Here is a 54,089-nt window from a genome sequence, read left to right as displayed (position 1 = left end):
TGTGGTGATTACAATTATATCTCTCTGAGGTGTTTTTTCATACTTTTAAGTGGCTAACTTCATTTTAGAACTTTTAAAAGCAATAACAAAACTGCCAAAAGCTAAAATAGTCTGCACTACTTCAAATACGGTCAACTAAGGCTTCCCTCCTTATTTTTTCACACTAACTCTAACACTCATCATCTTTAAAATCAAGACTACTTTTGAAAGCGTTTTTGTGATATAACAAGGTGTTAGAGGTAATATTATAAACAGTGTTTTTTGTGAGGTATGTTATGTCACGAAAGTCATTTAATTTCGTCATGACAGCAGGATTTGTAATCTTTGCTATTTTGGCTATTGCTGCTGACTGGAATTATCGGATAAGCTTAATGGGGCTTGGGACTTTACTTGTCCTACTAACTTTAGGCAATGCGCTTTACTACCATTCAGATAAAAAGACACCACCTAAGCCACACACTAAGGGGCGTCTGTCATTTATCCTTTTCTTGACTTTTTTAGCCTGCGAATTAGCTATCATCGTCACCATGTTTATTTTAGGAGACAGCGCTTCTCTAGAAACCCAAAAACTTCTTTCTTGCTTATTGTGTATTGTCCTATTTTGCATGCTTCTTTCTGGCCATAGATATGAGCTTAGTCGTTTTCAAGATAACAAGAGTTTTTCAGAAACAAGAGCCCTTGGTATAGCTATCAATCCCAAACACCCTCTGGGACGTGTCATTTATATCGGTGCATTCATTGTCATTATTCTCATCTTTTGCCTGCTGCTCTTTTTGGGTCCGACGGATTAAGACATACAAAAATCACTAAAATCGTATATTTTAAGCTTTTTTAAGCAGTAGTCGCTATACTGTAACCATCCTAAAACTTTTCTTTTTCATAAATCTCCTGAGAGAGACCTGAGTGATCAGGTCTCTTTCGTTTTGCCTTAGTCATAAAAAGTTCGAGCTTTACTCGAACTTTTTTATTAATCTTCTGTTGGTTTACGGTAAATGAGAAGTGCTAAAATCATAGAACCTACCGTAAAGCCTAGCAATGCCCAGATTTGCCCTGTGATGTCACCTGTTAGGGAAATAGTTTCTCTAAATCCTGAAACAGCATAAGACATCGGCAAGTATGGTTGCACAGTTTCAAAGAATTTATTACTCAATTGGATAGGGTAAGTTCCTGCGCTCGCTCCTAATTGTAAGAGCAGGATAATCATACTGATGAAGGAACCATATCGTCTGTCCCATCCGACCAAAGCTGTGACAAGTGCCATCATACTCCAAGCAGCTAGAATAGCTATCACAAAAGTTCTACCAACATAGCTTGGGTTGACACCGATTGCCATCACAGCAAAGACAAGGATGATTGGAGAAGCCGTCGCAATGATACCATTGATGAGGAGCTTGTTTCCTGCCCATGCAAAGCGGTTCTTCGGTTCTTTACCAGAGAGAGCCTCAGCAAAGATGACATTGGCTGATAAGGCTACAACCATAAGCGCTACTGACATCATGTAAGGCGCCATACCAACACCATTGGTCTTGACATTATCTTTATCTGTGTGAGTTACTTTAAGCGGATTCGCTACTGCTGTAGCGTTTTTCGGTTTAACAGATACCAGTTTCAATTGATTTTCAGCTTTGCTTAGAGAGCTTAGCAATGTATCTGTACCTGTTGACAAGGTTGTCAAGCCATTTGTCAAGCTTGTTCCACCTTGTGCCAATTGGCTAGAACCTGAAGCAATCTGATCAGCTCCTGAAGCGAGTTGACCTGCGCCACTAACAAGCGTTGAAGAGTTGCTTGCTAATTGACCTGCGCCTGAGACTAACCGAGCGGTACCGCTAGTAAGTGTAGAAGAGTTACCTGCTAATTGTCCTGCGCCTGAGAGCAATTGACTCGTTCCTGATAACAACTGACCGTTGTTGCTTGTTAGTTGGTTTGCTCCTGTATCGATTTGGCTGATACCAGACATCAAACTAGAATTATTATCTGCTAATTGAGTAGCTCCGCTATTGAGTGCAGAAACAGCATTACTAAAGGTTGTCGCACCTGACAATAACTGACTAGAGCCGCTTGCAAGTTGGCTTTGCAATGTTGAGATACCAGATGTCAACTGTTGACTTCCTGGAAGTGCTGATTGGCTCACAGCTGTGTGGATGTCTGACATACTACTATCAAGCTGTGTCAAAGCGTCTGTAGCTCCAGTAAGAGCTGTATTAGCTTGGCTAGCAATAGCACTGACTTGTGCTTGGAGATTAGCTAGCTGGCTATTTGTGCTTGTTGATTGCAATTGTGCTAATGCCGTCTTGAGATTAGCAACTGTACTTAAAGCTGGGGAAACGTCTACTGAGCTGGATGAGCTAGAGTTGGTAATCGCAGCTGTTATCTCACTTTGTTGCTCTGAACTCAAGCTTTGGTAGGCAGAGGTCGCTTGAACAGCAGCGAGTGAGCTACTAGATGAGCTAGATGATGACTGCAGTGATTGGAGCTGGCTCTCAAGCGTATTGAGACTCGCTAAGACACCTGAAGTATCAAGGCTACTTCCAGATTGACTGCTCAAACTACTATTCAAGGCTTGAATAGCTTGATTTAACTGTGGCAGACCTGCTTTCAAAGCATCGATATTGGCTTGTTGATCAGCTGATAGTTCTGTCTTAGATGATAAGCTTTGTAAACCATCTGTCAACTGTGTTGCGCCATCAACCAGTTTTTGAATGTCTTGGCTACTGCTTGATAGACTTGAGATACCATCAACCAGCTGTTGCGTATTGCTATCGAGTTGATTAAGACCACTTGCCACTTGGCTGACACCATTCGTATAAGTCGTAAGACCGCTTGAGAAAGTGCCCAACCCACTGGCCAAAGTACCGACACCATTCGTATAGGTCGTAAGACCACTTGAGAGTGTGCCTAAGCCACTATACAAGGTATCGACACCATTCGTGTAAGTCGTAAGACCATTTGAGAGTGTGCCTAAGCCACTGTACAAGGTACCAACACCATTGGTATAAGTAATCAAGCCACTACTTAGAGTATTGGCACCAGTAGCAAAGGTTTGACTAGAGCTCGCTAACGTTTGTAGGTTATCGGTCAAAGTTTGACTACCATCTTTTAGCGTCTTGCTACCGTCTGCTAGCTGTTGCGTTCCATCAACAGCTTGTGTCATACCGCCTTGTAGTTTTGTCATGCTTTTAAAAACAGCAGAGGTGTACGTTTTTGTGATAGACTGTGATACCTTAGCTTTTAGTTTTGTCATGGCAGACTCACTCATCTTAGAAGCCACAAAACTGCGTCCTTTAGTTGTTTGATAGTTAAGCGTCAACTGCTTAGGATCATTAGTCATCAGACTAGCTGCATTTTCTGACATATCCTCTGGGAAAGTAATCACCATATAATAGTCACCATCAGCCAAGCCTTCTTCTGCCTTGCTTTTAGAAACAAAATGATAATCTAGTGTCTTACTTTTTTCAAGACTATCCACCATGTCAGCACCAATAGTTAGCTTTTGGTTGTTAAGTGTTGCTGATTTATCCTCATTGACCACCGCAACGGGCAACTTATCCAGCTTACCATACGGATTCCACATGGAAGATAGGAAGATCACATTGTACATCATGGGGATCAAAGACACCCCAAAGATTGTTACCCATAATTTTGGGCTTTTTAAAATTGCTTTTAATTCCTCTAACATATTTCCCTTTCTACTTGGACAAATTCTTTCTTTTTCTGTTATAATATATTATACTGATTTTAATCTATTTTACAACCTTAACGATTTTATTTTTAGACACCGTGTACAAAGTTGTTTAAAAGGAGTTGCATATGTCACACGATACCCGTAAGGAAAGAACCAAAAAAGCTTTAGAAGATGCTATGGTGGAGCTTTTAAAACAGCAAAATTTTGATGAAATCAGCACTAGCGATCTTGCTAAAACAGCTCATATTAGTCGTTCTAACTTCTACAATCACTACAAGGATAAGTATGAGATGATTGATATTTACCAACAGTCTCTCTTTAATAAGTTAGAATATATCTTTGATAAAAACCAATTTGATAAACGGACTGCTTTCCTGGAAATTTTTGAGTTTTTAGACAGAGAGTCCTTGTTTGCGGCGCTTCTCACGCAAAATGGGACTAGGGAAATCCAGACTTTTATTAGAACAAAGCTCCAAAAAATGATTTCTCAAGACCTACATGAGATTTATCTCGATGGCAAAGCTGAAACCCCTGTTGAAACACTCTATACTAGCGTCTATGTCAGTCATGCAGTCTTTGGTGTTTACCAGATGTGGGTGACCAGAGGTAAGCGTGAAACCCCTCAAGAAATCACAAAACTCTTACTCAACATGCTCGACTAAGAGACAAGGCTAGGTTACCTAGTCTTTTTTAATGCCAAAAAAAGCCAATTCTTGTGAACTGGCTTTTGAACAATAATATCTTAAAGTTGTTTGTTGTAGTATTCAACGATAAGAGATTCGTTGATTTCTGGGTTGATTTCATCACGTTCTGGAAGACGAGAAAGTGTACCTTCAAGCTTTTCAGCATCAAAAGTAACAAATGCTGGACGTCCAACAGTAGCTTCAACTGCTTCAAGGATAGCAGGAACTTTAAGTGATTTTTCACGAACAGAAATCACTTGACCTGGTGTTACACGGTATGATGGGATATCAACACGTTTACCATCTACAAGGATGTGACCGTGGTTTACAAATTGACGTGCTTGACGACGTGTAGTTGCAAGACCTAAGCGGTAAACAACGTTGTCCAAACGACGCTCAAGAAGTACCATGAAGTTGAAACCAAGTGTTCCACCTTTGATTTTAGTAGCTTGTACGAACAAGTTACGGAATTGTTTTTCACCCAAACCGTAAGTGAAACGCAATTTTTGTTTTTCAGCTAATTGCAAACCGTATTCAGAAAGTTTGCTGCGGTTGTTAGGTCCGTGTTGACCTGGCACGTAGTTACGACGTGCTAATTCTTTACCTGTACCAGTAAGAGACAAGCCGAGACGGCGAGATTGTTTCCATGATGGTCCTGTATAACGTGACATTTACATGTCCTCCTCTAAAAAATATAAGATTTGGGGAAATAGTCACTTAGACAAACCTAATTCGTGCAGATGCCCTTCGCCTAAACAGCCAAGGTTACTCATCTTTCAAGACATCTGTTGACGAGCTTCATTTTGTCCTGCTGCTATTTCACACAAAGACTAGTATAGCATAGTTTTAGCCAAATTGCAAAACAATTCTACAAAAAAACTAAGTTTTAAAAACTTAGTCAAAATAATGAATGAGGGTCTTCTCCGTTAAAATATCAGAGTAAGTGTAAGACTCAACATAGGTGTTGTCCTCGACACCTGGCACGCCAGATTCGTCCTTGTACTCAACGATAAACAGCGATGGGTAGACCTCGATAAGGCGACCTACTTTATTTTTTTCACGTTTACGTCCATTTTCTAGTGTCAACTCAACCAGCTGACCCTCGTGGTTTTTAATGTCTTCTTTGATTTTTTTCATTTTTGCAACGTCTGCAAATGCATCACTCATAGGATTTCCTTTCTATCTTTCTTCAAATTGTGCGATACTTGAAAATTTATTGTACTCTTTTTGGAACATAAGCTTCACAGTCCCACGTGCTCCAGCACGGTTTTTCTCAAGGATAACCTCGATGGTATTGTCGTCAATAGCTTCTTCATCGTTATTGTCGCCTTCTCTACGATAGTAGTCCTCACGGTAAAGAAAAGCAACGATATCGGCATCCTGCTCAATAGACCCTGACTCACGGATGTCTGACAAGACTGGGCGCTTGTCCTGACGCTGCTCAACACTACGTGAGAGCTGACTTAGGGCAATGACAGGCACTCTCAACTCTTTTGCCAAAATCTTTAATTGACGTGAGATTTCAGATACTTCCTGCTGACGATTTTCTGGGCGTGTCCCTGTAATCAACTGAAGGTAGTCAATCACAATAAGTCCTAAACCACCCGTCTCCTGCGCTAGCTTACGAGCTCTCGCACGAATCTCGGTAATCTTGATAGATGCGGTGTCGTCGATATAGATCGGAGCATCCGCCAGCGCACCTTGGGCAATGGTGACATTTGTCCATTCCTGCTCGGTGAGTTGCCCTGTCCTAAGATTTCTAGCGTCAACCATCCCTTCCGAAGCTAGGAAACGATTGACCAAATCTTCTGCACCCATTTCAAGCGAGAAGATAGCAACAGGCTGATTTTGCTTTGTGCCCACATTTTGAGCGATGTTAAGGGCAAAGGCTGTTTTTCCGACCGCAGGACGGGCTGCCAGGATAATCAGCTGATCGGGGTGCAAACCAGTTGTTATGCGATCAAGATCTCGAAAGCCTGTCGGCAAACCTGTAATGTCGCTGGTTTGTTTGGAACGTATTTCTAGGTTTTCATAGTTAATTTTCAAAACATCTGAGATACGTCTAAATCCACTGCGGCTATTGTGCTCATTGATGTCAACCAAGGCTTTCTCAGCATTAGCAATAATCTCATCAGACTCGATAGCTCCTTCATAAGCAAGGTTGACAGTTTCTGTCAACTTGCTGATGATATTGCGCAGCATTGCCTTTTCAGCGACTATCTTAGCATAAAACTCAGCATTGGCACTAGTTGGCACACTATTAACCAGCTCAACAATATAGGCAAGTCCACCGATATTTTGTAAATCACCTTGACTATCTAAAATACCACGAACCGTTGTGGCATCAATGACATCATTGCGGTCACTAAGCGTAATCATGGCTCTAAAAATAACCTGATGCGAGTATTTGTAAAAATCTTCGGGAGCGATGAACTCACGAACGGTTATGAGCTTATCTGGTGAGATAAAGATAGCCCCTAACACCGATTGTTCAGCCAATAAATCCTGTGGCTGAACACGCATTTCCTGCATTTCTGCCACCTTATGTCACCTTACCTTCCAACGCTTGTCCCATTAGGCTTCTTTGATGTGAAGCTTGATTTCACCAGTAACATCTTTATGCAATTTTACTGGCACTTCAATCAATCCAATAGCACGAATAGGGTGTTCTAACTCGATATAACGCTTGTCAACTTTCAGCCCGTATTGTTTCAACAGCTCATCTGCGATTTTCTTAGCTGTGATAGAACCAAAAGTACGTCCGTCTGGTCCGACTTTTTCGGTGAACTGCACACGTGTTGCCTCTTCTGACAACTTGGCTTTCACTTTTTGGGCTTCTGCTAGCAATTCAGCTTGTGCTTTTTCTTCTGATTTTTGTTTGCCTTTTAACTCACCAATAGCTTGGTTTGTAGCTTCTTTTGCCAAGTTTTTCTTGATAAGGAAATTTTGAGCATATCCAGTAGGAACCTCTTTGATTTCTCCTTTTTTCCCTTTACCTTTGACGTCTTGTAAAAAAATAACTTTCATGATAGTTCCTCCTGATTGGTTGTTTTGGTTAATTCATTTGTGATGACTTCAAGTAATTTTTCCTTAGCTTCGTTTACAGTCATATCAACCAACTGACAAGCAGCAAAATTAAAGTGACCGCCTCCGCCTAATTTTTCCATGATCAACTGAACGTTGATTGTCTTGTGACTTCTAGCGGATATGGCTACCTTTCCTGTCTGATTGTGCGTAATAACAAAGCTAGCTTCCATGCCCGACATTGACAATAACGTGTCTGCAGCTTTACTAGCAATGACATTGTTGTAAATCCTATTGTCAGCCCCAGTCGCTACAATAATACCGTTTGCCACACGCTCACCTCTAAGAACCAGCTCGTTGATGGCTCGGTATTCATTAAAGTCTGTCGCTGAGATGGTTTGGATTTCACTGCTATCACTACCACGTGAGCGTAGGTAACTTGCCACATCAAAGGTCCGACTTGTAACACCTGTTGAGAAGTTCTTAGTATCTAGCATGATACCAGACATCAAGATACTGGCTTGTGTTTTACTAAGCTTGCGTGAGGACTGTTGGAACTGAATCAGCTCAGTCACCAGCTCACTAGCACTACTAGCCCCACTCTCAATAAAGGAAAGGCTAGTATTTTTAGGGAAATCCTCATCCCGTCTATGGTGGTCAATGACAATCACCTCATGAAACAGCTGATAAAACTCTTTTGACAAGGTCAAACTAATCTTTGAATGGTCCACCATGACCAAGATAGACTGCGGTGTCACCATCTGCTTTGCTTGCTCCAGCGAGATGAGGTTAGTCTTATCATCCTCGATAAGATAATGAGCCGCACGCTTAATGTCAATATTCATCTCACGAGGATTGTAAACCGCATAGCTACGAGGGAGGATGTTGCTTGCAAAAAATTGCATCCCAACAGAGGCACCTAGCGCATCTAAGTCAAGGTTTCGATGTCCAACAACAAAGACATTGTCCACAGTCTTTAGACGATCTGAAATGGCAGACATCATCGCCCTTGTTCGCGTTCTGGAGTGTTTAATCGTTGAAGCTGTACCTCCTCCAAAGAAAATAGCTTGTGAGTTTGTGTCATTTTCTCGGATAACGATCTGGTCCCCCCCACGCACGAGAGCCATATTGAGATTTTGCAGCGCTAGCTGTCCAATCTGACTATGATTGCCATCTCCAAAAGCGATCCCCATACTTAATGTTAAGGGAAATTCTCGCTCTGCTGTCTGTTTTCTAAACTGATCAAGCACCTTAAACTTAGTGTCCATCAATTCTTTCAAGATAGCATAGTTCGTAAAGAAATAGAACCGATCCATGTTGACACGGCGGTAAAAGATATCTCGCTCCTTGGCAAAGTCAGAAATGAAGCTGGCAATAAAGCCGTTGATAGTCGCAACTTCGGCGTCTGGTAGATTGTCAGTCATATCGTCGTAGTTATCAACCGAAATAATCCCAATAACAGGGCGGATCATGGCTGCATCTCCCAGTTGACGATTGCCCATCGTGGCATCAAAAAAGTAAAAGACCCCTGTTTTCAAATCAAGGTAGGCTGCGTATTTATTACCACTGACTTCAAATGTCTGACTAGCAGCGCCACTGCGCTTGTTGATGATGATTTCTCTCACTTTATCGTCGTCAAAGAAACCCTCTTCGTCTGTGAAAATCAACTCAGCATAGGGATTGAACCACTCTACTTCATTGGTTTCGATATTAAACTGAATGACACCTACAGGCATCTGATCCAATAAATTTTTAAGTGTAACCTCTGTTTGATCGTTTAAGAGCTCAATTTGCTCCAATTCTGAAATCTCATAAGTTTCTTTTTGATAATAGAGCAAAGCCGTCACCAAGGCAATCACTACAAAAATAATAGCCAACAGAGCCACCTGTGATTGTAGTAGACGCACACTAATCGCTAAAATACCAAATAAAATCAATCCTATGAGCACTAAGTGAATACTTGCAAAGCGAAATCTTTTCATAATTAACCTCTTAAGACCGCATTATACCATAAAACAGCCCTAAAATAAACTTAGGACTGCTTTTTTAACGTTTTTGTTAAGAGTTTTTAGACGCTTTGCGTCTCCCTTCCAAATAAACCATCAAGATACTAATATCTGCTGGGTTGACACCTGAAATACGGCTGGCTTGCCCGATTGTTTCAGGATTGATTTTCTTGAATTTCTGACGGGCTTCTGTCGCAATGGAATCAATGTCATCCCAATCAATAGTTGCTGGTATACGTTTTTCCTCCATGCGTTTCATCTTAGCCACTTGATCTAGCGCCTTATTGATATAGCCTTCGTACTTGATTTCAGTCTCCAAAAGCTCGATGACTTTGCTGTCTAGCTTCTCTTCAGAAGGTCCGATAAAGTCCACAATCGTTGCATAGTCAATCTCTGGACGGCGCATAAACTCTTTAGCTGTCAAGGCATCAGTCAGCGGTTTAAAGCCTAAAGCAGTAATGCGTTCGTTTGTTTCCTTGACTGGTTTCAGTTTGATAGTTGACAGTCGTGTCAACTCATTGTCAAACTGACGTTTTCTCTCTGTAAAGACACGATAGCGCTCATCATCGACAAGTCCTACTTGTCGTCCAATTTCAGTGAGGCGCATATCGGCATTGTCATGTCTTAAAATCAAGCGATACTCTGCACGACTGGTTAAGAGACGATAAGGCTCTAGTGTTCCTTTAGTGACCAAGTCATCAATCATAACACCGATGTAAGCGTCGCTGCGCTTCAAGATCAACTCTGGCTTACCTTGCACTTTAAGCGCAGCATTGATACCAGCTACGAGCCCTTGACCAGCGGCTTCTTCATAGCCAGAGGTTCCGTTAGTTTGACCAGCTGTAAAGAGACCTGATATGGTCTTTGTCTCTAGGGTTGCTCGCAATTGATGAGGTAAGACAATATCATACTCAATAGCATAGCCCGTGCGCATCATTTCAGCCTGCTCTAAGCCTTTAATCGAGTGTAACAACTCCACTTGAACATCTTCTGGTAGACTCGTTGACAAACCTTGAACATAGACCTCTTCAGTCTCACGCCCTTCAGGCTCTAGAAAGAGTTGATGGCGCTCTTTGTCTGCAAAACGCACGATTTTATCCTCAATTGATGGACAATAACGAGGTCCCACACCCTTGACAATTCCAGAAAACATAGGCGCACGGTAGAGGTTTTTATTGATAATGTCATGACTGGTTTGGTTGGTATAGGTCAGCCAGCATGGGACTTGGTCAGTGATGTAATCTTCGTCTTTTGATAAAAAGGAAAAATGATTGGGCATGCTATCTCCAGGCTGAATTTCTGTTTCATCGTAATTGATTGAAGACGCCTTGACACGAGGAGGTGTTCCTGTTTTAAAACGTCCGATTTCAAGACCTAGCTCTTTTAGATTATCTGCTAATGTGATAGAAGCGAGGCTGTTATTAGGACCTGACGAGTATTTTAACTCTCCTAGGATAATCTCACCACGTAGAGCCGTTCCTGTTGTAACCACCACAGCTTTAGCTGAAAAGTATTGATTGGTAGCTGTGCGAACACCAACGACTTTGCCGTCTTCTACCAAAATCTCATCAATCATGGCTTGACGAAGGGTCAGGTTTTCCTGACGTTCAACGGTTTGTTTCATCATGCGAGAGTAAAGCGCCTTGTCCGCTTGCGCACGTAGGGCACGCACAGCAGGACCCTTACCAGTGTTTAGCATCTTCATCTGGATGTAGGTCTTGTCAATGTTCTTGCCCATCTCTCCGCCTAGAGCGTCAATCTCTCGAACGACAATCCCTTTGGCAGAGCCTCCAATAGAGGGATTACAGGGCATAAAAGCTAGCATTTCAAGGTTGATGGTGGCTAGCATTGTCTTACAGCCCATACGACTAGCAGCGAGACTCGCTTCCACACCAGCATGACCGGCACCAATCACGATAATATCATAATCTTCCGCAAAATTATACGTCATCTTCTCTCCTTTTGTTTTTTTGCATTTTAAACAATCTTGACACAATAGAAAATAGCCAAAGCCAAGGATAAGAGCAGGTCAAAAGACCTAACATCCCATGAGCTTTGACCATCATAGTTGTATTTCCTTTATTTTATCAATTTCTCCAAAAAAAGCAACTTTATTTAAGGGAAAAAGCGCCCTTAATCCCATCAATCAAAATTTGAATGCCGATGGTTGTCAATATCAAGCCCATCATACGAGTAATAATCGTCATCATGCCTTGCCCTAACCACTTAGAGATAGTGTCTGCACTAAGCAGCAAAAAGTAAGTAATCAGACATAGCAGGGCAAAAGCAATGATTGTGATAATCTGGTACTCTAACTTGCCTTCTGCTAAGGTAATGGAGGTAGCTATTGTCCCTGGTCCTGCAAATAAAGGCATGGCAAGCGGGGATATAGCGACATCCGTCGGATATTTCTTGTCATTGGGGAGATTTTGAGAGTCCGGTGAGTGCACGCCGTTAATCATATTGTAGCCAATAATGGCAACCAGAATACCACCCGCTATACGCAGAGCATCCAGCGTAATCCCAAAAACCTTGAAAATTAGATGTCCGCTGAAAACAAAGACAAAGATAATGGCAAAAGCAATGAGGATACTTTTCGTTGCAATTTTGCGTGATATTTTCTTGTCATCTCCTGCCACAATCGCCATATAAGCTGGCAGATTCGAAATAGGATTCATAATGGCAAAAAATGTCATAAACGATAAAATAAATTTTGTAACCATGTGACAACCTTTACAACTCTTATATTTCCATCAAAACTTATCCTTTCCGTAATGTTGGCTTGTTTTCTGTTTTTTATTACTTGACACGTCTGTCAACTTTATTTCTGATAGTTTTTCTAGCAATGATGTCTGATTTCCATTAGCCATCATGTAGCTGTAAAAATGTTCTCTGTTTAGGATTTTGTGAAGGAGTTTTGGGTCCAAGTCGTCTATAATCTCAAGAAAAGTGCGTTTGGTAAGAACTGCTAAGTCCACTAGCAACTGATTTTCCTGACGTTTACGCTTGGCATCCTCTTTTGGATAGCCTACACCAAACTCACCGTCAAATAGCTTATCTAGAGTGTATTGTAAATTGAGCTCACCTGACCAGCCAAAGTTTAAGCCCAGAGGCAAGGACACGACATTGCCATCATTGATACGCCCAAAAAGATAAGCATCTTGTGGTGTTTGAACAAAACCACAGCGTAATCCAGGTAAACTATTACAAGCCATCATCATCCCTTGACCAGATGAACAGCCTGTGACAACAAAATCAAGACTATGTGTTTCTATCAGCAGACTTATCATAACAGCGACTTCAACATAGGAGTAAGTCTCTGTCTCATCTGGAAAGACACCGAGATTGACAGCATCGTGCTGTCCCTTGACAGCTTTTTGAACGGACTGAAACAACAAGTCGTTGATACTTGTTCTTGTACTTGCTTGAATGACCCCAATTTTCATCTTATTTTCCTACACAATCTCTTAAATATATTGACAAGCTTCTCCGTCTTTGTAAGCCATATCAATGAGTCCGCCTCCTAGGCATTCTTCACCATTGTAGAAAACAACGGCTTGACCTGGAGTGATAGCTCGTTGTGGCTCATCAAAGAGGACTTGAGCCCTATCACCACTAACCTTGACGGTAACTTTACTATCTGCTTGACGGTAACGAAACTTAGCTGTACATTCTAGTGTGAACTCTTCTGGCATATCACGTGTAAAGTGGATACTTGAAGCGTCAAGACTAGTTGACATCAGTGCTTCATGGTAGAAACCTTGTCCGACATAGAGAATATTTTGAGATAAGTCTTTTCCAACAACAAACCAAGGTGCATTGTCACCACCTTGCTGACCGCCGATACCTAGACCGCCACGCTGCCCAATCGTGTAATACATCAAACCAGCGTGCTCACCCATATCACGACCATCAATAGTCATCATACGACCAGGCTGCGCAGGTAGATAATGGCTTAAAAACTCTTTGAAGTTTTTCTCACCGATAAAGCAAATCCCTGTTGAGTCTTTTTTCTTCGCCGTTGCAAGTCCTGCACGCTCTGCGATTTGACGCACTTCTGGTTTTTCCAAGTGCCCCAGTGGAAACATGACTTTTTGCAATTGTTCTTGTGATAATTGACTTAAAAAGTAAGTCTGGTCTTTATTGTTGTCTGCTCCACGCAGCATGTGAACAGTGCCGTCCTCATCACGCGCCACTTGTGCGTAGTGACCAGTCGCCACATAATCTGCACCAAGCGTCATAGCATAATCAAGAAAGGCTTTGAATTTAATTTCTTTATTGCACATCACGTCAGGGTTTGGTGTGCGCCCTGCACGATACTCCGCAAGGAAATACTCAAAGACACGGTCCCAATACTCTTTTTCAAAGTTGACAGAGTAATAAGGAATACCGATTTGGTCAGCCACTGCTGCTACGTCCTTGTAGTCTTCGGTTGCCGTACAGACACCAAACTCGTCTGTGTCGTCCCAGTTTTTCATAAAGACGCCAATCACATCGTAACCTTGCTCTTTTAAAAGCAAAGCCGTTACAGACGAGTCAACGCCGCCACTCATACCGACAACAACACGTGTTTTTGAATGATCATTTGTCATGATATTTCTCCCATCAAGATATTTTTTAACATAGGCTTGAAGGGCCTAGTTTTCAAAAGTCGATTTGAAGGTCGATTTTGAAGCGCCAAAAGCGCTAATGATTATTATAACAATAATCCCCTGCTTTTTAAAGTCTTAGTCTTTAAATTTTCATTTAGGAAATAGGCGTTTATTTGGTATAATAAAGCAGACTACATTAGAGGGTATAAGCATGAAACACTTAAAATTTCAATCTGTTTTTGATATTATTGGTCCAGTTATGATTGGACCATCTAGCAGCCATACGGCTGGTGCTGTTCGTATTGGAAAAATTGTCTCTGCTATTTTTGGCGAGACACCTACTGAGGTTGAATTTCAACTCTATAATTCCTTTGCTAAAACCTATCGTGGACACGGTACTGACCTTGCCTTAGTCGCTGGGGTTTTGGGCATGGATACTGATGATCCTAATATTCCAAATGCTCTTGAGATTGCGCATCAAAAAGGCATCAAGATTTCTTGGAGAATCAATAAAGAGTCCAATGCACCGCACCCTAATACCACACAAATCATCATGAAAAATGACCACAAGAGTCTCTCAGCTACAGGTATCTCTATCGGTGGTGGCAATATCCAAGTGACCGAGCTCAACGGCTTTGCCGTCAATGTCAACATGAATACACCGACCATTATCATCGTGCACCAAGACGTGCCTGGCATGATTGCCTATGTGACAGACATTTTGTCGTCTTATCGTATCAACATCGCTCAAATGAATGTGACACGTGAAAAAGCTGGAGAGAAGGCGATTATGATTATCGAGGTCGACTCGCATGACTGCGACAAAGCAGTCGATGAGATAGGGCATATCCCTAACCTACACAATGTGCATTTTTTTGATTAGAAGGGAAGATTATGTTTTACAGCGTTGAAGAACTCATCCAACAAGCAGAAAATCGCTATGATGGCAATGTTGCTGAGCTGATGATTGCTACTGAAATAGAGCTTAGCGGGCGCAATCGCTCTGAAATCATCCAGCTTATGACAAAAAACCTAGAAGTCATGAAAGCCTCTGTCCAAAAAGGCTTATCGCCAGACACATCACGCTCTGGACTGACAGGAGGCGATGCTAAAAAACTAGACGACTACATCAAAAAAGGCAAAACCTTATCTGACCTTACCATTCTCTCTGCTGCTCGCAATGCTATCGCTGTCAATGAACACAATGCCAAGATGGGCTTGGTCTGTGCAACACCAACAGCAGGCTCAGCTGGCTGTCTCCCTGCCGTACTAACAACTGCCATCCCCAAATTGCAACTCTCACAAGAAGAGCAAGTTAATTTTCTTTTTACAGCGGGTGCATTTGGCTTAGTTATTGCGAATAACGCCTCTATCTCTGGAGCCGAAGGTGGCTGTCAAGCCGAGGTCGGCTCAGCCTCTGCTATGGCGGCAGCAGCTCTTACAATGGCAGCTGGAGGGACAGCTCAAGAAGCCAGCCAAGCGATTTGCTTTGTCATCAAGAACATGCTAGGTCTCATCTGTGACCCTGTCGCTGGGCTTGTCGAGGTTCCTTGTGTCAAGCGAAATGCCATGGGAGCGAGCTTTACCTTTGTCGCAGCTGATATGGCGCTAGCTGGTATCACCTCAAAAATCCCTGTTGACGAAGTGATTGACGCCATGTACCAAGTCGGCTCTAGCTTACCAACTGCCTTTCGTGAAACAGCTGAAGGGGGACTAGCAGCTACACCAACAGGCAGACACTTAGCTAAAGAGATTTTTGGCTAGATATAAAGTTTTAGAAAGAATTCTATGATGTTAAAATACCTTTTCTTTGACCTTGATGGGACGTTGGTTGACTCTAGCAAGGGCATCAAAAATACTTTTCACTATACCTTTTCAAAGCTTGACATGCCAGTTCCTGATGAAGCGACCTTGTCAACCTTCATTGGACCACCACTTGAGACAACTTTCTCACATTTCTTTGACAATCCTATCCAAATCGAGCAGGCAATTGCTTTCTTTCGTGATTATTATCAAGAAAAAGGCATTCACGAGGTTAGACTTTACGATGATATTACTTTTGCTTTAGAAGCACTAAGCCAATCCTACCAGCTCTTTGTCACAACTAGTAAGCATGAGCCCTCTGCTCACCAAATGCTAGAGGCACTTGACGTTGACAGCTACTTTACAGCTATTTACGGCTCTACACCCCAACGTTTTGTAAAGGAAGACGTGATTGCTGCCTGCCTTGATAAGCACAATATCACACCTGATAAAGCGGCTATCATTGGCGATACAAAGTTTGATATGATTGGTGGGAAAAAGCGTGGCATTGACTGTATTGGTGTCACATGGGGCTTTGGAGAAGAAGACGACTTAGTCCAACATGGTGCCAGCACTATCATCTCATCTCCCAAAGATCTCGTCACTCATCTAACATAAAAAATCTTAGACAGTTGTCTAAGATTTTTTGTTAATATCCCCAAGCAGATAGCCCTTGAGCATTGTAGGCTTTGATAGCTGCATTGACTTGGTCTTGAACTGTTGCTGTAGAACCCCAACCTGGCATGGTTTGGAAAAGACCTGAGGCACCTGAACCGTTAGCTGCGTTAGGGTTTCCGTTTGATTCACGAGCAATGATGTATTCCCAAGTTGACTGTGGGACACCTGTTGCTGCTGCCATTTGAGCAGCGGCTGCTGTGCCGACACTTCCTGCAGTATTACCATTTGATAAACGAGTGGTGCTTACAGTTGTTGCTTGCGCTTGACTAGTCTGTAATGAAGCTGTCGTCGTGTCTGTGTAGACCTGTGTTGTTACTTCTTGTGCGACTGGTTGTTGGGTAGTAGTGTCTGTCATTTCTGTTGCTGTATTTACACTATCTTGTACTTCTTCGCTTGTACTTGCTAGCGTTTCTACAGGTGCTTCTTCAGACGATTCACTGGTACTTGTGCTCACTTGACTAGAGCTAGATGCCGTTTTGGCTTTGATTGCTTTGTGCGCTTTTGATGATGAAATTTTAGCAGACAGCGTTTCAGTATTAACTTTTGTCGCTGCTAAAGTAAAGAAGAAAACACTGACACTAGCAACGACCACCAAGCCTCCTAAGAGAAGATAAGTCATGCGACGAACCTTTGCTTGACGACGTTCTTCATATCGACGTTTTAGTCTTGTCATATAATCGTTACACCTCATATTTCATTCTTACAATACCTATCATATACTTTGTTTGTTACTTCAAAATTGTTTCCTGATTAAAAATGTTACAAAGATATTGTTTCAACATAAAAAAACGCTGAAATAGCGTTCTTTTAGGGGCTTTTTAAGAGAAATAAGACTAAGCCAATGAGGAGCATAACAAGGATTGTCAAGCTATCTTTACGCTCCCATTTGAGGATACGGTATTTACTGCGACCATCGCCGCCTTGATAACCTCTAGCCTCCATAGCGATAGCAAGGGCATCAGCTCGTTTAAAGCTTGAGGCAAATAGAGGAATGAGAATAGGGATAATCGTTTTGACTTTATTGAGTAGACTACCTTCGCCAAAGTCTACCCCACGAGCTCTTTGCGCATTCATAATGCGAGTCGTGTCATCCATCAAAGTTGGCACAAAGCGTAAACTAAGTGACAACATCAAGCCAATCTCATGAGCAGGAACCTTAAATCGTGTCAGAGGACGTAAAAGAGACTCAACAGCATCTGATAAACTAAGTGGTGTCGTTGTCAAGGTCAGCAAGGTTGAAAAAAAGATAATCAAAACAAAGCGCATAAAGATGAGACAAGCTTGACTAAGACCATAAGAAGTAATCGTTATGATACCAAAGTGGAACAGTGTTTTTCCGCCACCTGTAAAGAAAACCTGAAACAACGTAGTAAACAGGATAATCCCAACCATAGGACGTAAACCCCGTAAGAAAAAGGATAGTTTTACCTGTGACAAGAGTATTGACAAGACTGTAAAGAGAACTAGAATCACGTTGGTCACGAGATTATTTGCCCAAAATACAATGAGGATAAATAAAAACATGGCAATGAGCTTACTTCTAGGATCCAAGCGATGAATCAGAGAATTTCCCGGAATGTAACGCCCTAAAATCAACTTATCCATGGACGCACCTCCTCCATAAATGCCTCTAAAGTGATGGGCAATTTATCAAGCTGTAAACCTTTTTTGACCAAGGCTTGGCTGAATTTTGTAATTTTTGGGACACCCAGTTGTTTTTCTTCTAAAAAGTCCACTTGCTGAAAAACATCACATGGAGCCCCTGCTAGCAAGATTTTTCCTGCCTCAAGGGCATAAACTGTATCAGCATAATTAGCAACATCATCCATGACATGCGTCACAAGGACAATAGTCTGTCCCTTTTGATGCAAATCATGAAAAAGCGTCATCAATTCTAAGCGCCCTTTGGGGTCAAGACCTGCAGTTGGCTCATCCAAGACCAGAACCTCTGGCTCCATAGCTAAAATACCCGCAATAGCCACTCGTCTCATCTGTCCACCCGAAAGGTCAAATGGATTTTTATCGTGCAAATCTGGAGAAATACCAACCAACTCCAGTTTTTGACGTGCTAAGTCTTCTGCTTTTTCTTTTGATACACCAAAGTTTTGTGGTCCAAAAGCGACGTCTTTTAGCACCGTTTCTTCAAACAACTGACTCTCTGGAAATTGAAAGACGAGTCCAACTTTTTGACGGACAGATTTGATGTCTTTATTTTTTGATGTTGAGGTGATGTACGTATCGCCAACAATCACCTCACCCTCCGTCGGCAGATTTAGTCCATTTAACAGCTGCATAAGTGTGGATTTTCCAGAGCCTGTGTGCCCGATGATAGCTGTATAGCTCTTCTCCTTGATGGACAAGCTAACATCAAATAAGGCCTGTCGTTCAAACGGCGTGCCTGCTTGATAGGTATAGCTTACATTTTTAAGAGAGAGCTCCATAGCCATTCCTCCAATTCATCCTCTGTCAAATAGTGTGTGTCTATTGGTATCCCTAAGTCACTCAGGGCTGTTAAAACACTTGTTGTAAAGGGCTTGTCAAGTCCGATACTTTCTAAATCACGATGTGAAAACAAGTCTCTAGGTGTCGTGCTAGACTCAACCTGTCCTTCTTTTAAGACCAAAACACGGTCACTCAAGGCGATTTCATCCAAATCATGAGTGATTGAGATGACAGTCATCTCGTGTTGCTTGCGAATGGCACTAATCACACGGATAAGTTCTAAGCGTCCTTTAGGGTCTAACATACTTGTCGCCTCATCCAAGATGATAATCTTAGGCTGCATGGCAATGGCGCCAGCGATGGCCACCCGCTGTTTTTGCCCACCAGATAGACGAGCAGGCTCGCTATTTGCAAAAGCTTCCATGCCGACAACAGTTAAAGCCTCAGACACACGACGGCGCATGTCCTCAAGCGCAACGCCTTTATTTTCTAAGCCAAAAGCTACATCATCCTCAACCGTCGCTCCGACAAACTGATTATCTGGATTTTGAAAAACCATCCCTGTCTTGTGGCGAATATCCCAGACAGTCTCCTCACTCATCAGCTGACCGTCAACCATGATGATTCCAGACTCAGCTGCTAATAAACCATCAAGCAAACGCACCAAGGTTGATTTTCCGGAGCCATTATGCCCTACAATAGACAGCCACTCTCCTTGTTTCACGTGAAACGAGACATCTTTTAGATTGTAATGTTCATTTTGCTCATCATAGCGAAATGAAAGGTGGTCCACTTCGATAATATGTGTCATTATTTAAAGGTATCCTTAAACAAATAGCCCGCTCCCTTGAAATAATCGTAACCTGAATACAGGGTGAAAAAGAGCGCAATGTAGAGTAAAATCGTGCCAAGTAAAGATAGATGACACAACAAGAGGATGACAGATAACATCTGTGTCGCTGTTTTTATCTTTCCTGGCATAGCTGCTGCTAAAACAGTACCACCATTTTCCACTAAGAGGAGACGTAGACCTGTCACTGCTAATTCACGGCAAATGATAACAGCTGCCACCCACGCTGGCACCATGTCAAGACCAACCAGCATGATAAAAGCACTCATGACAAGCATCTTATCTGCTAGAGGGTCTGCAAACTTACCAAAGTTTGTCACAACATGCCACTTACGTGCCAAATAGCCATCTAAATAATCTGTAAAGCTAGCTACAGCAAAGACTATAGCAGCAATTACATGCCACAAGAGACTATCTGAAACACCTGTCAATATCAAAAACACAGGAATCATACAAATCCGTAAAATCGTCAGTAAATTGGGAATGTTTTCTTTTTTCACCTTGAATTAGTCTCCTTCCGTTACGTTAAGGGTTGCTGTATTAGCTGCACTTGTAATTGTAGTCATTTCTAACTTCTGACCGTTGATGGTAACTGTGACGACTTCTGGGTAGCCAAAGACAAATTGTGAGCTAGTGGCACCTGCATCTAGAGTCGCTGTCACAGATGGCTGTTGTGCTGTTAAGAGCACGCCCTCACTAGACAGATCAGTATTTGACATAGACACCCAGCTTGAAGCTTCTCCAGATAAAGAAACTTCAATGGTAACAGGTCTTGTAGCTTGCGATAAGGTGACAACGGTGGCACCGTTAGCATCTTGACTGACCGTCAGTTGAGGTGTTTGAGTCGAGCTAGCTGTCGTAGACTGTGACGTCGTCTTTTGACGGCTGGTTGCTGTCTGCTTGCTCACTGGAAGTTGGCTAGACTGCTGCCACCATAGCCAAGCAAGAGCCGTCCCAGCTGAAAGAATAAGCACTATGGATATGCCTACTAGCCAGTTTCTAACACTGTAATAGCGCCGTCTGCCAGCACGAGATAAAGAAACCGACTCTGGCTTTTCTCCTTCAGAAACTATTGGCTCATTAACAGCTGTTTGACTAGTTGCTTTACTATCGTCTGATAGTGGCTCTAGCTTTTCTACTGGCAATGCTTGAGGTGAAGCAGCTGGCTCATAAGCAGGCTGCTCTGGTGCTTGGGATACCGTTTCTTTGACAGACAGGTTGAGATTGGCATTTTCCTCCTCAGCCAGTGAAACTGCCTTGGCATAAGCGCTAATATAGTGATCCAAATCTTCAACTGGAATCGCATCAAATCGGTTTAACTCTAAGGCTAGTAAATAGTGAAGAGGGATATTGGTTTCTTTTTCAATATCCTTTAAACTGCGGTTCAGCTTAAGTCTCCGGATTCTCAAACGATCGCCAAGTGTTCTTTCTTTCATATGGTTTCCTCTATACGATTTCTAGTCTCTTCATTATATCAGAAAATGGCGATTATTTCCTGCTTATTTACTTTGGAAGCATGACAATTTCTGCTCTATCGGCTGTTTCAAAAAAAGAAAGCCCTTCTTGTAAAACATCTTCTAAACTCATATTTTTTAACATATCAGGAATTTCCAAATAATGAGAAAAACGTGTCAACTGCATAGCCACGTCATAAGGAGAGTCCATCTCAGATAAAAAGGCTCCATAGCACTCATAAACCACCTGCTGAAAATGCTCCTCAGTCACATCAGGCAAATCCTTTATCTGGTTAATAGATTGCTGCAATTTTGTTGCTAAGGCAATCGGCTCACGTGTGTCTGCTGTTATCACTACAAACAACAAAGTACCATAACACTCCACCTCGATGTCAAAACGGTCATCTATGAGACCAGCATCATACAAACCTTGATAAGATTGTGATGTCCAACCTAGAAGCATATCTAAGAACAGCTGTAAGACCAATTTTATGCGTAGAGGGTCTTGATTTTCTCTAAGAGGAAGACCACGATAACCAACAGCCACTTTAGGGCTAACAATGTCTTGATAGACAGTCGCTTTTGCAACCACAGGATTGTAAGCAACAGGAATTTTTTCAATTTTCTTGGTTGACGGAATTGTCAACATCTCCTCTGTGTTATCAATAACCTTGGCTAAATCCTTCGGTGAAAAATCACCAACCACAACCAGCTTACGATTATCCGCTGTGTAAAACAAGTCATGATTTTTCTGTAAATCCTTATAAGAAATAGAGGCTATGCTATCACTACTGCCTGCAATATCTTGTGCCATTGGAGTAGCTGGAAAGAGTTGAGCTAGTAATAACTGATACAGTCTATCGTCAGCGTCATCCTGATACATGGCGATTTCCTGCTCTATGATACCTTTTTCACGCTCAATGGATTGCTCTGTAAAATGCCTATCAACAATAAAACTTTGTAATAGCTGTAAACTCTTTTCGACATGACCTGTCGTCGAAAAGAAATAGGACGTTCTATCAAAACTAGTATAAGCATTACTATCAGCGCCTAGTTGACTGAACTGTAAAGCAACATCCTCTCCCTGTGCACCCTCAAACAGTTTGTGCTCCAAAAAATGAGCGATCCCCGAAGGATAATGATATGTCTCTCCCCTGTAAGAAAAGTCAGTATCCATAGCGCCAAAGCCAACACTCATCATCGCAACAGTCTCTCTAAACCCTTTTTTAGGGAGCAAAATCAGCTGCAAACCACTAGAAAGTTTAGCAGTACAAAGGTTTTCTCCAAACTGACTATACTCTTTTTGAATCAACTTCACCATCTTAGTCTTTTCCTTCTACAAAATACAAACTCTGTAACTTGATATAGCTTGCTACTCTGCTAATATCTTCTTTACTAACCTTGTCAAGCTCTGTCAACCACTCTTCTAAAGAAAGACGACTGCCTAGATGTTCGTTAAGATACCTTTCCTCAACGTTGTAAGACACTTTATCTGTCATCATCAACTTTGTTGTTTTTAGCAGTGATTTCGTCTGCTCTAGAAGTTCATTTGAAAAGCGACCAAATTTGAGCTTAAAGAGCTGTTTGTTGATGGCATTTAAAACCTGACGACGATTTTTTTTATCAATACCTGTGTAAACATTGAATAAACCAGTGTAAACATCAAATTGACAACCAATATTGTAAGCTATCCCTAAACGCTCTCTGACATCCGTAAACAGCAACGAATGTGAAAAATTGCCTAACATACCTGACAGCACAGCCAGAGCTAAATTATCCTCTTTTGATTGATTGACTTGGCACCTATACCCCAACTGAAGAACAGACTGTTGAACTTGACGCCTATTTGTCACGATGTTGACTGTATTTTGTATAGGTTGTTGGTATTTTAATACTATATCGTTAGAGCGGTCATCAAATGGCAGTTGACTCAACAGCTGAATCACTCCATAATCATCCACCTCTCCCACAACAAAAATATCAATGCAGTCTTGCTGCAGCATCCGTTGAAATTCTTGATAAGCCGAGTAAGGTGTCTCGTTATCAATGCTGCTAAGCTCACCATAAGGACTGGCTTTCAGGTCATCATCTTGGTAGTAAAGACGTTGTAAATCTAATTGACTGCTATAAAATGTATCCTCTTCTTCAGCTTCCAAATAACGTTTTAAGTTGTTTTTTTCTAGGCTAAACACTTTTTGATTATACTGAAAACTACTGACTAATGGCGCATACAACACCTCTTTTAAGACATTGACGATAGACTCTAAGAGTGGTTCTTTATGAAAAGTATAAATGTCTCTCATAAAACTAATTTCAATATCAACACGGTGCGTCTTTCCTATAGTTGATACATTGGTTGACAGACTAGCTCCATAAAGAGAAGCTAGTTTATTTCTAAATTCTAGGCTCGTTGGGTATTTTTTAGTAGCTGTTGCTAGCATTTGTGCTACTAAGACACGTCTGGTCACTGTTTTTTCAAGATGAGCTCCCGAAAAACGAAAGGTGATATGATTCATTTTGTAACCAGGCTTTTTGATAAAATGGAGATTGACACCTTCTGCAAGTTTCATGATTGGTCCTTTTCTTGAAAATCTTACCTCACATTATACCATTTTTTACCACTTCCTCCTACTGTAAGCGTCACTTTTACAAGCTCGTCAACCTCCTTGGTAGCTAAACATTTCGTTCTTTATCAGCTTATGGTATAATACTACTATCAATACCTGTGAGGAACTTATGCACTATACATTATTTGATGATTATATTACTTTACAATCGCTGTTAAAAGATTTACGCATTATTCAAAGTGGCGGAGCTGTTAAAAGTTTTCTACAAGAGACGACAGTGCTGGTTAATGACGAAAAAGAAACTCGTCGAGGCCGTAAATTGCGACTCTTAGATACTGTTGTCATTCCCGATTTAGACATGACCATCACTATCACAGAGCCAAGTGCCGATGAAATCAAAGAACGAGAAGAACTTCTCAGTGAAAAAGAACGGGTCAAAAAGATTGTGCAAAAAATGAACCAAGACAATAAAGCCCAAAAAGCTCGGGCAAACAAGAAGCAAAAACCCCGTTTTCCAGGAATGTAGGCTATGTGGATAGAGTCAATGACCCTTCAAAACTATCGTAACTACGATACATTAGAAGCTCGCTTTTCACCTACGCTCAATATTTTCATTGGGAAAAATGCACAGGGAAAGACCAATTTTCTAGAAGCTATTTATTTTTTGGCGCTGACAAGAAGTCACAGGACACGCTCAGACAAAGAGTTGATACAGTTTCAAAAAGATTCTCTGCATGTCTCAGGTTCTCTCGTTCGCACAAATGGTAAATTGCCTCTTGACATTCATCTCTCTAAGCATGGACGCATAACCAAACTCAACTACTTGAAACAAGCAAAATTATCTGATTATATCGGAAATATGACCGTCGTCTTATTTGCTCCAGAGGATTTACAGTTGGTCAAGGGAGCGCCTGCACTTAGACGGAAGTTTATTGATATTGATTTGGGGCAGATTAAGCAACTTTATTTGTCTGACTTATCCCAGTACAATCACGTGCTTAAACAGCGAAATAGCTACTTGAAAACGGCTGAGACGGTGGATAAGGAATATCTCCTTGTACTTGATGAGCAACTCATCCACTATGGCAGTCGTGTCATCAAACACCGCTATCAGTTTATCAAAGACTTGTCAAATCAAGCAGATAAGCACCATTTCACGATCTCAAATGGGCTTGAGCACCTGTCTATCCAGTATCTCTCGTCTATTTCATTTACAGCTGTTAACGAGATTGAAGAGCAATTCATAAAACAACTGGAAGTATCTAGGAAGCGTGACCTGTTCAAAAAAAATACAGGTGTTGGTCCGCACCGAGATGACTTAGCTTTTTTCATCAATGAACTGAATGCTTCCTTTGGTAGCCAAGGTCAGCAGCGTAGTCTTATCCTCTCACTAAAGCTAGCAGAGATCGATCTGATTAAGGCGTCAACTAAGGAATCGCCTATCTTGCTGCTTGATGATGTTATGAGTGAGCTCGACTATACTCGTCAAGAAAAACTCCTACAAGCCATCAAAGATAATAATGTTCAAACCTTTATGACCACAACAAGCATTGATCATTTCAAAGACTTGCCACATGAGCTGAAACTCTTTACAATTGAAGCTGGTCATTTACTTGATGAAAAAGAGTGATCGTTTACAGTTGTGTTTACATATATTTTACACACATTTACAAGAAAACAAGCTCAATTGAGCTTGTTTTCTGTTTTTATTTTACACTGGCGTTGACAAATTATTTACAATAATAAAAAGAGGTTGACACCTCTTTTTATTATTGTACGGAGTAGTTAGGAGCTTCGTTTGTGATTTGAACATCATGTGGGTGGCTTTCTTTCAAACCAGCACCAGACATTTCAATAAATTGGGCATTTTCTCTGAGAGAGTGTAAGTCAGAAGCACCGACATAACCCATACCTGAGCGGATACCACCAAGCATTTGGAAGACGATATCTGCGACTGCGCCTTTATAAGCCACACGTCCTTCGATTCCTTCTGGAACGAGTTTGTTAGCTTCATTGACAGAACCTTGGAAGTAACGGTCGCTTGAGCCTTTTTTCATGGCTGCAATTGAGCCCATACCACGGTATGTTTTAAACTTACGTCCTTGGAAGATTTCTGTTTCACCAGGTGCTTCATCGGTTCCTGCAAACATAGAACCTAGCATTACTGCATTGCCACCTGCTGCTAGAGCTTTAACAATATCTCCAGAGTACTTGATACCTCCATCTGCGATGATTGTCTTGCCATACTCACGAGCCACACCTGCTGCATCGTAAATCGCTGTGATTTGTGGAACACCGACACCAGCAACGACACGTGTCGTACAGATAGAACCTGGTCCAATACCAACCTTAACAACATCAACACCAGCTTCATAAAGGGCACGTGTACCTTCAGCTGTTGCAACGTTACCAGCAATAAGTGTCTTATCTGGGAAGTGCTCGCGAATTTCTGCAATTTTACGAAGAACACCAGCAGAGTGACCATGCGCTGTATCGATAACAATAGCATCTGCACCTGCATCAAAGAGGGCTTCTGCACGCTCAAAAGTATCTGATGTCACACCGACCGCAGCTGCAACCAAAAGACGTCCAAACTCATCTTTGGCAGCATTTGGAAACTCAATAACCTTTTCAATATCCTTGATAGTAATAAGCCCTGACAAGCGCCCTTCTTCATCAACTAGTGGTAATTTCTCAATACGGTGCTCGTGCAAGATACGCTCAGCTGTCTCAAGATCTGTACCGACAGGAGCTGTGACAAGATCTTTACTTGTCATATGTGCTGAGATAGGTTGGTTATAGTCTGAAATAAAGCGCATATCACGGTTTGTGATGATACCAATCAATTGACGGTTTTCAAGGGTTTCAACGATAGGCACACCGCTGATACGGTAGCGTTGCATAAGGTCTTCAGCTTCTGAGACAGTATTGTCTGGAGTTAGGAAGAATGGGTCGATGATAACACCATTTTCTGAACGTTTTACCTTACGGACTTCTTCAGCTTGTGCCTTGATAGACATGTTTTTGTGGATGATACCAAGTCCACCAGCACGTGCAATCGCAATTGCCATTTGACTTTCAGTAACAGTGTCCATGGCTGCTGTAATAATAGGAATATTCAATGTCAAATTTTTAGCAAGTTTGGTTTGCATATTGACTTCATTTGGAAGTACATGACTTTCCGCAGGGATGAGCAAGACATCATCAAAAGTAAATCCTTTTTTCAAAAATTTAGTGTCCCAATTTGACATTTACAGTTCCTCTTTTCTATTTAGTAACAAGACCTTACAAGCCCTGTCCTAAGGGTTATTGTTACTATCATATCACGCTAAAATCATTTGTCAACTACTTCTATTTTATTTTTTAAAATGATACTCCTTCCACCATTTGTCAGAAAATTTGCAGAAATAAAAACTCTGCTAACAAGTCTCGTTAGCAGAATCTCTAAAATGCTTAGAAGTAATTGATACCCATGGAAGCTTTGACTTCAGATAGAGTTTGCGCTGCTGTTTCACGTGCCTTGTCACTTCCTTTTTGCAGCATATTGAACACTTCACCCATGTCTTTGGCATACTCCAGGCGACGCTCACGAATAGGGCTCAACTCACGCTCCAAAATCTCAAGAAGATAGCGTTTGGTCTTAACATCGCCAAGTCCACCACGTTGATAGTGCTCTTTCATGGCTGCAATTTCTGCCTTGTCTTCCTCACGTCCAAAGATATCAAGGTAGTGAAAGACCATGTTGCCTTCGATTTGCCCTGGGTCTTCGATACGAATGTGGTTAGGGTCAGTGTACATGGACATGACTTTTTTACGAACGGTATCCGCATCATCTGAGAGGTAAATCCCATTTCCTAGAGATTTTGACATTTTGGCGTTGCCATCAAGCCCAGGAAGACGTCCAGCAGCTTCATTTTGCGGAAAGATCCCTTCAGGCTCCACCAAGACATCTGTTTTATAGGTGTGGTTAAAGGTGCGCACCACTTCACGAGTTTGCTCAATCATAGGCTTTTGGTCATTACCAACTGGGACAAAATTCGCTTTAAAGGCTGTGATATCCGCTGCCTGTGACACAGGATAGACCAAAAAACCAGACGGGATAGACTCGCCAAAACCTTTTTGAGCAATCTCCGTTTTAACCGTTGGATTGCGCTCTAATCTCGCTACAGAAACGAGATTGAGGTAGTACATGGTCAACTCTGCTAGCTCTGGAATCTGGCTCTGAATGAAAATGGTCACCTTCTCTGGGTCAAGACCTACAGACAGATAGTCTAGAGCGACATTTCCGATAGACTCTTTGATGATCGCTGATTCTTTGGCGTGGTCTGTTAGGGCTTGCTGATCTGCTAAAAAGACAAACATTTTGTATTTATCTTCATTTTGCAGAAGCACACGATTTTTTAAGCTTCCTACATAATGCCCCAAATGCAATTTTCCTGTCGGGCGATCGCCTGTCAAAATAACTGGTTTTATCATAATTACTCCATTCTTTTTTTATCATATTTATCAAAAAAACTCGCACAGCTAGCTGTGCGAGGACGTCTCTATAACGTGGTACCACCTCGATTAAGTAGTGTAACTACTCATCTCACTCTTCAAAGAAGAAGCACGCTAAGGGGTGCTAGTCCTGAAACTTATGTATTTGTTTCACGTCAAACATCAGCCCAAAGTCATCTTGTAATTGCTGGCTTGCAGCACCGCCAACTCTCTATAAATCACTTGTGATAACCCTTCTGAATAACACCTTTATTCTATGTTATTTCCCCTTGTTTGTCAAGTTAGAATAAGGTTCTTGACGTCTTCTAAAGCTTTTGTGATAATAGAGTCATAAGTAAGAAAGAGGACGCAATGACTAAAAAACTTTTTGATTTCTTTTTGGTGACTGTTGGATCACTCATTTCAGCTGTCGGCTTTAACGTCATGTTTTTACACAACCATATCGCCTCAGGTGGGGTTGGGGGATTAGCGGTCAGTTTTGAAAAACTTTTTGGCTGGACTCCTGCGACCTTTGTTATGGCAAGTAACATCCCACTGCTAGTGCTCTGCCTTGTTTTCTTGGGGAGAGGGGTCTTTCTTAAAACCATTTATGGCTCACTGATTTATCCCATTTTTATCCAGATGACGGCTAACTTTCCAAATGTTACTGACAATCAATTACTAGCAGCTCTTTTTGGTGGGGTTATCGTTGGAGCTGGACTTGGACTTGTTTTTCTTGGCAATTCTTCTACTGGAGGGACAGGTATCATCGTACAAATTCTTCACAAGTACACACCACTGCCTTTTGGCGTTGTCCTTGTGCTCATTGACGGTCTTGTGGTGGGGATTAGTCTTGTTGCCTTTGATGCGGATACCGTGATGTACTCTATTATAGCTCTGATTACTATCTCCTATGTGGTAGAGATTATCAGTACTGGCTTTAATGCGTCTAAAAATATTATGATTATTACCAAAGAAACCAAGCAAGTTCGAGATTATATCACAAACACGCTTGACCGTGGTGTTAGCCAGTGGCCAATCATCGGAGGATTTACAGGTGGGACAAAGGAAATGCTGATGACCACTGTCTCTAGTATCGAGTTTCCCCGCTTGCAAAAAGAAATCCTTAAATACGACGAAACAGCCTTTATCATTGCCATGCCTGCTAGTCAAGTTATGGGGCGTGGCTTTAGTCTGACAAAGCAGTACCATAAAGCAACAGACGACATTCTTCCGCCGATGTAGTCCGTTGAAAAATCAACACTTTTTAGGTAAAATGAAGATGCAATAAAAAATGAGGTGAAAGAATTTGCTAACAGTTTCTGACGTGTCGCTACGCTTTAGTGACCGAAAATTATTTGATGATGTCAACATTAACTTTACAGCAGGCAATACCTACGGTCTCATAGGTGCCAACGGTGCAGGAAAATCAACTTTTTTAAAAATCTTAGCAGGTGATATTGAGCCTACAACTGGGCATGTGTCACTAGGACCAGATGAGCGTCTCTCGGTTTTGCGTCAAAATCACTTTGACTACGAGGAAGAGCGTGTCATTGATGTTGTCATCATGGGAAATGAAAAACTCTACAACATCATGAAAGAAAAAAATGCCATCTACATGAAAGAGGACTTTTCAGATGAAGATGGCGTGCGTGCTGCTGAGCTTGAGGGTATCTTTGCTGAGCTTGGTGGTTGGGAAGCTGAGAGTGAGGCTTCACAACTCCTCCAAAACCTCAATATCCCAGAAGATCTCCACTACCAAAACATGAGTGAGCTAGCAAATGGGGACAAGGTCAAAGTCCTCCTTGCAAAAGCACTCTTTGGTCAGCCTGATGTGCTACTCCTTGACGAGCCGACCAACGGTCTTGACATCCAGTCTATCACTTGGCTTGAGGATTTCCTCATTGACTTTGAAAATACCGTTATCGTCATTTCTCACGACCGTCACTTTTTAAATAAAGTCTGCACCCACATGGCAGACCTTGACTTTGGAAAAATCAAGCTCTACGTTGGTAACTACGACTTCTGGAAACAATCAAGTGAACTCGCTGCTAAATTGCAAGCAGACCGCAACGCTAAAGCCGAAGAAAAAATCAAGGAACTGCAAGAGTTCGTCGCTCGTTTCTCCGCTAACGCTTCTAAATCTAAACAAGCAACCTCTCGTAAGAAAATGCTGGATAAGATTGAACTCGAAGAAATCGTGCCATCTAGTCGCAAGTACCCATTTATCAAGTTTGTCTCTGAGCGTGAAACTGGAAAAGACTTACTCACGGTGGAAAACCTCTCTGTGACCATCGATGGCGAAAAGATTTTGGACAATATCAGCTTTATCCTACGTCCAGGGGATAAAACAGCCTTTATCGGACAAAATGACATCCAAACGACTGCTCTTATTCGTGCGCTTATGGATGATATTGATTACGAAGGCACTATCAAATGGGGGGTAACCACAAGCCGTTCTTACCTTCCAAAAGATAACTCTAAAGATTTTGTAACAGATGAGTCTATTCTTGAGTGGCTACGCCAATTTGCAAGCAAAGAAGAAGACGACAATACTTTCTTGCGTGGCTTCTTGGGACGTATGCTTTTCTCAGGTGATGAGGTTAACAAGTCTGTCAACGTCCTCTCAGGAGGTGAGAAGGTGCGTGTCATGCTCTCAAAACTCATGCTCCTCAAGTCAAACGTTCTCATCCTTGATGACCCAACCAACCACTTAGACTTGGAGTCTATCTCTAGTCTAAACGACGGACTCAAAGACTTTAAAGAATCTATCATCTTTGCTAGTCACGACCACGAATTTATCCAAACCCTAGCTAACCACATCATTGTTATCTCAAAAAATGGTGTCATTGACCGTATTGATGAGACTTATGACGAGTTTTTGGACAATGCAGAGGTTCAATCTAAAGTGGCTGAGCTTTGGAAATCGTAATAAACATTCAGCAAGTCTGGAGCACTAGAGGGCTTCAGACTTGATTCTTTTATAGCCCTAGACAAGGAGTAACTATGGCATTTTTGAAAAAATACCAGAAAACCTTTTATTACCTGTGCAGTTTTCTCCTGCCTGTAGCGATTCTAGCTTTTATCTTACTGACACAAAATATCTATTGGAACAGTCCTACAACTATTCTAGCCAGTGATGGCTTTCACCAATATGTGATTTTTGCTCAAAATTTGCGTAATATCCTCCATGGTCAGGACAGTCTTTTTTACACCTTTACAAGTGGGCTAGGGTTAAATTTCTATGCGCTTATCAGCTACTATCTTGGAAGTTTCTTGTCACCCTTTGTTTATTTCTTTAATCTTGAGACTATGCCTGACGCCATCTATTTGTTTACCTTGATAAAGGTTGGCTTAATGGGGATCTCTAGCTACTACATGCTCACCAAACTCTACACAAAACTGCATAGAGCCCTTGCTCTAGCACTTTCCTTGTCCTATAGTTTGATGAGTTTTGCCATGAGTCAGATTGAGATTAACATGTGGCTGGATGTCTTTATACTAGCGCCTCTGATTATTTTAGGGCTAGATCGTCTCATCAAAAACCGAAAAGTCCTCCTCTATTATCTGGCGCTCTCTCTTTTATTCATCCAAAACTATTATTTTGGATTTATGATGGCGATTTTTCTGGTGCTCTACAGCATTACCTTACTCAGTCGATTGACGGCTTGGAAAGAACGTCTCCTTAGCTTCGTGCGGTTTGGTTTCATATCACTACTTGCTGCACTGACCAGCTGTGTCATGCTACTTCCGACATATCTTGACTTGTCAACGCACGGTGAGGAGTTGACAAAGTTGACAACTCTCTTTACAGAAGATAGTTGGTATCTTGACTTCTTTGTTAAAAATCTAGTGGGAAGCTATGACACCACTAAATTTGGAGCGCTTCCCATGATTTATGTGGGACTGTTTCCTCTCTTTTTGACACTCATCTTCTTTACTCTAAAGCAAATCAACTGGAAAATACGACTAGCTTATGCTTGCTTATTTGCTTTCTTGATCGCTAGTTTTTATCTGCAGCCACTTGACTTATTTTGGCAAGGCATGCATGCACCAAATATGTTTTTACATCGCTATGCCTGGGTCTTTTCGCTCCTTATGATTGTGGTAGCTGGAGAGACATTGACCTACCTAAAAGAAAATCAACTGAGACGCTCTCTTCTAGGTATAGCTATCCCTAGTCTTGGTTTTATCGCTACTTTTATCGCAAGAAAACACTATCCTTTCTTGACAGACTACCTCTTTATCTTTACGCTAATCTTTACACTGGTTTACATAGTGCTCATCATCAGCTGGAAAAAAGGCTGGTTTACAAAGACCATCTTTGTTAGTTTTATCCTACTGTTCACCGTCTTAGAGGTGACCTTCAACACACATGCTCAGATTACTGGTGTCAAAGACGAATGGGTTTTTCCAACAAGAGAAGGCTACGAACGGCAGCTAACAGAGATTAGTAAACTCGTCGCTCTGAGTAAAGAGAGAACCAAGACCTTTTTCCGAACGGAGCGTAATCTTCCTCAGACAGGAAATGACAGTATGAAGTTTGGCTACAATGGGATTTCACAATTCTCATCTATCCGTAACAGGCTCTCTAGTAGCATGCTTGACCGTTTGGGGTACAAGTCTACCGGTACCAACCTCAACCTGCGCTATCAAAATAATACCTTGATTGCTGATAGTTTGTTTGGTATCAAGTATGTGCTTGCTTCAGAGGATGTTCCTACTAAGTATGGCTTCTCTCTAGTTGCATCTGAAGATGCTGTCAGTCTATATGAAAATAGCAATGCTAGCCAACTCGCCATCCTAACAAACGGTGTTTACAAAGATGTCAAGTTCACTGTTAACACACTGGACAATCAAACTGCCCTTCTCAATCAGCTCACTGGGCTTCATGACAGCTATTTTTCCCGCTTATCATCTCAATTGGTCAGTGGAGCTAGTCAGCTTGACAAGACAGTAACAACGCAACAAGTAGACAATGGCACTGCTTCTGTCACTTACAGCTTTAAAACAACAGAGAAAAGCCAAGTCTACCTCAGCATGCCAAATATCCTATTTTCAAATACCAATCAAGAAAATGTTGCTATCGCCATCAACGGTAAAACAGTTCATTACACCACAGACGATGCCTATACCTTCTTTGATTTGGGAGAATTTGACGCCAATGAGGACGTCACAACTACCATCACCTTCCCAGAAAATCAGCGTGTCAGTTTCCAAGAACCACACTTCTATGGTCTGAATATTGCCAGTTACCAAAAAGCAATGACGATTATAAACCAAAAGGATGTCTCTGTTAGCACCCACAGCAATCACGTCACCGCTCACTATCAAGCAGACAAAGCAAGTTCTCTCTTCTTTATACTGCCATATGATAGTGGCTGGTCTGCTAAAGTCGACGGAAAAAAAGCGACCATACGCAAAGGGCAAAGCGGTTTTATGGTGGTTGATGTTCCTAAAGGAAAACACACAGTAACACTTACCTTTGTGCCAAACGGGCTCACAGCAGGAGTCGGTCTTTCTCTCCTTGGTATCAGTGGTTTTCTTGGCTATCTCTACGTCCAAAAGAAAAGAGCAAAACACTAAAAGAGACAGGAATCCTGTCTCTTTTTTGATAGCTCATTTTTAAAGCTAAAAAAGAGACGTTATAAAACGTCTCTTAGTTGCCTTATCACTCCGGCAGCAGGACTCGAACCTGCGACATCATGATTAACAGTCATGCGCTACTACCAACTGAGCTATGCCGGATAAATAAAAAACTGCTAAGCAGTTTTACTATAGTCCGTACGGGATTCGAACCCGTGTTACCGCCGTGAAAAGGCGGTGTCTTAACCCCTTGACCAACGGACCAGAAAAGGAACTGTCCTTATCACTCTTACTATTATAGCAGAAAAAAAGTTTTTGTCTAGCACTTTTTTGAAAAAAATTATTTTTTTCATTCTTTTTTCCAATAAGAAAAAAAGAGATGGCACAAATAGAGAGGCCCTAAATGTTTCCACCTTTCTTTTCACCCTGTCAATCCCATTCAAGACTATTATCAGAAAGAACTCGATTTTACTAGTCTCAAGCTCGTTGACACTAGTTGTCCAATTTGTTACAATGACCTTGAAAAAGGAGGACCTCTTATGATTGATCATTTCGGTATTAAAGTCAAAGACTTTACAAAAAGCAAGGATTTTTATCAAAAGGTTTTGCAACCTCTAGGCTATCAACTAGCAGCGGATTTTCCGCAATCTGCTAGCTTTGTAGAGCCTAACGATTGTGACCCCATGGGCGATTTCTGGCTGAACCAAGGGGAAGCTGAGCCTCAGCACATTGCCTTTCATGCGGATACGCATGCTCAGGTCGATGCTTTTTATCAGGCAGGGCTAGCGGCAGGGGCTAAAAGTAATGGTGATCCTGGCTTGCGTGAAAACTACCACCCTAACTACTATGCTGACTATCTTATTGACCCTGATGGTAACAACATAGAAGCTGTCTGCCACAAAGAAGAACATTAAACACTTTAAAAGCACCGATAAGATAGCTCACTGGTGCTTTTTGCTGTCAGCCTATTTAGTTGCAAGCTTATTGACACTAGCGGTCAATTTTGTTAGAATAGTGTTGTCGTGGTTCCATAGCTCAGCTGGATAGAGCATTCGCCTTCTAAGCGAACGGTCGCAGGTTCGAATCCTGCTGGAATCATTTTTTTCTTACCTTTTATTTGTGATAAGGGCTACCTTGCTGAATCATAAAGGCTCGGTAAATCTGCTCAATAAGAACCAGTCGCATCAATTGATGTGGTAGGGTTAACTTGCCAAAGCTCACCAACTGGTGGGCTCTTTTTTTGACCTCAGGAGCTAAGCCAAGACTTCCTCCAATGATAAAAGTGAGGGTCGAGTAGCCGCTTAATGTGGCATTGGCTAATGTTTGACTAAAAGTTTCAGAAGGAAATTGCTGTCCTTCAATCGCAAGTGCCATGACATACTCACACTCAGAGATTTTGGCTAAGATACGCTCTGCCTCTTTTGCCATGATAGCTGTTTTTTCTGCCTCACTCGCATTATCAGGTGTCTTTTCATCTGGCACCTCAATCAGCTCTAACTTGGTAAAGCGACTGAGACGTTTGCTATACTCTGCGATACCTTCTTTGAGGTATTTTTCTTTTAGTTTTCCGACGGTGATGATTTTTACTTTCATATTTTTATTTTACCATATAAACAGAAAATAAACAGCTTTTCCACAAGTGAAAAAGTATTTTTAGAAGCTAGAAATAGCGTAAAAGCGTAAGAAATCTTCAAAGGTCATTTATTATCCACAGCCTGTGGATAACTTTTAAGAGAACCTTTAAGGTCTAATTAAGTCTGCTGATATATTGTTAGTAAAAATGAATTGACTAAGGAGTTTTTTTATGAAGTCTATCGCAACATTTTTCAAAGGTTGGGGAAAATGGTTGGTCGTGATTATCATCGGATTTATCGGTGGTATTCTAGGAGCGCTTATTATCCTGAAAACCCCTCTTGGTTCTAACTCCAGCTCAAACTCAACAACAGTTGCTGGTAAGGTGGTCTATAATAATTCAAATAGCACTACTAAGGCGGTTGAAAAAGTGCAAGGAGCTGTTGTTTCGGTTATCAATTACCAAAAAACACAAAGTTCTAGCTCTGATTTGTACGGGCGACTTTTTGGCGGTGATAGTCAAAATAGCCAAGACAATAGCTCAAGCTCTGATACTACAGATAACGGCTTGTCTGTTTATGGTGAAGGGTCTGGTGTCATCTACAAGAAAGACGGTGATACTGCTTACCTCGTTACCAATAACCACGTTATTGACGGTGCTCAACAAATCGAGATTCAGCTCTCAGATGGCACAAAAGTTGTTGGTGAACTAGTCGGTGCGGATACTTACTCTGACCTTGCTGTCGTTAAGATTAAATCAAGTAAAGTGAAGGATATTACCGTTGCTGAATTTGCTAACTCATCTACTATCAAGGTTGGAGAAACAGCTATCGCTATCGGAAGCCCTCTTGGTACAGACTATGCCAACTCTGTAACGCAAGGTATCGTCTCAAGTCTTAGCCGTACCGTGACAACAACTAATGACAGCGGACAAACCATCTCAACAAACGCTATCCAAACCGATGCTGCTATCAACCCAGGTAACTCTGGTGGTCCTCTCATCAATATCGAAGGACAAGTCATCGGTATCAACTCAAGTAAGATTTCAAGCACGTCATCATCTAGTCTATCAAGTGGGGACTCTGTCGAAGGTATGGGATTTGCCATTCCATCAAACGATGTTGTTAAAATCATCAACCAGCTTGAAAAGAATGGTCAAGTCACACGTCCAGCTCTTGGTATCTCCATGACGGACCTTAGCAGCCTATCGACAAGCGCCATCAGCCAGCTCAATATCCCAACAAGTGTGACAAATGGTGTTGTGGTTGCTTCTGTACAATCTGGTATGCCTGCTAGTGGTAAACTTGAAAAATATGATGTCATCACTGAAATTGACGGTGAAGCCGTTACTTCAACGAGTGATTTACAAAGTCTCCTTTACGACCATAGCATCGGAGATACTATCAAGGCTACCTTCTACCGTGGAACAACTAAGAAAACCGTTGACATTAAACTAACAAAATCAAGTAAAGATTTGACCTCAAGTTCTAGCTCTGCTAGCGAGTGATTTTCTCCTAGTGATTTTGACTCAGATATAGTACAATATTAGCGAGCTCGTCTCGCAAAAAAGGTTGAGCATGCTCAACCTTTTTATCATACTTTAATGACTAGGACAATTTATGACGAAAGACAGATTAACAACGATTGCGATCAAGGATATCAGCCCCAACCCTTACCAACCCAGGCTTCACTTTAAACAAGAAGAGTTAGAAGAACTAGCAGCTTCCATTGGTCAAAATGGGATTATTCAGCCTATTATCGTGCGTCCATCCGATATTTTTGGCTACGAGTTAGTGGCAGGCGAGCGTAGGCTAAGAGCGTCGCAGTTAGCAGGACTAACAGAAATTCCTGCCATCATAAAGCAGCTTGATAACACGCAGAGTATGCAACAAGCCATCATTGAAAATCTACAACGTAGCGATCTTGATCCCATAGAAGAAGCGCTGGCTTACCAGCAGCTGATCAATAAAAAAGAGCTAACCCATGAAGAATTAGCACAATTTATGGGCAAATCACGCCCCTACATCACCAATAGCCTTAGGCTCTTGCAGCTGCCTAAAAGCATCCAAGAAGGCTTAAGAAGGGGTCACATCAGCACAGGGCAAGCCAGACTTCTATTGACACTAGAAAAAGAGGACACTCAGCTTGCATGGTATCAAAGAGTGTTAAAGGAGCAGCTCACTGTCCGTCAGCTGGAAAAGCAACTAAAGGCTAAGGCACCTAGCAAAAAAGAAAGCAAGGATCCCTTTACCAGCCACGAGGAGCGTGCCCTAGCAGAAAAGTTAGGGCTTGACGTGAAAATCCATACCAAAAAAGATGGCTCAGGGACGCTGAGTATCACCTATAAGACCTTAGACGATTTAAACAGAGTTATAAACAGTTTTAAATAAGCTGTTTATAACTTCTTTTTTTATGTTCACTTTTCCACAAGATAAAAACGTGAAAGTCCTAGATAAATCTTAAAAAGAAAGTTTTTCACAACCTGTGGATAAGTCAAGAACACACCTGTTGACTCTCTTTGTCCACAGTTGCAACTAATTAGGCCTTCTTAGGTTACTTTTTGATGACAAATTTAGCCTTCTTTTTGATTGAAAATCTGCTAAACAGTTGATAATACTGATTTTGTGGATAACTTTTTAAGCAAATCTTTTTCTTTTTTGCCTGTGGAAAACTATGTGAACTTATGGTACAATAAAGAAACTGAATTTATCCACAAGAGGACTGCCTATGACCGAAAATGAACAGTTATTTTGGAATCGAGTTCTGGAGTTGGCTCGAGACGAATTAAAACAAGCTGCCTATGATTATTTTGTTGCTGACGCTCGCTTGATTAGTATTGATAACCAAATTGCAACCATCTACCTAGACGAGGTCAAACAAATGTTTTGGCGGCAAAATCTCAAATCTGTCATTCTGACAGCAGGCTTTGAAATTTTTAACGTTGAAATCAAATGCCACTTTACCTTTGAAGAACCAAAAACACCCACCACTTTTGAAGAACAAGGTGAGGGATTAGTCGAGGAAGTGTTGGAAACACCGCATTTAGCGCCTGTTGTCTCTAATATTGATGACAAATACAGTTTTGACAACTTCGTTCAAGGAGAGGGCAATAAATGGGCAAAAGCAGCTGCTATAGCAGTTGCTAGCTCTCCCGGGACCATTTATAACCCGCTCTTTATCTACGGAGGTCCTGGGCTTGGTAAGACTCATCTGCTTAATGCCATTGGTAATGAAATTTTAAAAGACCGTCCCAACGCTAGAATCCGCTACATCTCTGCTGAAACCTTTATCAATGAATTTCTAAAGAGCTTGCAGACAGGGAAAAAAGAGGAGATGAAAGAGAGCTTTCGGACACTTGATGTGCTCCTCATTGACGATATCCAGTCCATGGGCACTTCAAAAATGAAAGCAACGCAAGAGGAATTTTTCAATACCTTTAATGTCCTGCACAGCAATAACAAGCAAATTGTGCTGACGAGTGACCGTATCCCTGATCAATTAAATGGGCTTGAAAAACGCTTGGTTACACGCTTTAGCTGGGGATTGACCGTTGACATCACCCCGCCAGATTATGAAACACGTGTTGCCATTCTCACCAATAAAATCCAAGAATTGCCTTATGACTTTGAGCAAAATACCATTGAATATTTGGCAAATCAATTTAGCGCTAATGTCCGTGATTTAGAAGGGGCTCTCAAGGACATTGACCTTGTGGCACGCTTTAAGCACGTTGATACCGTTACAGTGGAAATCGCAGCAGAAGCCATTCGAGCCCGTAAAAACGACAGCCCTAAGATGAATGTCATCTCTATTGATGATATTCAAGAGCAGGTTGGAAAATTTTACGGCGTCACTGTCAAGGAAATCAAGGCGACTAAGCGCACGCAGGATATTGTTCTCGCTCGCCAAGTAGCCATGTATCTTGCTCGTGAGATGACCGACAACAGTCTGCCTAAAATTGGCAAATCTTTTGGGGGGCGTGACCACTCAACCGTTCTTCACGCTTACAATAAAATCAAAAATATGCTGGCTCAGGATGATAATCTGCGTATTGAGCTTGAAACCATTAAAACGAAAATTCGTTAACATGTGGATAAGTCCTCTCTAAAAGACAGACTTTTCCACAACTTGTGCACAAGTCTTTTGCCTTGGCACGCACTCGTTTGATCTGATTTTCCACCTTATCCACAGTCCCTACTACTACTACTACCTATACTATTTATGAATAAAGGAGTTATTATGCTAAAATTTTCCATCAATAAATCTCTTTTTCTCCAAGCTCTACTAGCCACAAAACGAGCTATCGCTTCTAAAAATGCTATTCCTATTTTGTCTAGTCTCAAACTTGAAGTAAGCTCATCAGCTATTACACTGACAGGTTCTAATGGACAAATCTCTATTGAAAATACCATCCCTACTAGCAATGAAAATGCAGGTCTTCTCATCAGCTCAACAGGTTCTATTCTTCTTGAAGCCAGTTTCTTTATCAATGTTGTCTCTAGTCTTCCAGATGTGAGTGTTGATTTAGAAGAAATTGACCATCATCAAATTGTGCTAAGAAGTGGCAAGTCAGAAATCACGCTTAAAGGAAAAGATGTTGATCAATACCCTCGTCTGCAAGAAGTGGGGACAAGCAATCCTCTAGTTTTAGAGACCAAGTTACTGAAAAACTTGATTGCTGAGACAGCATTTGCAGCTAGCCAACAAGAGAGCCGTCCGATTTTGACTGGTGTGCATATGGTTCTAGCTAATCAAGAGTTTAAGGCGGTAGCGACTGACTCCCACCGTATGAGCCAACGTAAGCTCCACCTAGAGGATAGTACAACAGAGTTTGACGTCGTGCTTCCTAGCCGCTCTCTTCGTGAATTTTCAGCTGTTTTTAGCGATGATATCAAGACAGTTGAGATTTACCTCTCTGATAGTCAAGTCTTGTTTAAGAGCGAGCATATCAGTTTTTACACCCGTATGCTAGAAGGGACTTATCCAGATACAGATCGTCTGTTGACCAATCAATTTGAGACAGAGGTTGTCTTTAAAACCGAATCACTTCGCCATGCTATGGAGCGTGCCTTCTTAATTTCTAATGCCACACAAAATGGTACAGTGCGCCTAGAGATCGAAACTGACAGAGTATCTGCTCACGTCAACTCGCCAGAAGTTGGTAAGGTTAATGAAGAGCTAGAGACGCTCAGTCAGTCTGGAAGCGACTTGACCATTAGCTTTAACCCGACTTATCTGATTGAAGCTCTCAAAGCACTTAAGAGCGAATCTGTGACGGTGCGTTTCATCTCACCAGTTCGTCCTTTTACTCTGACTCCTGCTGATGACGCAGAAAACTTTATTCAATTGATTACCCCTGTTCGTACCAACTAATTGTGGATAAGTAAAAGGCTGAGTTCTTCAGCCTTTTTGAGAATCATTTGTTAGAAGAAGGGGCTTTCTTGTGCTATAATACATGATATGACACTACTTATCATTGCCAACCCCCATGCGGGAAATCGCCAAGCCCTAGCCGTTACCAAAAAGATTAAACAAACTTACCATAAGCCTGTTCAAGTTTTTCTCACACGCTATCCAGATGATGAGAAACGTCAGGTCGAGCGTTTGCTATCGCAGTATCAAGAGGGTGATAAGGTTTTGATTATCGGTGGAGACGGGACGCTATCAAAAACGCTCTATCACCTGCCAAAAACGATTCCTTTTGGCTATTATCCTGTAGGTTCTGGCAATGACTTTGCCCATGCTTTGCATCTGCCGAGCCTCGAAGTGACCCTAGACAGGCTAGATAAAGGGCAAAAAACAGAAATCACAGTTTTTACTTACCAAGGTGGGCTTTTGTTAAACAGCCTAGACTTAGGTTTTGCAGCTTATGTGGTCAAAGAAGCGTCGCAGTCTCGTCTCAAATATTGGTTCAATAAGTGTCATCTAGGTAAACTCACTTATATTTTGATTGCGATTAAGTGTTTATTTAAGCAACCAAGGGCTGATGTGACTCTTACCTATGAGGATGGCAAGAAGCAGTCTTTATCGGACTTGTTTTTGTGCTCTTTAGCTAATAACCGCACTTTTGGTGGTGGTGTTGTCATCTGGCCAGAAGCAAGTGCAACTACTTCACGTTTAGAAATCGTCACAGCACAGGGAAGCTCTTTTTGGGGACGCTTAGCTATTTTATTGACCTTGGTTTTAAAAAGGCACCACAAGTCGTCTCGTCTCTCGCATAGAAGTGTTCGGAGACTTTCTGTTGACTTTGAGGACGATGCTATTATTGAGATTGATGGGGAGATTGTCGCACTAAAACATGTCGATTTGACCCCAGAAAAGCGCTATATTTATCTTTAGGGAGAAAGCTATGTATACTTTAGGTTCGATTGTCGAAATGAAAAAGCCTCATGCCTGTACGATTAAAGCAACAGGTAAAAAAGCGAACGCTTGGGAAGTGGTGCGTCTAGGAGCTGATATCAAGATTCGCTGTACTAATTGCGAGCATGTCGTGATGATGAGCCGTCATGACTTTGAGCGTAAGCTTAAAAAGGTCTTGCAACCAGCAAAAGACTGATAAAACAGTTTTTTGACGCATAGCGCAACGCCTAGTTGCAGCTAAAAGTGCTTGCTAGAACAGGTCATCGCCTGTTATTCTAAAGCTGGAAAAGCAGGATGTTTCCTTTATGACAACATTCTCAACGCAACTGAAAAAACTTCGTCAAGAGCGTCACTTATCCCAAGACGAACTCGCCAAAGACCGCTTTATCTCAAGGCAGGCAATCTCCAAATGGGAAAATGCAGAAGCGACACCAGACTTGGAGCATCTGATAAAGCTTGCTAAGGTCTTGCAAGTGTCTCTAGACGAGCTTATCCTTGCCAAAGCCCCAGAAGTCAAAATAGAGCGGGTCGTTGAAAAAGACAGACCGATGAACATCTGGGAGTTTTTTGCCAATTATTGGTGGGTTGTTTTTCCAGTTGGAGGTCTTTTGGTGTGGTTTTTGTCACAGCTGCGCTCCATTTTTGGCTAAACTGGCTCTAGGGCGAGTTTTTTTGCGCAAACTATGCTATAATGGTTGTGATTGAAAAAATGAACGGAGAAAGATGCAACTATGGCTTTAACAGCAGGTATTGTTGGATTACCAAACGTTGGTAAGTCGACACTTTTTAATGCAATTACCAAGGCAGGTGCGGAGGCTGCCAATTACCCTTTTGCAACCATTGACCCAAACGTTGGTATGGTGGAGGTGCCAGACGAGCGCTTGCAAAAGTTAACTGAGCTTATCACACCGAAAAAAACGGTACCTACGACCTTTGAATTTACAGATATTGCCGGTATCGTAAAGGGGGCTTCGAAAGGTGAGGGTCTTGGAAATAAATTCCTAGCCAATATCCGTGAGGTGGATGCTATTGTTCATGTTGTACGTGCCTTTGATGATGAAAATGTCATGCGTGAGCAAGGGCGTGAGGATGCCTTTGTTGACCCTCTAGCCGATATTGATACCATTAACCTTGAGTTGATTTTAGCAGACCTTGAGTCTATCAATAAACGCTACGCACGTGTTGAGAAGATGGCACGAACACAAAAGGACAAAGATTCTGTTGCTGAGTTTAACGTGCTTCAAAAAATTAAACCTGTCCTTGAAGATGGTAAATCAGCGCGTACGATTGACTTTACAGACGAAGAAAAACAAATCGTCAAAGGACTCTTCTTGCTGACAACTAAGCCTGTTTTGTACGTGGCAAATGTCGATGAGGACAAGGTAGCAGATCCAGATAGTATCGACTATGTGCAGCAAATTCGTGACTTTGCAGCAACGGAAAATGCTGAGGTTGTTGTTATCTCAGCACGTGCCGAGGAGGAAATTTCTGAGTTGGACGACGAGGACAAGGCAGAGTTTCTTGAGGCGATGGGTCTTAGTGAGTCTGGCGTTGATAAATTGACACGTGCTGCTTATCATTTGCTAGGGCTTGGCACTTACTTCACCGCTGGTGAAAAAGAGGTGCGTGCTTGGACCTTTAAGCGTGGTATTAAAGCGCCTCAGGCAGCGGGTATCATTCACTCGGACTTTGAGCGTGGCTTCATCCGAGCGGTTACCATGTCTTATGATGATTTGATTAAGTACGGAAGCGAAAAGGCAGTCAAAGAAGCTGGACGCTTGCGTGAAGAAGGTAAAGATTACGTCGTTCAAGACGGTGATATCATGGAATTTAGATTTAACGTCTAAGCACAAATGAATGAAGCAAAAGGTTAGGAAACTAAGAAGAGTTTCTTAACCGTTTTTGTATTTTGAAAGTGAGAAAAAATATGGTAAAAATGATTGTTGGTCTGGGAAATCCAGGCAGTAAATACGATGGTACACGTCATAATGTGGGCTTTATGGCTGTTGACAAGATTGTCAAAAAACTTGACGTGACCTTTACAGAGGATAAAACCTTTAAAGCAGAAGTAGGGAGTGCCTTTATCAATGGTGAGAAGGTTTACTTTGTTAAACCGACCACCTTTATGAACAATAGTGGTATTGCCGTTAAGGCACTTTTGACCTACTACAATATTGACCTTTCTGATATGGTGGTTATCTATGATGACCTAGATATGGTTGTAGGTAAATTGCGCCTTCGCCAGAAAGGCTCAGCTGGTGGTCACAATGGGATTAAGAGCATTATCGCCCACCTCAATACGCAGGACTTTAATCGTATCAAGATTGGCATTGGGCGTCCTAAAGAGGGGATGAGCGTTATCAATCACGTGCTAGGAACATTTGATACAGATGAGCGTATCACGATTGACAATAGCCTTGACAAGGTTGATAGTGCTGTCAACTTTTATTTACAATCGAATGATTTTGAACAAACAACAAAACGTTTTAACGGGTGATTAAAATGGATATAATTGATTTATTTAGTCGCAACAAGACGATACAAGAGTGGCATAGTCACGTGTCACTACAAAGTAGACAATTAGTGACAGGTTTATCTGGAAGTAGTAAGGCGGTAGCGATAGCTTCTGCCTACCGCTCACAAGGGAAAAAAATCGTTGTGGTAACTGCTAGTCAACACGAAGCTGAGCAATTATCGGCTAACTTGATTGACTTAGTAGGAGAGGACAAGGTTTATTCTTTTTTCATAGATGATATCCTTGCAGCGGAGTTTATTTTTTCTTCTCTTGATAAGGCGGCTTCTCGCTTAGCAGCCCTAGATTTTCTAAGGGATGATAGTCAGTCAGGTATACTTGTGGTGAGTCTGATGGGCTTGCGGGTCTTGCTTCCTTCGCCTGAGGTTTATGATAGCAGCAGGTACACCTTTAGGGTTGGAGTTGAGATGGACCTTGACACACTTGTCAATCACTTGTCGACTATTGGTTACGAAAAAGTATCTCAAGTGACTTCACCGGGGGAATTTAGCCGTCGTGGAGATATTTTAGATATTTTTGAGATGACGCAGGAACAGCCTTATCGTCTAGAGTTTTTTGGAGATGAGCTTGACGGGATTCGCTTATTCGATGTAGAGTCACAAAAATCTCTAGAACAATTGGATGAGGTTAGTGTATCGCCAGCTAGCGATATGATTTTACAGGAGCTTGATTTCGAGCGAGCAAGTAAGCATTTAGAGCGCCAGATAGAGCTTTCTGATGAGCCACTCAAAAGCTATTTGTCTGAAATCTTATCGTCTTGTCAGAAAAAGATGGTACATCAAGAGACACGTAAGTTTCTCAGTCTCTTCTACGAAAAAGAATGGACGCTACTTGATTACCTGCCAGAGGGTACACCACTCTTCTTTGATGATTTTCAAAAGCTGACAGACAAAAATGCCAAGGTAGACTTAGAAGCAGCTAATCTCTTGACAGAAGATTTACAAAGGGGTAAAGCCTTCTCAAGCTTAACCTACCTAGCAGATAGTTATCAAAAGCTAAGAGCTTATCAACCAGCGACTTTCTTTTCAACCTTTCACAAGGGTCTTGGCAATTTACGCTTTTCGCATAGCTATCAGTTGACACAGTATGCCATGCAAGAGTTTTTCAATCAATTTCCGCTCTTGGTTGATGAGATTAACCGTTATCATAAGCAGAAGGCTACTGTTTTGTTGCAGGTCTCTTCTTCGCAGAGTTTAGAGCGTCTGCAAAAGACCTTAGAAGAGTATGATTTAGAGGTCACTATATCAAACAGCGAGGAACTTTTGCCACATCAAGTGCAGTTGATGATTGGTCAGTTGTCCAGTGGTTTTTACTTTGCGGATGAAAAGCTGGTCTTGATAACAGAGCGTGAGATTTTTCATAAGCGTATCAAGCGTAGAAGACGACGCACCAATATCAGCAATGCTGAGCGTTTGAAAGATTATAATGAACTATCAGTGGGCGACTATGTGGTACACAATGTGCACGGTATCGGTCGCTATCTTGGCATTGAAACCATGGAAATCGGTGGGGTTCACAGAGACTATCTGACCGTGCAATACCAAAACGCAGACCGTATCTCGATTCCCGTTGAGCAGATTGAGTTATTATCCAAATACGTCTCTGCTGATGGTAAAGAACCTAAGCTCAATACGCTAAATGACGGTCGCTTTAAAAAGACCAAGCAACGTGTGGCTAAGCAGGTTGAGGATATCGCAGACGACCTCATCAAGCTCTACGCTGAGCGCAGTCAGCAAAAAGGTTTTGCTTTTTCAAAAGACGATGATTTGCAACATGATTTTGACAGTGACTTTGCCTATGTAGAGACAGAAGATCAGCTGCGCTCCATCAAGGAAATCAAGCAGGATATGGAAAGTTCTCATCCGATGGATCGGCTGTTAGTTGGTGATGTCGGCTTTGGTAAGACTGAGGTCGCTATGCGTGCAGCTTTTAAGGCGGTCAAAGACCACAAGCAAGTGGCTATCTTAGTGCCGACAACAGTTCTAGCACAGCAGCATTATGAAAACTTCAGTCAACGTTTTGCTAATTTCCCTGTGACTGTCGATGTGCTAAGCCGTTTTAGGAGTAAAAAAGAGCAAAGTGAAACACTTGAAAAGCTTAGAAAAGGGCAAGTTGACATTATCATCGGAACACATCGTCTGCTCTCAAAAGACGTGACTTTTTCAGATTTGGGCTTGATTGTCATTGATGAGGAGCAGCGTTTTGGCGTTAAGCACAAGGAAACGCTCAAAGAGCTGAAAACCAAGGTGGATGTGCTGACCTTAACAGCGACCCCTATCCCAAGAACGCTTCACATGTCTATGCTTGGTATAAGAGACTTGTCGGTCATTGAAACACCGCCAACCAATCGCTATCCTGTCCAAACCTACGTCATGGAGACCAATCTCGGTACGGTGCGTGAGGCATTGCTTCGTGAGATGGATCGTGGCGGGCAGGCTTTCTATATTTATAATCAAGTCGAGACAATGGAGCAAAAAGTGACTGAACTTCGGGAGCTAGTGCCTGAGGCTAATATCGGATTTGTTCATGGTCAGATGAGCGATATTCAGCTGGAAAATACCCTTCTAGACTTTATCAATGGAGAGTATGACCTGCTGGTTGCAACGACCATCGTTGAGACAGGTGTCGACATTTCAAATGTCAATACGCTCTTTATCGAAAATGCTGACCACATGGGTCTCTCTACGCTCTATCAGCTGCGTGGACGTGTTGGGCGCTCAAACCGCATTGCTTATGCTTATCTCATGTATCGCCCAGACAAGATTTTGACTGAGGTTTCTGAAAAGAGACTAGACGCTATCAAAGGCTTTACAGAGCTGGGTTCTGGTTTTAAGATTGCCATGCGAGATTTGGCGATTCGTGGTGCTGGTAATATCCTAGGCGCTTCACAGAGTGGTTTTATCGACTCTGTCGGGTTTGAGATGTATTCGCAATTGCTCGAGCAGGCTATCGCTCACAAGCAAGGCAAATCTACAGCTAGACAAAAGAGCAATACGGAGATTATGCTTCAGATTGACGCTTACATCCCTAAGGACTACATCACAGATGAGCGTCAAAAGATTGATATCTACAAACGTATCCGTGAGATAGAGAGTCGAGCAGACTATGAGGAGCTGCAGCAAGATTTGATGGATCGCTTCGGCGATTATCCAGACGAGGTTGCCTATCTTTTAGAGATTGGTTTACTGAAAGCCTATCTTGATAGCTGTTTTGCTGAGCGTGTCACACGCAAACAAAACCAAGTAGTCGTTGCCTTTGAAAAAGTATCTCTTCAGCATTTCTTGACGCAAGATTATTTTGAAGCTCTCTCAAAAACCAAGCTAAAAGCCCGTATCAGTGACAATCAAGGTAAGGTCGAGCTCATCTTTGACGTTAGAAATCAAAAAGATTATACGATTTTAGAAGAGCTGATCACTTTTGCAAAGACACTTGCTGCACGAAAAGAAGAGAAAGAAAATCAAGCCAATACATAAAATATAGCCATAAAAGCTCAAAAAATGTTAGAATATAAGCCAAGAGTGAGGTGAAATCATGCGCTTAGATAAATATTTAAAAGTTTCTAGAATTATCAAACGTCGTCCTGTCGCAAAAGAAGTCGCTGACAAAGGACGCATTAAAGTCAATGGTATCCTAGCCAAGTCTTCTACAGACTTAAAAGTAGGAGATGAGATTGAGATTCGCTTTGGCAATAAGCTTTTAACGGTTCGTGTCTTAGAGATGAAAGACAGCACCAAAAAAGAAGACGCCGCTAAAATGTATGAAATCGTAAGCGAAACAAGGATTGAAGGCGATGAGTAAAAAAAATATCGTTCAGCTAAATAATCAATACATACAAGACGAAAACCAAAAAACACGATACGAGGAGGCAGAAGCCAGTAAACGTCACCGTTTGATGGGGATTATCATGCTCTTTGTGATTTTGCTCTTTATCCTGCCTACCTTTAATTTGGTGGAGAGCTACCGCAGCATTCAGTCAAATAAAAAAGAAATCGCAAAGCTCAATAAAGAGTATAAAGCTCTGTCTGAAAAGACAACAAAAGAGCAGGCTCTAGCAAAGAGTTTGCAGGATACAACCTACATTGAGAAGTATGCACGTGCTAAGTACTATCTCTCAAAGGACGGTGAGACCATTTATCTGGTTCCAGGTTTATTACCAAAATAACAATATGGAAAATATAGTCACAATCATTGAGCGTTTTCTTGAGCATTCAGATGACAAGTTAGAAGAACTCTCACAAATGAATCAAGAGCTTTTAGAAACGGTCTATGGCAAAGAGGAGGAGAGATGAAAAAGCTAGCGATTATCCTGCTGTCTACTTTTCTCTTTTTGCCTAGGACGGTGGATAGCACAGAGCGTGACGGAGAGCTCTCAGAAGCTCAAAAAGAGACTTTTTCAAACTCAACAGCGACACAATTACTATACTTTACAGATGTTCCCAAAACGCCTCGTCTTGCAGTTGCTAGCATGACCTATAGCGACCTTGAGCTAACGAGTGAGTCTAGTATGCTTCCAAAAGAAACGCTTTTGGACGTAGAGGCTATTTTGACAAACAGCAAAGGTGTCAAGGTCTTTCAGTTAGCTGATGGGACTTACATTGAGGCAAGTCGTAATCTTATCTTTGACGACAGCATTATCAGTAGTGAGAGTATTGACGAGACGAGATGGCTAAAAAACAGCAGTAGCTTATATAGTGCTCCTTACACTTATGGTGTTGCTAAGCAGGCTAGCACTCTAAGTGCTGGTGATAAGCTTCATCTGGTGGAAAAGGCAGTGACTTACTACGGTACCTACTATAAGCTTGAAAATGGTGGCTGGATTTCTGAGGAAGATACCTCAACGACAGACACACGCATGCTAAAAGTACAGGCATTACTCAACAGCAAGTACAATAAATCCAACTACAGTATCTATGTCAAGCAGCTAACAACTCAGTCTATCGCTGGTATCAATATGGACCAAAACATGTACGCTGCCAGTGTCGCTAAGCTAGCAACGCTTTATATCACTCAGGAAAAAATCAATACAGGTGAGCTGTCCTATTCTCAAAAATGGACTTATGTCGATGCGGTCAATCATTTTAATGGTTCTTATGACCCAAGTGGAAGTGGCAAGCTAAATAAGGAAGCAGACAACAAAGACTATTCTGTTGATGAGCTTTTGCAGCTAATTGCCAAGCATTCTGACAATGTCGCTGCCAATATGCTAGGCTATTACGCTGCAAATCAATTTGATAGCTCTTTTTATCAAACGGTGCGTACCATAGCTGGTCAAAGTTGGGATATGACAGGGCGTCAATTGTCCGCTCACAGTGCAGGAAATCTCATGGAGGCTATTTATTACCAAAATGGTCGCATTATTGATTACCTTTCTCAGACGGACTTTGACACGGAGCGTATCTCAAAGAATATCCCTGTGAAGGTAGCTCACAAAATTGGAGATGCTTACGACTACAAGCATGACGTTGCCATTGTCTATACGAACTCGCCGTTTATCTTGTCTATCTTTACAGACAAGGCGTCCTATGATGACATTAGCCAAATTGCAGATGATATTTACAATATATTGAAATGACCCAGTATAATGATTTATTAGCTTATATTCAAAAAAAGCGCCTCTTTGACAAGCACCAAAAGGTTTTGGTGGCGGTGTCTTCTGGCATTGACTCGATGAATTTGCTGCAGTTTCTCTATAAGCATAGAGAGACTTTAGAAATTGAGCTTGCGATTGCTCATGTCAATCACCAGCAGCGCCAAGCGTCAACAGCAGAAGAAGCGTATTTGCGTCAATGGGCAAAAGAACATGACCTTCCCATTTATGTAGCTCATTTTGAGGGGCTTTTTTCAGAAAAGCGTGCGCGTGATTTTCGCTATGACTTTTTCAAAAAGTGCATGCAAAAGTACAACTACACTGCGCTGACAACGGCTCATCATGCCGATGATCAGGCGGAGACTGTTCTTATGCGGATTATCCGTGGCAGTCGTTTGCGTCATTTAGCAGCTATCAAGGAAGTGCAACATTTTGCAGAGGGGGAGTTGATACGACCTTTTCTGACGCTAAAAAAGGCAGAGCTTCCTGATACAGTGCACTTTGAGGACATGTCTAACCAGTCAGAGCACTATTTTAGAAATCGTGTGAGAAATCGCTATTTGCCGCTCCTTGAGCGTGAGAATGCTCAGTTAAAAACAGCCTTATGTCACCTAGCAGACGACAGTCGTCTAGCTTATCAAGCTTTTCGGGATTTGACAGCGTCTCTCGATATAACCCAGAACGCTGTCTTTCTCAGTCAGTCTGAGGCGGTGCAGTCTCTAGCTTTGGAGGAGTATTTATCGCAATTTTCAGACTTAGAGCTGAGTCGTCGTCAGTTTGAGACGGTGCTTGACTTGCTCCAAAGTCACAAACAGCTCACCTATTCCTTGAAGAACAATTATATCTTGCATAAGGACGAGGAGCGCTTTTGGGTGGATAAAAAAGAAGCCACCTCTTTCTTGTCGTCGCCTTGTCTACTAGCAGCTAGTGAGTCGCTAGTTTATGATGGCTATCGCTTTTCCTATGACAAGGAGCAGCTCTCATTTGCCCTTCCCCTGTATGACAATAGTCCTATCACACTACGTCATAGACAGGCAGGAGACAAGATTTCTTTTGGACATTTTACAAAAAAAGTACGCCGTTTGTTTATCGATGACAAATTATCCCCAAAAGAGCGAGAAGAAGCGATTATTGGTGAGCAAAAGGGTGAGATTATTTTTATTCTAACAAGTCGTAAAACTTATTTGAGAAAAGCCTCTAAACATGATATAATGATAGGCAAATTATACTATCAAAGCGTAAATAAGGGAGATCATATGCTCGAAAACGATATCAAAAAAGTCCTCTACACAGAGGAAGACATTATTCGTAAGACAAAAGAGTTGGGAGCACAACTGACAGAAGATTACAAAGATAAAAATCCATTGTTGGTTGGTGTTTTAAAAGGTTCTGTTCCCTTTATGGCAGAGTTGATGAAGCATATTGATACGCACGTTGAGATTGACTTTATGGTGGTCTCAAGCTATCACGGTGGAACGACCAGTAGCGGTGAAGTAAAAATCTTGAAAGACGTTGATACAAACGTTGAAGGACGAGATATTATCTTCATTGAGGACATTATCGATACTGGACGTACACTCAAGTATCTACGTGATATGTTTAAGTACCGTCAAGCAAAATCCGTTAAAATCGCAACTCTTTTTGACAAACCAGAAGGTCGTGTTGTCGAGATTGATGCGGATTATGTCTGCTATGATGTACCAAATGAATTTATCGTTGGTTTTGGCTTAGACTACGCTGAAAACTATCGCAATCTTCCCTACGTTGGTGTCTTAAAAGAAGAAATTTATTCTAATTAGTAAAGGTTAACAAACTCTATGAAAAACAATAAAAATAATGGCTTCATCCGAAGTTCCTTTATTTACATTCTTGTTATTGTGGCTCTGGTAACCTCTATTCAGTATTATTTTAGAGGTAACAATACACAGAGTCAGCAGATTAGCTACTCAACTTTAGTGAAGCAGCTAAAAAACGGTGAAATCAAGTCTCTGACCTACCAACCTAGCGGTAGTGTCATCGAAATCAGTGGTAAATACAATAAAGCTAAAACAGTCAAAAATACAACTGGGCTTTCTTTTTTAGGTAATTCTACCTCTACAAAAGTAACTTCTTTCACTGCAGTTGCTCTTCCAAGTGATACTTCTATCAAGGATATTACAGACGCAGCTGACAGTGCTGATACAGAAGTAACCGTTAAACCTGAGAGTTCGAGTGGTGCATGGATTTCATTCTTAGCAAGCTTTGTTCCTATTGTCATTATGATTGTCTTTTTCATGATGATGATGAACCAAAGTGGCGGTGGCGCTCGTGGTGCCATGAGTTTTGGCAAAAACAAAGCCCGCTCTGCCAATAAAGGTGAAGTTAAAGTCCGTTTTTCTGACGTTGCCGGTGCAGAAGAAGAAAAACAAGAACTGGTTGAAGTCGTTGACTTCTTGAAAGACCCACAACGCTATAAAGCCCTTGGAGCACGCATTCCTGCCGGTGTTCTTCTTGAAGGACCTCCGGGAACAGGTAAGACCCTTCTTGCCAAAGCCGTTGCTGGTGAAGCTGGTGTGCCATTCTTTAGCATTTCCGGTTCAGACTTTGTTGAAATGTTTGTCGGTGTCGGTGCCAGCCGTGTGCGCTCTCTTTTTGAGGACGCTAAAAAAGCAGGACGTGCTATCATCTTCATCGATGAAATTGATGCTGTCGGTCGTCGCCGTGGCGCTGGTATGGGTGGCGGAAACGACGAGCGTGAGCAAACCCTTAACCAGCTCTTGATTGAGATGGATGGTTTTGAGGGCAATGAAAATATTATTGTTATCGCTGCAACAAACCGTAGTGATGTTCTTGACCCTGCTCTCTTGCGCCCAGGACGCTTTGACCGTAAGGTGTTAGTCGGTCGTCCTGATGTGAAAGGACGTGAGGCTATTCTGCGTGTCCATGCTAAAAACAAACCTTTGGCAGATGATGTTGACTTGAAGGTGGTAGCTCAGCAAACCCCAGGTTTTGTTGGTGCTGACCTTGAAAATGTCCTTAACGAAGCAGCGCTTGTTGCTGCTCGTCGCAACAAAAAAATTATTGATGCTAGCGATATTGATGAAGCAGAAGATCGTGTTATTGCAGGACCTTCTAAGAAAGACCGCACGGTTTCAGAGCATGAGCGCCAAATGGTGGCTTACCACGAAGCAGGACATACTATTGTTGGTCTAACACTTTCAAATGCCCGTGTTGTCCATAAAGTAACTATTGTTCCTCGTGGACGTGCAGGCGGTTATATGATTGCCCTACCTAAAGAAGACCAAATGCTTCTGTCTAAAGAAGATCTTAAAGAACAACTTGCAGGTCTCATGGGTGGACGTGTTGCAGAGGAAATTGTCTTTAATGCCCAAACTTCAGGCGCTTCAAACGACTTTGAACAAGCGACACAAATGGCTCGTGCTATGGTTACAGAGTACGGTATGAGTGATAAGCTTGGTCCTGTTCAGTACGAAGGTAGCCACGCTATGCAACCAGGACAATTTACACCAGAACACTCTTATTCAGACCAAACCGCACAGCTTATTGATGATGAAGTGCGCAATCTTCTTAACGAAGCACGCAATACAGCAGCAGATATCATCAACAATAATCGTGAAACACATCGTCTGATTGCAGAGGCACTTCTGAAATATGAAACCCTCGATGCCGCTCAGATTAAGTCTATCTACGAGACAGGAAAAATGCCAGAAGAAAAAGAAGATAACGAAGAGCATGCTCTTTCTTATGACGAAATCAAAGAAAAGATGGCTCAAGAAAATTCTTCTGACGAAGACTAATCCCGTAAGCCAACCTATGTTGGCTTTTTTCGTTGTTTTCATATATTTTCCGAATAAGTAAGATGAGGAGGACATATGAAACTAAAATACAAAAGCCTACCCGTGGTGCTAGTTGATTTCAAAATATCTCAAATTATAGGCTAGTACGATTTGCTCTATTCTCAATTGTAAGCCTGTTGTCCCTCTGGCTAGAGTTTGCTCCATATTGAAAAGAGCACAAAGTTCTGAAAATCGTGTCTCTATAGTCCTCCTCATAGCCATTAGTTTCCAATGGTTATGTTGCTTAGCTCCTGCCATATTTTGACGCAGAGGAGTCCAAAGATGATAACCTTTCTGCTCCAAATTATCTCTAAGCTCACGACTAAGATAGCCCATATCAGCTAAAATATATGGATGA

At 41.8% G+C, this 54,089-nt stretch carries 50 protein-coding genes, 3 tRNA genes and 1 pseudogene; 29 read left to right on the top strand and 25 right to left on the bottom strand.

Going from position 1 to position 54,089, the window contains the following annotated elements; translation table 11 throughout:
- Positions 1–45: 45 nt before the first annotated feature.
- The gene (locus AALA56_RS03780; RefSeq protein WP_369908817.1) at positions 46–117 is read right to left on the bottom strand and encodes a hypothetical protein; all 72 of its coding nucleotides are present in this window, start codon (positions 115–117) and stop codon (positions 46–48) included.
- Between the two features lie 158 nt (positions 118–275).
- Between AALA56_RS03780 and AALA56_RS03775 the strand changes: the two genes are divergently transcribed.
- Entirely contained in the window at positions 276–791 is a 516-nt protein-coding gene (locus tag AALA56_RS03775; RefSeq protein WP_369908815.1) for a hypothetical protein, read from the top strand.
- A 176-nt stretch (positions 792–967) separates the two neighbouring features.
- Here the strand turns inward: AALA56_RS03775 and AALA56_RS03770 are convergent, their stop codons facing one another.
- Positions 968–3,676: a YhgE/Pip family protein gene (locus AALA56_RS03770; protein WP_369908814.1), complete on the bottom strand. Its 2,709-nt coding sequence runs from the start codon at positions 3,674–3,676 to the stop codon at positions 968–970.
- A 131-nt stretch (positions 3,677–3,807) separates the two neighbouring features.
- On the opposite strand from AALA56_RS03770, the gene AALA56_RS03765 reads away from it, so the two are divergent.
- Entirely contained in the window at positions 3,808–4,344 is a 537-nt protein-coding gene (locus AALA56_RS03765) for a TetR/AcrR family transcriptional regulator (RefSeq protein ID WP_369908813.1), read from the top strand.
- A gap of 80 nt (positions 4,345–4,424) precedes the next feature.
- On the opposite strand, the gene rpsD is transcribed toward AALA56_RS03765, so the two are convergent.
- The 9 genes from rpsD to mnmA form a co-directional block, all read right to left on the bottom strand.
- Positions 4,425–5,036, bottom strand: coding sequence for a 30S ribosomal protein S4 (rpsD, locus tag AALA56_RS03760; RefSeq protein WP_369908812.1), 612 nt, complete (start codon positions 5,034–5,036; stop codon positions 4,425–4,427).
- Positions 5,037–5,259: 223 nt separating this feature from the next.
- Positions 5,260–5,532, bottom strand: a complete 273-nt coding sequence (locus AALA56_RS03755; RefSeq protein WP_115271503.1) for a Veg family protein — start codon at positions 5,530–5,532, stop codon at positions 5,260–5,262.
- 12 nt (positions 5,533–5,544) lie between these two features.
- Positions 5,545–6,897, bottom strand: coding sequence for a replicative DNA helicase (dnaB, locus tag AALA56_RS03750; protein WP_369908816.1), 1,353 nt, complete (start codon positions 6,895–6,897; stop codon positions 5,545–5,547).
- 42 nt (positions 6,898–6,939) lie between these two features.
- Entirely contained in the window at positions 6,940–7,392 is a 453-nt protein-coding gene (gene rplI / locus AALA56_RS03745) for a 50S ribosomal protein L9 (protein WP_369908811.1), read from the bottom strand.
- Positions 7,389–9,371, bottom strand: a complete 1,983-nt coding sequence (locus AALA56_RS03740) for a DHH family phosphoesterase (protein WP_369908810.1) — start codon at positions 9,369–9,371, stop codon at positions 7,389–7,391. The genes rplI and AALA56_RS03740 overlap by 4 nt, the downstream gene beginning before the upstream one ends.
- A 76-nt stretch (positions 9,372–9,447) precedes the next feature.
- Positions 9,448–11,346, bottom strand: coding sequence for a tRNA uridine-5-carboxymethylaminomethyl(34) synthesis enzyme MnmG (gene mnmG / locus AALA56_RS03735; protein WP_369908809.1), 1,899 nt, complete (start codon positions 11,344–11,346; stop codon positions 9,448–9,450).
- A 160-nt stretch (positions 11,347–11,506) separates the two neighbouring features.
- Entirely contained in the window at positions 11,507–12,118 is a 612-nt protein-coding gene (locus tag AALA56_RS03730) for a MarC family protein (RefSeq protein WP_369908808.1), read from the bottom strand.
- 30 nt (positions 12,119–12,148) lie between these two features.
- Positions 12,149–12,841: an RpiB/LacA/LacB family sugar-phosphate isomerase gene (locus AALA56_RS03725; protein ID WP_369908807.1), complete on the bottom strand. Its 693-nt coding sequence runs from the start codon at positions 12,839–12,841 to the stop codon at positions 12,149–12,151.
- A 21-nt stretch (positions 12,842–12,862) separates the two neighbouring features.
- Positions 12,863–13,987, bottom strand: coding sequence for a tRNA 2-thiouridine(34) synthase MnmA (mnmA, locus tag AALA56_RS03720; RefSeq protein ID WP_369908806.1), 1,125 nt, complete (start codon positions 13,985–13,987; stop codon positions 12,863–12,865).
- A 211-nt stretch (positions 13,988–14,198) separates the two neighbouring features.
- Here mnmA and sdaAB point away from each other — a divergent pair, with 211 nt between their 5' ends.
- The 3 genes from sdaAB to AALA56_RS03705 are packed head-to-tail and all read left to right on the top strand — an operon-like array spanning position 14,199 to position 16,408.
- Complete coding sequence (gene sdaAB / locus AALA56_RS03715) at positions 14,199–14,870, top strand: L-serine ammonia-lyase, iron-sulfur-dependent subunit beta (RefSeq protein ID WP_276762904.1); 672 nt, start codon at positions 14,199–14,201, stop codon at positions 14,868–14,870.
- Between the two features lie 11 nt (positions 14,871–14,881).
- A complete protein-coding gene (gene sdaAA, locus AALA56_RS03710; protein WP_369908805.1) occupies positions 14,882–15,751 on the top strand; it encodes an L-serine ammonia-lyase, iron-sulfur-dependent, subunit alpha in 870 nt (289 codons plus the stop codon).
- A 24-nt stretch (positions 15,752–15,775) separates the two neighbouring features.
- Entirely contained in the window at positions 15,776–16,408 is a 633-nt protein-coding gene (locus AALA56_RS03705) for an HAD hydrolase-like protein (RefSeq protein ID WP_369908804.1), read from the top strand.
- 31 nt (positions 16,409–16,439) lie between these two features.
- Here the strand turns inward: AALA56_RS03705 and AALA56_RS03700 are convergent, their stop codons facing one another.
- From AALA56_RS03700 to yfmF, 8 genes are all read right to left on the bottom strand, one after another.
- Complete coding sequence (locus AALA56_RS03700; RefSeq protein WP_369908803.1) at positions 16,440–17,141, bottom strand: transglycosylase SLT domain-containing protein; 702 nt, start codon at positions 17,139–17,141, stop codon at positions 16,440–16,442.
- A gap of 134 nt (positions 17,142–17,275) precedes the next feature.
- Positions 17,276–18,073, bottom strand: coding sequence for an energy-coupling factor transporter transmembrane component T family protein (locus AALA56_RS03695; RefSeq protein WP_369908802.1), 798 nt, complete (start codon positions 18,071–18,073; stop codon positions 17,276–17,278).
- Positions 18,061–18,909 (bottom strand): energy-coupling factor ABC transporter ATP-binding protein, encoded by an 849-nt coding sequence (locus AALA56_RS03690; protein ID WP_369908801.1) that lies wholly within the window; start codon positions 18,907–18,909, stop codon positions 18,061–18,063. Before AALA56_RS03690 ends, AALA56_RS03695 begins: the two co-directional genes overlap by 13 nt.
- Positions 18,885–19,721, bottom strand: coding sequence for an energy-coupling factor ABC transporter ATP-binding protein (locus tag AALA56_RS03685; protein WP_369908800.1), 837 nt, complete (start codon positions 19,719–19,721; stop codon positions 18,885–18,887). Before AALA56_RS03685 ends, AALA56_RS03690 begins: the two co-directional genes overlap by 25 nt.
- Positions 19,721–20,260, bottom strand: a complete 540-nt coding sequence (gene pgsA, locus AALA56_RS03680; RefSeq protein ID WP_272867925.1) for a CDP-diacylglycerol--glycerol-3-phosphate 3-phosphatidyltransferase — start codon at positions 20,258–20,260, stop codon at positions 19,721–19,723. Before pgsA ends, AALA56_RS03685 begins: the two co-directional genes overlap by 1 nt.
- Before the next feature lie 6 nt (positions 20,261–20,266).
- Entirely contained in the window at positions 20,267–21,196 is a 930-nt protein-coding gene (locus AALA56_RS03675) for a helix-turn-helix domain-containing protein (protein ID WP_369908798.1), read from the bottom strand.
- Positions 21,197–21,263: 67 nt separating this feature from the next.
- Positions 21,264–22,535: an EF-P 5-aminopentanol modification-associated protein YfmH gene (yfmH, locus tag AALA56_RS03670; protein WP_369908797.1), complete on the bottom strand. Its 1,272-nt coding sequence runs from the start codon at positions 22,533–22,535 to the stop codon at positions 21,264–21,266.
- Between the two features lies 1 nt (position 22,536).
- Entirely contained in the window at positions 22,537–23,784 is a 1,248-nt protein-coding gene (yfmF, locus tag AALA56_RS03665; protein WP_369908796.1) for an EF-P 5-aminopentanol modification-associated protein YfmF, read from the bottom strand.
- A gap of 166 nt (positions 23,785–23,950) precedes the next feature.
- Here yfmF and yaaA point away from each other — a divergent pair, with 166 nt between their 5' ends.
- Complete coding sequence (yaaA, locus tag AALA56_RS03660) at positions 23,951–24,307, top strand: S4 domain-containing protein YaaA (protein WP_369908795.1); 357 nt, start codon at positions 23,951–23,953, stop codon at positions 24,305–24,307.
- Between the two features lie 3 nt (positions 24,308–24,310).
- The gene (recF, locus tag AALA56_RS03655) at positions 24,311–25,411 is read left to right on the top strand and encodes a DNA replication/repair protein RecF (RefSeq protein ID WP_369908794.1); all 1,101 of its coding nucleotides are present in this window, start codon (positions 24,311–24,313) and stop codon (positions 25,409–25,411) included.
- 139 nt (positions 25,412–25,550) lie between these two features.
- Here recF and guaB read toward each other — a convergent pair whose 3' ends face one another.
- Complete coding sequence (gene guaB / locus AALA56_RS03650) at positions 25,551–27,032, bottom strand: IMP dehydrogenase (RefSeq protein ID WP_369908793.1); 1,482 nt, start codon at positions 27,030–27,032, stop codon at positions 25,551–25,553.
- Between the two features lie 202 nt (positions 27,033–27,234).
- Positions 27,235–28,257, bottom strand: coding sequence for a tryptophan--tRNA ligase (gene trpS / locus AALA56_RS03645; protein WP_369908792.1), 1,023 nt, complete (start codon positions 28,255–28,257; stop codon positions 27,235–27,237).
- A 372-nt stretch (positions 28,258–28,629) separates the two neighbouring features.
- Between trpS and AALA56_RS03640 the strand changes: the two genes are divergently transcribed.
- The 3 genes from AALA56_RS03640 (at position 28,630) to AALA56_RS03630 (ending at position 33,843) form a co-directional block, all read left to right on the top strand.
- Positions 28,630–29,502, top strand: a complete 873-nt coding sequence (locus AALA56_RS03640; RefSeq protein ID WP_369908791.1) for a YitT family protein — start codon at positions 28,630–28,632, stop codon at positions 29,500–29,502.
- A 64-nt stretch (positions 29,503–29,566) separates the two neighbouring features.
- A complete protein-coding gene (locus AALA56_RS03635; protein ID WP_369908790.1) occupies positions 29,567–31,189 on the top strand; it encodes an ATP-binding cassette domain-containing protein in 1,623 nt (540 codons plus the stop codon).
- 74 nt (positions 31,190–31,263) lie between these two features.
- Positions 31,264–33,843, top strand: coding sequence for a YfhO family protein (locus AALA56_RS03630; RefSeq protein WP_369908789.1), 2,580 nt, complete (start codon positions 31,264–31,266; stop codon positions 33,841–33,843).
- Between the two features lie 88 nt (positions 33,844–33,931).
- On the opposite strand, the gene AALA56_RS03625 is transcribed toward AALA56_RS03630, so the two are convergent.
- Together AALA56_RS03625 and AALA56_RS03620 are read right to left on the bottom strand one after the other, a co-directional pair.
- Positions 33,932–34,005 (bottom strand) — tRNA-Asn (locus tag AALA56_RS03625).
- Between the two features lie 30 nt (positions 34,006–34,035).
- Positions 34,036–34,107, bottom strand: a tRNA-Glu gene (locus tag AALA56_RS03620).
- A gap of 275 nt (positions 34,108–34,382) precedes the next feature.
- On the opposite strand from AALA56_RS03620, the gene AALA56_RS03615 reads away from it, so the two are divergent.
- Positions 34,383–34,757 (top strand): VOC family protein, encoded by a 375-nt coding sequence (locus AALA56_RS03615; RefSeq protein WP_369908788.1) that lies wholly within the window; start codon positions 34,383–34,385, stop codon positions 34,755–34,757.
- 110 nt (positions 34,758–34,867) lie between these two features.
- Positions 34,868–34,941: transfer RNA gene (locus AALA56_RS03610), tRNA-Arg, on the top strand.
- A gap of 15 nt (positions 34,942–34,956) precedes the next feature.
- Here the strand turns inward: AALA56_RS03610 and rlmH are convergent.
- Positions 34,957–35,436: a 23S rRNA (pseudouridine(1915)-N(3))-methyltransferase RlmH gene (gene rlmH / locus AALA56_RS03605; RefSeq protein ID WP_369908787.1), complete on the bottom strand. Its 480-nt coding sequence runs from the start codon at positions 35,434–35,436 to the stop codon at positions 34,957–34,959.
- Between the two features lie 211 nt (positions 35,437–35,647).
- Between rlmH and AALA56_RS03600 the strand changes: the two genes are divergently transcribed.
- From AALA56_RS03600 to ftsH, 17 genes and pseudogenes are all read left to right on the top strand, one after another.
- Positions 35,648–36,922, top strand: a complete 1,275-nt coding sequence (locus tag AALA56_RS03600; protein ID WP_369908786.1) for a S1C family serine protease — start codon at positions 35,648–35,650, stop codon at positions 36,920–36,922.
- A 112-nt stretch (positions 36,923–37,034) separates the two neighbouring features.
- Entirely contained in the window at positions 37,035–37,805 is a 771-nt protein-coding gene (locus AALA56_RS03595) for a ParB/RepB/Spo0J family partition protein (protein ID WP_369908785.1), read from the top strand.
- Between the two features lie 337 nt (positions 37,806–38,142).
- Positions 38,143–39,501, top strand: coding sequence for a chromosomal replication initiator protein DnaA (gene dnaA / locus AALA56_RS03590; protein WP_164682036.1), 1,359 nt, complete (start codon positions 38,143–38,145; stop codon positions 39,499–39,501).
- A gap of 153 nt (positions 39,502–39,654) precedes the next feature.
- Positions 39,655–40,788 (top strand): DNA polymerase III subunit beta, encoded by a 1,134-nt coding sequence (dnaN, locus tag AALA56_RS03585; RefSeq protein ID WP_369908784.1) that lies wholly within the window; start codon positions 39,655–39,657, stop codon positions 40,786–40,788.
- 87 nt (positions 40,789–40,875) lie between these two features.
- Entirely contained in the window at positions 40,876–41,754 is an 879-nt protein-coding gene (locus AALA56_RS03580; protein WP_369908783.1) for a diacylglycerol/lipid kinase family protein, read from the top strand.
- A 10-nt stretch (positions 41,755–41,764) separates the two neighbouring features.
- A complete protein-coding gene (locus AALA56_RS03575; RefSeq protein ID WP_164682039.1) occupies positions 41,765–41,971 on the top strand; it encodes a DUF951 domain-containing protein in 207 nt (68 codons plus the stop codon).
- Between the two features lie 109 nt (positions 41,972–42,080).
- Entirely contained in the window at positions 42,081–42,425 is a 345-nt protein-coding gene (locus tag AALA56_RS03570; RefSeq protein WP_369908782.1) for a helix-turn-helix domain-containing protein, read from the top strand.
- An 81-nt stretch (positions 42,426–42,506) separates the two neighbouring features.
- Positions 42,507–43,622 carry a redox-regulated ATPase YchF gene (ychF, locus tag AALA56_RS03565; protein ID WP_164682041.1) on the top strand — a complete coding sequence of 372 codons (1,116 nt, stop codon included), beginning with the start codon at positions 42,507–42,509 and terminating at the stop codon, positions 43,620–43,622.
- A gap of 80 nt (positions 43,623–43,702) precedes the next feature.
- Positions 43,703–44,272, top strand: coding sequence for an aminoacyl-tRNA hydrolase (gene pth, locus AALA56_RS03560; protein WP_369908781.1), 570 nt, complete (start codon positions 43,703–43,705; stop codon positions 44,270–44,272).
- A gap of 5 nt (positions 44,273–44,277) precedes the next feature.
- A complete protein-coding gene (gene mfd / locus AALA56_RS03555; RefSeq protein ID WP_369908780.1) occupies positions 44,278–47,781 on the top strand; it encodes a transcription-repair coupling factor in 3,504 nt (1,167 codons plus the stop codon).
- A 58-nt stretch (positions 47,782–47,839) separates the two neighbouring features.
- The gene (locus tag AALA56_RS03550) at positions 47,840–48,106 is read left to right on the top strand and encodes an RNA-binding S4 domain-containing protein (protein ID WP_164682044.1); all 267 of its coding nucleotides are present in this window, start codon (positions 47,840–47,842) and stop codon (positions 48,104–48,106) included.
- The gene (locus tag AALA56_RS03545) at positions 48,099–48,470 is read left to right on the top strand and encodes an FtsB family cell division protein (RefSeq protein WP_115267942.1); all 372 of its coding nucleotides are present in this window, start codon (positions 48,099–48,101) and stop codon (positions 48,468–48,470) included. Before AALA56_RS03550 ends, AALA56_RS03545 begins: the two co-directional genes overlap by 8 nt.
- Before the next feature lie 4 nt (positions 48,471–48,474).
- Positions 48,475–48,597, top strand: a complete 123-nt coding sequence (locus tag AALA56_RS03540; RefSeq protein ID WP_115267943.1) for an SP_0009 family protein — start codon at positions 48,475–48,477, stop codon at positions 48,595–48,597.
- Complete coding sequence (locus tag AALA56_RS03535) at positions 48,594–49,880, top strand: serine hydrolase (protein ID WP_369908779.1); 1,287 nt, start codon at positions 48,594–48,596, stop codon at positions 49,878–49,880. The genes AALA56_RS03540 and AALA56_RS03535 overlap by 4 nt, the downstream gene beginning before the upstream one ends.
- Positions 49,877–51,142, top strand: a pseudogene (tilS, locus tag AALA56_RS03530) (tRNA lysidine(34) synthetase TilS); the annotation flags it as partial. The gene AALA56_RS03535 and the pseudogene tilS, both read left to right, overlap by 4 nt.
- Positions 51,143–51,151: 9 nt before the next feature.
- Positions 51,152–51,694, top strand: coding sequence for a hypoxanthine phosphoribosyltransferase (hpt, locus tag AALA56_RS03525; protein ID WP_164684051.1), 543 nt, complete (start codon positions 51,152–51,154; stop codon positions 51,692–51,694).
- An 18-nt stretch (positions 51,695–51,712) separates the two neighbouring features.
- The gene (gene ftsH, locus AALA56_RS03520; protein WP_369908778.1) at positions 51,713–53,692 is read left to right on the top strand and encodes an ATP-dependent zinc metalloprotease FtsH; all 1,980 of its coding nucleotides are present in this window, start codon (positions 51,713–51,715) and stop codon (positions 53,690–53,692) included.
- A 108-nt stretch (positions 53,693–53,800) separates the two neighbouring features.
- On the opposite strand, the gene AALA56_RS03515 is transcribed toward ftsH, so the two are convergent.
- A partial coding sequence (locus AALA56_RS03515) for a transposase (protein WP_369908777.1) occupies positions 53,801–54,089 on the bottom strand: 289 nt, incomplete at its 5' end.

The sequence above is a fragment of the Streptococcus hyointestinalis genome, from assembly GCF_041225505.1.
Taxonomy (GTDB): Bacteria; Bacillota; Bacilli; order Lactobacillales; family Streptococcaceae; genus Streptococcus; species Streptococcus hyointestinalis_B.
Note: the sequence above shows the minus strand (reverse complement) of the source record. Positions and strands in the feature narration are given on the sequence as shown.

What these genes read in the sequence shown, in the direction of transcription:
- AALA56_RS03755 (WP_115271503.1), bottom strand. Translation starts at nt 5,532, where the DNA reads ATGAGTGATGCATTTGCAGACGTTGCAAAAATGAAAAAAATCAAAGAA.
- dnaN (WP_369908784.1), top strand. Translation starts at nt 39,655, where the DNA reads ATGCTAAAATTTTCCATCAATAAATCTCTTTTTCTCCAAGCTCTACTA.
- mnmA (WP_369908806.1), bottom strand. Translation starts at nt 13,987, where the DNA reads ATGACAAATGATCATTCAAAAACACGTGTTGTTGTCGGTATGAGTGGC.
- dnaA (WP_164682036.1), top strand. Translation starts at nt 38,143, where the DNA reads ATGACCGAAAATGAACAGTTATTTTGGAATCGAGTTCTGGAGTTGGCT.
- AALA56_RS03545 (WP_115267942.1), top strand. Translation starts at nt 48,099, where the DNA reads ATGAGTAAAAAAAATATCGTTCAGCTAAATAATCAATACATACAAGAC.
- sdaAA (WP_369908805.1), top strand. Translation starts at nt 14,882, where the DNA reads ATGTTTTACAGCGTTGAAGAACTCATCCAACAAGCAGAAAATCGCTAT.
- AALA56_RS03550 (WP_164682044.1), top strand. Translation starts at nt 47,840, where the DNA reads ATGCGCTTAGATAAATATTTAAAAGTTTCTAGAATTATCAAACGTCGT.
- AALA56_RS03700 (WP_369908803.1), bottom strand. Translation starts at nt 17,141, where the DNA reads ATGACAAGACTAAAACGTCGATATGAAGAACGTCGTCAAGCAAAGGTT.
- rlmH (WP_369908787.1), bottom strand. Translation starts at nt 35,436, where the DNA reads ATGAAAGTAAAAATCATCACCGTCGGAAAACTAAAAGAAAAATACCTC.
- AALA56_RS03725 (WP_369908807.1), bottom strand. Translation starts at nt 12,841, where the DNA reads ATGAAAATTGGGGTCATTCAAGCAAGTACAAGAACAAGTATCAACGAC.
- AALA56_RS03675 (WP_369908798.1), bottom strand. Translation starts at nt 21,196, where the DNA reads ATGAAAGAAAGAACACTTGGCGATCGTTTGAGAATCCGGAGACTTAAG.
- dnaB (WP_369908816.1), bottom strand. Translation starts at nt 6,897, where the DNA reads ATGCAGGAAATGCGTGTTCAGCCACAGGATTTATTGGCTGAACAATCG.
- yfmH (WP_369908797.1), bottom strand. Translation starts at nt 22,535, where the DNA reads ATGGTGAAGTTGATTCAAAAAGAGTATAGTCAGTTTGGAGAAAACCTT.
- AALA56_RS03730 (WP_369908808.1), bottom strand. Translation starts at nt 12,118, where the DNA reads ATGGTTACAAAATTTATTTTATCGTTTATGACATTTTTTGCCATTATG.
- AALA56_RS03615 (WP_369908788.1), top strand. Translation starts at nt 34,383, where the DNA reads ATGATTGATCATTTCGGTATTAAAGTCAAAGACTTTACAAAAAGCAAG.
- AALA56_RS03775 (WP_369908815.1), top strand. Translation starts at nt 276, where the DNA reads ATGTCACGAAAGTCATTTAATTTCGTCATGACAGCAGGATTTGTAATC.
- hpt (WP_164684051.1), top strand. Translation starts at nt 51,152, where the DNA reads ATGCTCGAAAACGATATCAAAAAAGTCCTCTACACAGAGGAAGACATT.
- mnmG (WP_369908809.1), bottom strand. Translation starts at nt 11,346, where the DNA reads ATGACGTATAATTTTGCGGAAGATTATGATATTATCGTGATTGGTGCC.
- pth (WP_369908781.1), top strand. Translation starts at nt 43,703, where the DNA reads ATGGTAAAAATGATTGTTGGTCTGGGAAATCCAGGCAGTAAATACGAT.
- guaB (WP_369908793.1), bottom strand. Translation starts at nt 27,032, where the DNA reads ATGTCAAATTGGGACACTAAATTTTTGAAAAAAGGATTTACTTTTGAT.
- rplI (WP_369908811.1), bottom strand. Translation starts at nt 7,392, where the DNA reads ATGAAAGTTATTTTTTTACAAGACGTCAAAGGTAAAGGGAAAAAAGGA.
- ftsH (WP_369908778.1), top strand. Translation starts at nt 51,713, where the DNA reads ATGAAAAACAATAAAAATAATGGCTTCATCCGAAGTTCCTTTATTTAC.
- ychF (WP_164682041.1), top strand. Translation starts at nt 42,507, where the DNA reads ATGGCTTTAACAGCAGGTATTGTTGGATTACCAAACGTTGGTAAGTCG.
- AALA56_RS03595 (WP_369908785.1), top strand. Translation starts at nt 37,035, where the DNA reads ATGACGAAAGACAGATTAACAACGATTGCGATCAAGGATATCAGCCCC.
- AALA56_RS03685 (WP_369908800.1), bottom strand. Translation starts at nt 19,721, where the DNA reads ATGACACATATTATCGAAGTGGACCACCTTTCATTTCGCTATGATGAG.
- yaaA (WP_369908795.1), top strand. Translation starts at nt 23,951, where the DNA reads ATGCACTATACATTATTTGATGATTATATTACTTTACAATCGCTGTTA.
- AALA56_RS03740 (WP_369908810.1), bottom strand. Translation starts at nt 9,371, where the DNA reads ATGAAAAGATTTCGCTTTGCAAGTATTCACTTAGTGCTCATAGGATTG.
- AALA56_RS03570 (WP_369908782.1), top strand. Translation starts at nt 42,081, where the DNA reads ATGACAACATTCTCAACGCAACTGAAAAAACTTCGTCAAGAGCGTCAC.
- AALA56_RS03535 (WP_369908779.1), top strand. Translation starts at nt 48,594, where the DNA reads ATGAAAAAGCTAGCGATTATCCTGCTGTCTACTTTTCTCTTTTTGCCT.
- AALA56_RS03630 (WP_369908789.1), top strand. Translation starts at nt 31,264, where the DNA reads ATGGCATTTTTGAAAAAATACCAGAAAACCTTTTATTACCTGTGCAGT.
- AALA56_RS03770 (WP_369908814.1), bottom strand. Translation starts at nt 3,676, where the DNA reads ATGTTAGAGGAATTAAAAGCAATTTTAAAAAGCCCAAAATTATGGGTA.
- rpsD (WP_369908812.1), bottom strand. Translation starts at nt 5,036, where the DNA reads ATGTCACGTTATACAGGACCATCATGGAAACAATCTCGCCGTCTCGGC.
- mfd (WP_369908780.1), top strand. Translation starts at nt 44,278, where the DNA reads ATGGATATAATTGATTTATTTAGTCGCAACAAGACGATACAAGAGTGG.
- trpS (WP_369908792.1), bottom strand. Translation starts at nt 28,257, where the DNA reads ATGATAAAACCAGTTATTTTGACAGGCGATCGCCCGACAGGAAAATTG.
- AALA56_RS03690 (WP_369908801.1), bottom strand. Translation starts at nt 18,909, where the DNA reads ATGGAGCTCTCTCTTAAAAATGTAAGCTATACCTATCAAGCAGGCACG.
- AALA56_RS03540 (WP_115267943.1), top strand. Translation starts at nt 48,475, where the DNA reads ATGGAAAATATAGTCACAATCATTGAGCGTTTTCTTGAGCATTCAGAT.
- yfmF (WP_369908796.1), bottom strand. Translation starts at nt 23,784, where the DNA reads ATGAAACTTGCAGAAGGTGTCAATCTCCATTTTATCAAAAAGCCTGGT.
- AALA56_RS03580 (WP_369908783.1), top strand. Translation starts at nt 40,876, where the DNA reads ATGACACTACTTATCATTGCCAACCCCCATGCGGGAAATCGCCAAGCC.
- AALA56_RS03765 (WP_369908813.1), top strand. Translation starts at nt 3,808, where the DNA reads ATGTCACACGATACCCGTAAGGAAAGAACCAAAAAAGCTTTAGAAGAT.
- AALA56_RS03575 (WP_164682039.1), top strand. Translation starts at nt 41,765, where the DNA reads ATGTATACTTTAGGTTCGATTGTCGAAATGAAAAAGCCTCATGCCTGT.
- AALA56_RS03705 (WP_369908804.1), top strand. Translation starts at nt 15,776, where the DNA reads ATGATGTTAAAATACCTTTTCTTTGACCTTGATGGGACGTTGGTTGAC.
- AALA56_RS03640 (WP_369908791.1), top strand. Translation starts at nt 28,630, where the DNA reads ATGACTAAAAAACTTTTTGATTTCTTTTTGGTGACTGTTGGATCACTC.
- sdaAB (WP_276762904.1), top strand. Translation starts at nt 14,199, where the DNA reads ATGAAACACTTAAAATTTCAATCTGTTTTTGATATTATTGGTCCAGTT.
- AALA56_RS03695 (WP_369908802.1), bottom strand. Translation starts at nt 18,073, where the DNA reads ATGGATAAGTTGATTTTAGGGCGTTACATTCCGGGAAATTCTCTGATT.
- recF (WP_369908794.1), top strand. Translation starts at nt 24,311, where the DNA reads ATGTGGATAGAGTCAATGACCCTTCAAAACTATCGTAACTACGATACA.
- AALA56_RS03600 (WP_369908786.1), top strand. Translation starts at nt 35,648, where the DNA reads ATGAAGTCTATCGCAACATTTTTCAAAGGTTGGGGAAAATGGTTGGTC.